The organism is Psychrobacter piscatorii (genome assembly GCF_043641605.1).
Classification (GTDB): Bacteria; Pseudomonadota; Gammaproteobacteria; order Pseudomonadales; family Moraxellaceae; genus Psychrobacter; species Psychrobacter piscatorii_C.
Genome location: NZ_JBHZRK010000006.1, coordinates 57672 through 115342, shown reverse-complemented (window position 1 = coordinate 115342; position 57671 = coordinate 57672). Strand labels below are relative to the sequence as shown.

The following is a 57671-nucleotide window of genomic DNA, read 5'->3' as shown; positions in this document are numbered from 1 at the left end:
TCAACTTATGGGCAAGATCTGCTAGTAGCGGCAAGCGAATCATCGTCAGCGCGCCGCTAACTTGATGGTAGTGCGATGTCATCTGTTGATAACTGTCGATGTCAGCACCTGATTGCCAGCCATCAGATATCTGTGATAATTGCTGATTGAGCAGTGGCGACAACCACTCAAGCGTCGCTATGTCATTGGGCTGCTTTTTCATAGGTTTATCCTAACTCGTCTAGGCACTAATTTAGGCACTAATTTTTTGCCACACATTCACTTGTGGGTGCGCAATACGGCGCATATTCGAAGGACGCCAAAACAACGCCTCACCTGGAGCCAATATAATATATCCCTCTATCGCACACTGCTCTGATAGCCGTGCCAAAATATCACGCTGATCAAACTTACGAAAATACAGCAGCATATTTTGGCAGATAATCACATTTTGGAGGTGCGAAGTGGGTGGTTTTTGTTCAATAACATTGTGTAGAGCAAAGCTAACATAAGGTCGTAAAGCCGGCGCTACTTGCCAATCAACGTGAGTATTGATAGACCTTTCTGCTTTAATAGAAGCATCAGCCATACTCAGCTCATTGCCTGCATTCTTAGTAATCAAAGAGTGAACAAACTGCTGACAATTTTGAGGAATTAATGACTGCTGCCGTTTATCATATTGTCCTAGCCGCGCGTTTGTAATCGCTTGCTCGCTCACATCTGTTCCCAGTATCACATGATTGGACAACTGCGCGGCTGTCAGACTCATAGCCAGCGACCAAGTCTCTTGCCCACTTGCACAACCAACACTCCAAATGCGAAATGATGTATCCGTTTTATTTGCTCGTTGATAATTTGCTGCATATTTTGTGACAAAGGTTATAGAAGGTTTATGGCGAAAAAAGCGACTCTCATGGATCAGCACCTTATCCAACAACTGCTGGCGAATCTCATTATCTTTAGGCAACTGATGCCATAGCTGCTGAGTAGTGAGTCCATTTAACGTTGCTGTATGATCAATGGCATTGGTCAACCACTGCAGCTGCATATTTGGCAATATAAAGCCAATCTCTTGTTCTATGTATCGTTGCCACTGCTGCAAATTAGCGCTATCGCCCTGTATCATCTCATCACCCCATACAGGTTCAAATGTATTAAATAGAGCCTTTTTTGCTTGTGTAGGATTGTTCACGTCACCTGCTATTGTCACTGCTGCACGGCATCAGTACCTGTACAGCATTTTAATTAAAACCTTATACAAAAAAACGTATTAATACCGCTTTAACATTCAAGCTAAAAGGTTAGACAATTTCTGATAAGGTTTGTTCAGAATGAATCATTTCATCATCTAATAACTCATCATCGTTCGATACTTTAAAGCCAGTAACAGATTCTTGTAGTGCGGCAGCCATTTCACTCAACTCACCAATAGAACGTGCTGTGGCAAGCGTACCAGATGAGGTTTGTGAAGTAATATCTTGAATGATATTCATAGTATGAGAAATATGGCCAGCAGATTCAGCCTGCTGTAATGCAGCATTTGAGATGTTCTGAATCAAATCAGCCAACGTGTTAGAAACGCTCTGTACTTCTTCTAGTGCTTCACCAGCATCTTTTGCCAAACGAGCACCACGTACTACTTCAGATGTCGTCGATTCCATCGACATAACAGCCTCATTAGTATCCGCCTGAATGGTTTTTACCAATGTTTCAATCTGTTTGGTCGCATTCGCTGAACGCTCAGCCAGACGCTGAACCTCATCAGCAACAACCGCAAAGCCTCGACCGGCCTCACCTGCCATCGATGCCTGAATGGCGGCGTTCAATGCCAATACGTTGGTTTGGTCTGCAATATCGTTAATCAAGCCAACGATATCACCAATCTCTTGCGAAGACTCACCAAGACGTTTGATACGTTTCGATGTCTCTTGAATCTGATCACGAATAACGTTCATACCTTCAATCGAACGCTGTACAACTTCTGCCCCATTATAGGCAATGGCAACTGAACGCTGAGCAACCGTCGCAGACTCTGACGCATTATTCGAAACTTGGTCAATTGACACGGTCATCTCATTAATAGCGGCTGATACGCCAGCAATTTCTTGCGCTTGATGTTCAGAAGCTTCAGCAAGCTCAACAGCGTTCATCTGCGTTTGATCTGAAGACTGTGCAACTCGGTCAGCGGTGCTGTTAATAACCAAGACCAATTGACGTAATTGGTCAATTGCGAAGTTTACTGAGTCGGCAATTGCCCCTGTAAAGTCTTCTGATACGGTAGCATTGACAGTCAAATCACCTTCTGCCAAATCACCCAACTCATCAAGTAGGCGTAGAATAGCGATCTGGTTACGTTCGTTTTCTTCTTGAATTTGACGAGCTCGTTCAGACTCTGCTTCTGCTTCTTGACGGCGGCGTAACGTTTCTTTTTCAATCAGTAAACGCTCCGATCCACCACGTTGCTTGAGCAACTGATATGAGGCAAACATAATGCCCACGGCTCCGACTGCAAATATCGCCGCCGGTAAAACAACCGATTGATCAAAGCTATCAAAGTATTGACTTACCGTTGATAGGGAGTTGATCAGCCAAATCAGACAAGCCAAACTTAATAGCACAAAAAATCCTAATAACAATTTCCATGTACTATCAGAGCTTTTGCCATCTACTGCTGTTTGGCCCACGCCAGCTACAGGTTTTCTTTTAACATCACTCATCTTGCGTATTCCTTTCAAACAATCGTCAAAGTCTTATCGTGACTGACTTTGACAATCTTATTGTTATCAAAACAATGATTAGCAAAGCCTGTATAAATACTGACATCTCACTGTATCGTGTCAGTCGCTATCAATCTGTCGTTACCGAATAAATAGGTCTTCTATTATCGATTACTATATTGCAGCATCTGAATACTGCAGATCCTGTGCCAGCAAGCTTGGCATGAAAACGTACCACTCTTGCTCGTCTTTCAAAAACTTACCATGGTTATAAGGTGCAAATGGTGAATTGGAATCAATCGCTTCTGGGCGATATTGTTCCTGAGTGAACTGTTCGATACCAAGCACTTGATCGACCAGTAGCCCCGAAAAGTTATTGTCATGATCGATTACAATAACTTTGCGCTGGCTTAGCTGTGACAAACGACTTGGCACTTGTAAAAAGTGTGACAAATCCGTCAGAGGTAGTAATCGTCCGCGAATATTGGCAATACCTAGCATCCAAGGCTTTACTAGAGGTAAGCTAGTATATTCTGGCATGGATAATACCTCTGATACCTGACCCATAGGGGCAACTAAGCGCTGCCCACCAATCTCAAATACCACCCCTTGCCAATCAAACTCTTGACCACCGCGGCGACCACTTTTGCGCGCACGTGCCAAATCTGCTAGACGCAGAAGCTCAATAAATCCTCTAGAGGCCACAAGTTACTCCATCACTTTGCGAATCATATTGACCAATCCATTTTCATCGACTGGTTTATTCATATACTCTTTGGCACCTTGACGCTTGCCCCACACTCTATCAGTTTCTTGATTTTTGGTACTAATCATAATGACAGGTATATGAGCGGTGGTTTTACCACGAGTGATTTTTCGCGTAGCCTGAAAACCGTTCATTTCTGGCATGACCACATCCATTAAGATGACATCTGGCAGGTGATCAGCTGCCATCTGACAGCCCTGCTCGCCATTTGATGCTTCTAATACTTGAAAATTATTTTTGGAAAGCATGTCGCGAAATTTCGCCATTTCTGATGGCGAGTCGTCAATGACTAAAACGGTAGTCATAGGATTTTCCTTTATTTTCTAAAATATCTATGAAGATATATTGTTGATAAAAAGATTGAAAATGATGCCCAACAACTTATTCGTGATTTATTTTTATGCTAGTCACTTAGATAGTGAGTCATTATTTTTAATCTTAGCAATCACTATATTTGAGTCTATAGAGCTGACTAACGGTATTGGTTAATCGCATTAAAGAGCTCATCTTTACTAAATGGTTTGGTCAAATACTCATCAGATCCGACGATGCGGCCACGGGCTTTATCAAATAAGCCATCTTTAGATGACAACATAATCACGGGTTTATTAGCATAATCAGGGTTATTTTTTATGAGTGCACAAGTCTGATAGCCATCTAAGCGCGGCATCATGATGTCGACAAAAATAATATCTGGGTTGTTATCAACAATTTTTGCTAAGGCATCGAAGCCATCTATAGCGGTTACGACTTCACAACCCGCTTTTTGTAGCAAGGTTTCTGCGGTACGGCGAATGGTTTTTGAATCATCAATCACCATTACTTTTAAACCTTCAAAATTATTTTCCATTATCATTATCCTATGAACGACTATTTATTCGTAACGCTCTCTGTCTATATAAAGCTCTAACGATCATCTCAAATCATGATATCAGTCAATGTTAGACCAATACAAAAGACTAAGATTTTATTAGACATTTTATGACAGTGAATACCTTTTATCAGTGTCTGCCCATCAAACACAGCGTCAACATGAGTTACTATACGCACTTTGCTCGTAATAAGCTCATAAAATTGAGTGCGATTCTTAGCTTTTTAGGCTCAATATTTTACTTTTATAACCATCAAGCAAAGTCGTATTATCTCTTAAAACACTCAAAATTTTTGAACTTACTTACTGTCAGTGACAACGTCATTCAAACAACGAGGCAACCAACTTTATGATATTCCTGCATTATATAGAATCAATAATCACATTGCTGAATAATTTTCTTTTGTGATAAAAATGTATCACAGTATTTCGTTATGTTTGTTTTAGCACAGTTATTGATGCTTTTCCAGTCATTAGCGAATTAATGTTCTAACTAATGAGTATCATAAACCGCTGTTCTTATTTAATAAGCCGGCAACCTCGTCTATTTTCTTACGACAAACGCTTACGCTACTTAAGATTAGTAAGTATGGCGCAATTGTTCCACCGCGTATCTATTCACTATATAATGAAGCGACGACTATAACGGTGACTGCTATGACAGCCTTTAAACATTCCAAAAAAAGCCTTTACTTGCTCAGCGTTTTGTTGCTTGCTGCTTGTCAGCCCTCACCATCCGAGACTGAGTCAGTCGCTCCTGAAAACACGGCAGACTCCCCCGTTGTCATCACCAGTGATAGTGTCACGATGACGCCTGAACATATACTGAGTATCAAGTCTTCACGTTATCAGCCAAGTCTAGGGCTGCAAGGTAGCATCGAGCCTATCAAACAAACCAAATTTGTTGCAGTACATCCAGTCAATATAGAAAAAACGTTTGTCAGCGAAGGTCAATGGGTAGAAAAAGGTACGCCCTTACTAGTTGTCAGGCGTTTGGCGGCGGTGAGCGATCCTGCCGTAAAATCAGACACATCTACAGAAGCCAGCTCTTCTAAAGAAGAAATAGTGACAAGCACTACCAATAATAAGAAACCAGAGAATACACCAAGTATTGACGACAATTCTGACTCTAGCTCTACTAAGGCTTTATCTGTTGATAATGATGCTAATGTAAATAATACTAGTAATGATAAAGAAGAGGCGTCAGCAGCAAACCTTGTGACAGATAATAGTGATAACGCCGATAGTAATGGTGTAAAAGCTGATACTAAAAAACCGAACCCACAATATAATTTGGTGACGATAACTGCTAGCTTTTCAGGTCGTGTAGAAAACCTATATGCCACAACTGGTGAAAAAATGGCGGCGCGCACTCCCCTATTAGAAATTAGTGACGAGACCAAATTGCACTTTGCGGCGACACTACCCATTCAAGCAGAGCCTCAGCTTTCAGTTGGTCAGACTGTCAATTTTACGACCGAAGGTATCACTGACAAGTTTACAGGTCAGGTCAGTAAGCTTGTGCCTACCAGCCAGCCAAAAAAACTGTTGGTGTATGTTAACGTCATTGACAATGAAGCCAGCCGTGACAAGCTACAACCAGAAATGAAAGTCACGGGGCGAGTCAATTACGGACAAATAGACGTAGGTACTATCGTGCCTAAGCGCGCCTTGCATGATGTTGACTTAACGGAGTTACAAAAACCGCCATATATGCCGCTTAAACCGTTAACAGCCAATGTCTGGATTATTGGTCAAGACCAGCGTTTGACACGCCAGCCTATCGAGGTTGTTGAGTATGATCCGACCACGCAACAATATTTGATTGCTGGTGTGAGTAACGATAGTTTAATTTGCTTGGCTGATTTACCTATTGATTCTGAAGGCAAAAAAGTCATCGTGTCATAGCAATTCATGCTGACAGTTACATTTGGTAGAAACATTAACAAAGCCTATCTTGTTTTGTAACAGCATCATTGGGCAATATAGTCGTATTATATATAGCACTATCCGAGTATTTAGGACTATTTTTATCACTACGTATTTTTATCGTCATGATAGTTCAGTACTCTAAAATACCTGAAAACTTAGAGGCTCAAAGGTTTAATGGCATAGAATGTAAAAATTATTGATACTTCTATCATGTATCATAGTTAAGCGACTAGCACACATTAGACTTTTGGCAAATTATAACAACAATTAGAGGATATCCCATGAGCAAGCAGATTTTATTGATTGAAGATGATCCAGATTTAGCAGAGCTGATCAGTGATTATTTGACCATGAATTACTATGACGTCCATCATGCAGGTTTGGGTCAAGAAGGTCTTGATCTGTTAGATACCAAAGAGCGTGATATCGATTTGGTCGTACTTGATTTGATGTTGCCTGACATGGATGGTATGCAAGTATGTCAAAAAATTCGTGGCAACAAGAATAATATGACCAACAAAGTGCCTATTATCATGTTGACCGCAAAAGGGGATACAACCGATCGCGTTTTAGGTTTGGAGATGGGTGCTGATGACTATATCGCGAAGCCTTTCGAGCCGCGTGAGCTTCTTGCCCGTATCCGTGCGGTTATCCGCCGTCATGAACAACCAAACCAAGCAGATAGCCAGTCAGATAGCTTAACTTTTGGTCGTTTGAGTGTGTTCCCTGACAGTCATGAAGTTACTATCGATGATGAGCCTGTACGTTTAACGACGCATCAGTTCCAATTATTACACTATTTTGCTACCCATTCTGGCAAAGTGCTAAATCGCGAGCAACTTTGGCAGGCAATGCCAAACGACGACAGCTCAGATAACATCGATCGTGCCATTGACGTGCATATTTCACGTTTGCGTGCTTTGATCGAAGACAACCCACGTCAACCAAAACGCATTATCACGGTGCGCGGTGTTGGTTATCAATTTGCCACTGATCAGGTTTGATCGTAAAAGATGGATTAGTCGATAGAGAGCATATTAAGCTCAGTCGATATTAGCGTCCAATAACAGAGATTGTTTAATGCAGCAATTGGGTTTTCGTTCCGTATTTGCCAAACTATTTGCCAGCGTTATGCTGGCACTTACTTTATTTGCAGTTGCTATGGTGCTATTGACCCAACTGGTGCATGACAAGGACGCAGGAATCCGCTCAGAGATATTGGCCACGCAGATTTTGGGTCAGATTGATCCATTTCTGCATGAGTTGAATATCTCTATCAGTAAAGACAATCGCTTACAGTCAAGGTTTATGCTGGCTGTTGTCAAAAAAAGCTTTGATATTTTTGATGAGTCACTACAGGCCAAAATGGGCTTGTACGACAGCGAAGGTCGGTTGCTCATGCAAACTGATAATAGCGATTTGCCGCTAGAGCTACCACCTACGCCGTCTTTATTTTCACGTGTTTTCCCTTCGTTTGCAGATACCTCCCCTACTAAGCAGGCTCAAGTCTATAGCAGCACTGGCTATACTCTGCTGTATGAGTCACGTTTACCTCCTAAGAAGCCCGTACTTTCTGCAGCGCTGAATCTGTTTACAGGTACGTTGTTGCTGCTCATTATTATGGCAGGTGTTCTGTGGCTGATTGCCCGTACCATGACATGGCGTATCGATCAGTTAAGTCAGCAGATGGCTCAGTTAGGCGACGGGGATTTTACGGTCCGAGTGAACGCGCGTGGTAATGACGAAATTGCCTCATTGGCGCGAGGGTTCAACCAAGCAGCGCAAAAGATTGAGCACCTCGTTGATGCCAATAATTTATTATTGGCACATGCTTCTCATGAGCTGCGTACGCCTATCACGCGCATTCGCTTGCAGGTTGAAATGATGGATATGTTGGCTGGTGCGCTACCATCTGACACCAAAGCCAAGTTTGATAAACGCGCTCATGCCATCACTCGCGATCTGTCAGGTCTCAATGATTTGGTCGAAAGTATATTGTTGGTCAGCCGTCTAGATGCAGGTCATGCCTTACAACAAATTGAGAACTTGGATTTATACGATCTGGTCAATCAAGAACGTCAGCACTATCCTGAAGCCACGCTGATTGGTGAGCACATCATGATCGATGGTCAATCATCAATGTTGACTCATCTCATTCGTAATCTACTGACCAATGCCATGCTTCACGGCAAGCCGCCCGTTACTGTGTTACTGTACGGCGTTCAGACTATCGAAGAGGCTGGCACTGTTCCTGATTACCTACTACAGACCGTGCTCTCTAGCAGTTTCACCGATTATAATAGCTTGTTGGATTTTGACTCTTATGAAGAGTCGCTTGATACCAATAGTGATGCACAAGAATCTGCTTTGTCCGAAAGCACTGACTCTACTCTGAGCAATAAAGACAAAACTGAGTCAGTCGAGCCAATAGCTGCCTTGCCAGCGCCGCCAATCTACAAGAATGGCGAAAATCTAACAGTCGATGAAGATATAAATGTTGATATAAGTACAGATCTTAATTTTATTAAAAACACTCCAAGCTCTGTAAAACCTGATGCTCATATTGCTAGTGCCGATTTAGATAAAGTGATTTGGAAAGCCGTTCCTGATTCTAAAGACACTCTAGACTCTAATGAAGACGCTAAAAAATCCGTACATAATGATTTTATCGAATCTACAAATGAAACAATCGATAATCGTGCGCATGCTCTTAAAAACGATAGCAATCGAAAAACTGACAAAGTAGCAACTGATACAACTATCAGCAAAAATGGCAACAAAGATAAAGCGAAAAACAGCGCTAAAGCCAACACCCAAAATAATAACGAAGCCTCAGCCACACCGCGCAAAGAAGGCTTATTTGCTAAGCATCTAAAAAAGGCAAAAACTGAGCCTGTGCGCCCACTACCGAAATACGCGGTGCTAGCAGTGATTGATGAAGGCACAGGTATTCCTGAAGAGAAGCGCGAAGAAGTATTTAGCCCATTCGTACGATTGCAGCAGAAAAACAAAGGTTCTGGTTTGGGCTTATCTTTGGTTTCACAGATTGTCACCGCGCATCAAGGGCGGATCACTACTGATACGCTAAACGGTCATACTCGATTCTTAGTCGCCATACCCGTTAAACATGACCCTCATTACAATCAGCATGAGTAGTCAGCTATACTTGAAAATACATTATTTTGTTGATATTACTCCCACTGATACCCCTCAAACATTCCTTCCTTAATAGCTATTCATCATAAGTCAGTCACGGATGTGCATATCCAAAGTGGCTGATAATATGCTATATTACCGCCCCTTATTATACGGTTATTGACTGTTGTTGTTTTGATAGGCTTCTTATCTAGTAATAGAAGCATAACGACACACGATGACCATTAAAAAATTTATTGAATTTTGAGCCCTCCATGAATGACATGATTGTCTTAAACGATGTGACCAAAAGTTTTTTAAGCGACCGATCAATCAAAGACAAAGACGGCAAACCACATTGGTTTACCGCTGTTGAGCCGACATCTCTGACTATCAAACAAGGCGAGATTTTTGGTCTAATGGGCTATTCGGGCGCAGGTAAATCTACCTTATTACGCTTGATTAATATGCTTGAGCGTCCAGATTCAGGCCAAGTGGTGATAGACGGTACTGACTTGACCACGCTATCTGCCAGTGAACTGCGTATCGCCCGTCACAATATCGGTATGATTTTTCAGCAGTTTAATCTCATGTCTAATCAAACGGTTTTTGACAACGTGGCATTTAACTTAAAAATCTCTGGTTATCCAAGTCGCGACATTCATAAACGTGTTATGGAATGTCTTGAGATTGTCGATTTAACTGATCGCGCTGGCCATTATCCTGCGCAGCTATCCGGTGGGCAAAAGCAACGTGTCGGTATTGCCCGCGCGATTGCCCCGAGTCCAAAAGTATTGCTGGCTGATGAGCCAACCAGTGCGCTTGACCCTGCAACGACTCGCAGTTTGCTGACTTGTTTGCGCGATATCAATGAGCAACTTGGTGTGACCATTGTCATCGTAACCCATGAGATGAGTGTCATTCGCAGACTCTGTGATCGCGCAGCATTATTGCATCAAGGTCAGCTATTAGAAGTGGCCGATGTACGAGATGGTCTGATTCAGGCAACTACCCCGATTGGCAAAGGCTTAGTCGTTGAGGACTAATGAGGCAGGAGAAATAGATATGTTAACTGGTACTGAATTATCCGCCTCTATAGACAAGCTGCTTGCCCTACGCAAAGAGATTGTGAGCGCGTTTGTTGATACGTTCGTCATGCTTGGTATTTCAACCACAGTCGCTATCCTTATCGGTGGGCTCTTTGGCGTATTCTTGTTTTTATCTAGTGATCGCCAGTTTTTGCAAAACAAAACACTATATGGCGTACTCGGCGGCATTACTAACTTTATGCGCGCCTTCCCTTTCGTGATTTTGATGATTGCGATGAGCCCCTTTACCAAGGCTATCGTCGGTACTGGTATCGGTCCGATTGCTGCATCGCTCGTACTGGCGATTGCAGGTTCATTTTATTTTGCGCGTTTGGTTGAGCAAAATTTACGTGAAGTACCGCGCGGTATTATTGAAGCAACCGAATCAATGGGCGCTAGGCCTTTTACTATCATCAAAGTGCTACTCAATGAAGCGCGCTCAGGATTGGTACTCTCTGTCACCATTTTGTGTATCAGTTTGCTATCTTACTCAGCGGCGGCTGGTATGATTGGCGGTGGTGGTTTGGGTGATTTGGCCATTCGTTATGGCTATTATCGCTATCAGACCGAGGTGATGATTTTTATCGTGATTGTACTATCCATCATGGTTATATCGATTCAAGCCTCTGGCAACTGGCTCGCCAATCGTTTAGACAAACGTTAAACCGCTTTAGAGAATACTTGACATTGCGAGCGACTAGGTTTATTTTTGGCAACACTCAACCCTTGTCTCAGCTATCACAAAAAAGCAGCATTACTATTTATAATGTTGCTTTTTTAATGTATTGACGATAAACGCTTTACTCAATCCCATTCATTATTAAGGACATATTATGAAATTAACAGATATCAGCCGTCAGTTAGCCACCGCATTTGCTGCCGTTGGCGTATCAGGTTTGGTCTTAGTTGGTTGTAGCAACTCATCAGCGCCAGAAGCGACTCAAGAGCCTGTTACCGAAGGTGCCACTGCAGAAACTGCTGCTAGCACTAGCGACATCGATCCTGAACATACCAAAATCGTTATCGGTACGACTGAAGGCGATTTCGCTGATATGGTTCGTAACCAAGTGAAAGGAACTCTTGAAGCTCAGGGTTATGAAGTTGAGTTGATTGCGTTTACTGATTATGTTCGTCCTAACCTTGCATTGGCTGAAGGCGATTTGGATATCAACATCTTCCAGCACAAGCCTTACCTTGATACCTTCAAAAAAGAGAACAACCTTGATCTTGTTGAAGTATTCCAAGTACCAACCGCACCACTTGGTATCTACTCAGGTAAAAAATCTAGCCTAGATGAAGCATTCAAAGGCATGAGTGTTTCTGCACCGAACGATCCAAGTAACTTTGCACGTGCGTTGGTCATGATGGACGATCTTGGCTGGATCAAGCTAAAAGACGATATCGATCCATTGACTGCATCAAAAGCTGACATCGCTGACAACAGCAAATACGATATCAACATCGTTGAGCTAGAAGCGGCTCAATTACCACGCGCGCGTGATGAAGTTGACTTCGCGGTGATCAACGGTAACTATGCAACTGACTCTGGCATCAAACTGACTGACGCATTGTTCCAAGAGCCAAGCTTTGCTTATGTGAACTGGTCAGCGATCAAATCTGCTGATACTGGTAAGAAATGGGTCGAAGATGTCACCAATGCCTATAATTCAGAAGCCTTCAAAAAGTATGCTCATGAAACCTTCCCTGGCTACAAGTACCCAAAAATTTGGGGCACTGACCATAGCGCACACATGGACACTGCTGCCAAAACTGAAACTGCAGACACTGGAACTACAGAAACTGCAACTACAGAAGCCGCTGCTCAGTAAGACATTAAGATCATAAGTACCCAAATATGAGGGTATTTCAATGATTATCGGCGCCCATTACTTAACCGTGATGGGCGTTTTTTTATGGCATTGAGTTTGAGATTTTGCATTTTTAAACAGTTTATACATTCTAACTGGTGATCAAAATCACGTTACAGCCTGTTTGTCCTTTGTAGGGATGCGTCACACGCTCTTCCACTTTGCTCCAGTTTTTCTTATAGTAGACAAGCTTGATTATTAGATGAACTAAACAAATGCTTAGGTTAGCTAAGTTTTTCTAAGAGTATCAACTATATTAAATGTTTTGTTTAAAACCATCTTTAACTCAAGACATACTATAAATTATAAATAAAATAAGGATAAAAACATGAGTACTAAAAACTATAATATTCGTACCGCTGGAAAAGCCAATATTCCCGTTCTAGGACTGGGTACTTGGCAGTCAACTGGTCAAGACTGCATAGATGTGGTAAAAAAGGGCCTAGAGATGGGTTATGAGCACATTGATACCGCTCAAGCGTATGACAATGAAAAAGAAGTTGGCGAAGGTATTAAGCAGTCTGGCGTGGCTCGTGATAAGTTCTTCTTAACCACCAAAATTTTTCCTGATGACATGAAGTTTGAGCCAGAAAAGCTGAAAGCTGCTGCCCAAAAGTCATTAGAAAATTTGGGCGTGGACTATGTTGATCTGTTGCTGCTACATTGGCCTGATGATCGCGTACCATTATCTGAGACCATCCCTGCATTGTGTGAATTACAAAAGCAAGGTCTAACGCGTCATATCGGTGTCTCGAACTTTAACATTGCTAACATCACTGAAGCTGAAAAATATGCGGATGTGCCTATTGTCGTAAACCAAGTTGAATTTCATCCGTTTATTAAGCAAGATACATTACAAACCTTTTTGAACAACCATCATATTCTATTAGAAGCCTACTCGCCATTAGCGCGTGGCGATGTATTCGATAATGATGTTATCAAAGAAATTGCAGATAAGCATAACGTAACGCCAGCGCAGATTTCATTGGCATGGATTTTGTCGGATAAAGACCGTGTTGCTATTCCAAAAACGTCTAACCCTGATCACTTACAAGGCAATTTAGACGCCATCAAAGTAGAGTTGAGTGCAGATGAATTAGAAAAAATCGGCAAGCTAGCAAGCTCTGATGGTCGTAAGATTGAGCATCCTGATTATAGCCCTGTATGGGATGACTAATCATTAGCTGAATAGCTAAATGCAATGTATTAAAAAGGCCACCGATTATCGGTGGCCTTTTTTTATGTCATCAATACTTATCATTATTACTGTTGCAGAGTTTCAGTTTCATGAATTCGTTCGGCAGGATTATACTGTTCAGAAGAAGGTACTGCTACCCCATTACGATTGTTTTCTTTCATGGATTTAGCGACTTCTGGTGGCATATAGTTTTCATCATGCTTTGCCAATACTTCACCAGCGACAAAGGTATCCCCTTGCATTTTACCGGTGGCTACGACGCCTGAGTTTTCGGCAAATAAGTCTGGCAAAATACCTTGATAAGTCACAGGTACGGTTGATTGAAAGTCAGTAATCGCAAACTCAACATTCAATGGATTGTCTGCTGCACGCTGCACACTACCTGCAACCACCATACCACCAGCACGGATACGTTTGTCTTGAGGCGCCTCACCTTGAGCGATAGCGGTCGCATCAAAATAATAGTCGGTTTGCTGCCCGATAGCATAAATAACCAATATGACTGCTACAGCTGCACCTGCCAGCGTAAACATCACCCACATCAGCTTTTTCCGACGAACTGCATTCATACCTCTACCTCGTTGATGAGTCTCTGTTTTAAAGACAATTAGCGCATAAAACAGAAAATATTAAAGAAACGACGATTAGAAAAACGTTTTAAGAAGTCTTTCTAATCGTAATCTTCTAATGATCATATGATAGCATTTTTCGGACAAATCAATAAGCCCTATAGCTACTCGCGAGGTCATATTTTTGTCAGTAAAAGGATAGGGTTTCTTACGCTAAAACCCTGATATTAAGATAATTTCTCAGTCAGATTGCTTGGTGATCGGTGTGGATGTTTTGGTCGTGCGCTGTGCCTGACGTGCTTGTTGAATAGTCAGCTGTTTGATAAGCGCTTGTCTTTGTCTGCGACTATAAATAATAAAGGCCAGCATCACGCCGATGGTAATCGCCCAACATGACCATACAAAGACCCCATGCTTACCCATGGCGATAAACTCAGATATGCTATAAAAGTAAGGCTGCATAGTAGGTTCCTAGCCGTTATTTGTGTTGAGCGCGAATGTATTCTTTGACCCACGCTTTGCCTTGGTCACGATATAAGATCAGCGTATTGGTACGATAAATCGCCATGGTCGCAACCAGTAAATAACTACCGATAATCATGAGCAACAGTGGCATCCACATGTCAGCTGACATCTTCGGTGCTTCGGTCAGACTAAAAGTGGCACCTTGATGTAAGGTGTTCCACCATTCTACAGAGTACTTGATAATCGGCAGATTCACCGCGCCCACGATAGATAAGATAGCAGCCGCTTTACCACGATTGGCCGTGTGTTCAAAAGCAGCAAATAGCGCCATCACCCCTGCGTACAGAAACGCTAATATCAGCATTGAAGTGAGACGCGCATCCCATACCCAGTATGTCCCCCACGTTGGCTTGGCCCAAATAGATCCTGTGAGCAAACTGATCACGCACAGCAAAAACCCCATCGGAGCAAGTGCCTGCGCGACCAGACTGGCCGTCTTAATCTTCCACACCAAATAAATCACCCCCAAAACGGCAAGGGAAAAATAAATAGAGATAGCAAGACTGGCTGCTGGAACATGGATAAAAATAATACGGTAGCTATTGCCCTGCAAATAATCAGGCGGCGCAAAAGCAAGACCCCACACGCTACCAATAAGCAAGCAAAGACTGGCTAATATCGCAAGCCACTTGACCCAAGGACTAAAGATTCGAAAGAATTGCTTGGTGCCTACGGTGGTCAAAAAGCCCTGCCAAATGCGCTGCCATAGGCTAGGAGACGAGACGTTATTCAGGTTGGGCATGGGAATAAACCTATTACACAGCTTACTGGTCATGACCGACGTGGCCTAAAAAGCACACTATCAGCTCACCTGCTGGCGTTAAACACTGGATAGAATCTACAAAGAGCTGTTTACATATTCAATTGACTATTATAGCAAAATTGCCCGTTTTCAACACGATGTTAATACATGGCGTTCAGATAACTGGATTTAGGCGATTGGGTTTTTAATATCTGGCAAATATATTAATCAATTGAGCCATGACATTTTTAGGGTCAGCGCAATGACCCATGGCATGACCAAGACGGATATAATACTTCCTGCCAGTAATAAGGCCAAGATAGGTAAGCCATTCAAGCCAGTGGCAAATAAATCAACCGCGCCTGTAGCAAAAATCAATACTGGCAACTGCATCGGTAACGCAATCAAAGGCACTAGCACCGCGCCATTCTTCAATGACAGCGTTAAACTACTGGCAACCGCGGATAGCATCAAAAGCATCGGACTGCCTGTCACGATAGACGCCATCAATATCCACGCTTCAAACCAACTGAGTTGAAATAGCGGCACAGCAAGAAGACTAAGCGCTGCCACAATACCACTGCTAAAAATCCAGTGAATGACCAGTCTAATCAGTACCCATAACGGTAGTGACGCTTTGGCAACGACCAATTGCGCAAGCGTACCATTATCAAGCGCAGGCTTGAACAAGCCATCAACCCCCATCACCAGTGACAGCAATGCAGCAATCCACACGGCTGATACGCCAAGACGCTGCAAAAGCGCAGGCTCACTACCGACCGCTAGTGGAAACAAGGTGATAATCACTAAAAACAGTACCAATGGGTACAACCATTGCACCGCCCCTTGCTGCTTGACTTGCCATTCGCGGCGCCACAACTGCATAAACCCAATACTGCGAGGCGTTGTGACAATAACATTTGAGTTTTTATTCGCGGTTATGGTTGTGCTCACTTGCGTTGGACTGTCGGTCATTATTCATCCTTTTACCGATAATGATGGTACTGATAGCAGTCACATTTAGACCATGTAATCTGACAAATCGAGCATTTGATTGGCAACACCTACTGCCTGATGACTGGTCATGAGTATCGAGCCGCCAGCCTGCGCAAAGTCGCACAACCGTGCTTCCATACGTGCCACCATATCGACATCTAGCGCCGTAAACGGCTCATCAAGTAACCACAGTGGTGTGACAGCTGGCGTCAATAAATACAATCTTGCCAACGTGATGCGCCGCGTCTGACCAGCGGATAGATGGCTTGAGCTGATCGTTTCAAACCCTTGTAGCCCAACCCAAGTGAGTGCATCGTCAATATCGGTAGCGCTAGGCGTAATGCCATATAAATTCAATAAAAATGTCAGGTTTTGTGCCACGGTTAGATTCGGATGGATACCCAACTGGTGCGAAACATATAAAGGTTGTATAGGCAAACACGCCTGCCCTTGATAAGTAACCTCTCCTGACAGAATGGGTAATAATCCTGCCATCTGCATGAGTAACGTGGTCTTCCCGGTTCCATTTGCGCCAATCAGATGACAAATGCTACCGGCAGACAGGTGCAGCGTCACCCCTTCACAGAGCGGTATCTCGCCGCGCTGAACCGTCATCTCATCAAGCGTTAGTACGGGCGTATCCAAAACCGTCATCAAAACCTCTGGTTATTTATCAAGCAGCAGTCAATATTCATCACAAACAAAGGTAATGTTCGTGGCATAATACCCTATGCTCACCACAAACACACAGTATAACAAATTGTCGATTACTCTTACTTCAAAAAGTACGACCTCAAAAAAATACAACCTCAAAATATGACTTCAAAACCTATGCAGACTTCACAAGATAGCCAAAATCAAATGCCTGATGCAGAGACTAACAGCGACAATGCGGATACCAACTTGTCAAAAGCGCCATTAACCAGCCGCTTGACGATAGACAGTTTGATTGATGCGCAAGTTGATTTTATGCAGCAGTGGTTGCACAAGCAGGCCGAGCCTTTATCGATGGAAGCTTGGCAGTGGTTTGGCGCGCAGCCCTTAAGCAAATACATCACCTGTGACCATTTACAGCATTTAATGAAAGACTGGCTGTTAAATCAGCCAATGACTGAGGTGATGCGTACAGATATCCGCGATATTTTGCATACCATTATCTATCATCCAGTCAATGACAACGTGCCTTTGTCTGAGCTGGTCGATGACACCCAAATTCAGACTCTTGCTAACTATATTGGTAGCCATGAGCAGCAGCGTAACGTCCTCATTCATACGCTGGTCGGTAACGAAACCTTTGCCGATCTGCTGACCCAAACGCTCTATCACGCTATCAATGATTTTATGGAGACCACGCTTGATAAAGCGGGCGGCGTTGGTAAATTGATGAAGCTTGGGCGCAGCTCGTTTGAGAAAGCGACCAACAGAAACCTCGATGAAAAATTGCAAACGTATTTGCATCGCAATATCAAAGACTTGACGCGCAAAGCTGAGGCCAATGCACAAGAACACTTGTCAAATGAAGAAGTGGCGCGTCTGATGGTCATGGGCTGGGATCGTATCAAAGACCAACCTATCAGTGAGCTACAAACCTACTTAAGCGATGAGCCTGATAATAGCAGTATCGACCATATCGAAGCGGGTATCCAGCAAAGCTACAATCGTCTGCGACTGTCACCCTATTTGCACAGTTTGGTATCAGCGAGTATTGATACTTGGTATGCCAATCATCAGTCTGATACGATAGCTACCATCGCTGCAAGTTTGCACATCGATGAAGCAGCTATGGCGCAATGTAGTAGCGCTCTACTACCTATCGTATACGACGCCATTGAAACGCCTTGGTTAACGGCTCATATTCGTGACATGCTAGAAGCATTCTATGCGCAGCCTGCTATCAAAGAAGGTTTGGCTCTCAATCACGATTAATTTATAACTCTTACTTGTTAGCATACTATTATGAGTCAACCCAATAAACTCAGCTTATGGCAAAAAATCAAACGATTACTGACGGCTTCTGCACCGCAGTCAGTAATCGATGGTATAAGCGAGCCAGCACAGTCATCACTTGCTGACAGTGACATTGATAATACTACCTCTAAAACTGCACCCGAAGACGACACTACTCAAAGCAACGAAAAAGCGCAAGCAGATGCGTCTCACCTTAAAACTGAAAAATTAAGTTCAGAACCACAAAATCATAGTGACACACCCATTGTTGACTGCTTAAAGCAATACTTCAATGACAAGCAATGGCACTATACGCACTATCGTCCCAAAGCCAATGACAGCCAGCAATCGCATCATTTGTCCCTAAGAATGCGTCATAAAAAAATAGACTGTGGTTATCTGTTTCGTGTTCAGGAAAAAAATAAACTGTTAGCAATCTATGGCATTTTGCCATTTTTGATACCAGAGAGTCATCAGAGCGCTGCCTTACTACTCATCACTCAAATTAACTACGACATGCTCATTGGCAACCTAGAGATGGATGTCAATGATGGGGAAATACGCTACAAAAACGCGATCGATGTCGAAGCGGTTGGTATCGATACTGAGATCATTGAGCACTCACTACAAAGCGTTGTTGCGATGACCACGGTTGCAAGCGAGCTGTTTGGCGATTTGATTAATAATCAGGACCCTGCTGAAGACATGCAGACATTACTGACAGAGCTGCGCCAGCAATCAGATGCACGTACATTCTTTTTACCGACGCAGTTTGTTCAGTAGTGCGTCAGTTTATTCACTCATATAGTTTACGCAATAAGGCCGCCCTTAGCGGTCGCTCATCTATCTATTTGCATATCCAAAAAACCATCAATATTAAGCTAGAATTCTTATGCTAAAAATTGCCTACTCTGACGTCTTTCGTTACTCTGTGCCCGAAAAGCACCGCTTTCCCATGCAAAAATACATCTTGATTCCGGAGCGCTTATTGAGTGAGGGCACGATCAGTCAAGATAATTTTTTTGCCCCTGCCTGCTTAAGCGAAGAGGAGATTTTGACCACTCATACAGCAGAGTACTGGTATCAGCTCAAAACCCAAACACTACCACGCAAAGCCGCTCGAGCAATTGGGTTTGAGATGACACCGCAGTTGGTGGAGCGCGGTCGTTATATCGCCCATGCAACCTATGAGTGCGCGCTATATGCTCAGCAATATGGTGTCGCCATGAATGTTGCAGGCGGCACCCATCATTCTTTTGCCGATCATGGCGAGGGGTTTTGTGTGTTCAATGATGTCTGTATCGCTAGCAATTTATTATTAAATCGCGGACAAGCGAAGAAAATTTTGATTGTGGATTTGGATGTTCATCAAGGCAATGGCAATGCCAGCATCATGAAGGGCGAGCCACGCGTTTTTGTCTTTAGCATGCATGGCGCCAAGAATTATCCGTTTCGCAAGCAAGTATCAGACCTAGATATTGAATTGGAAAACGATGCTGGTGATGACGAATATTTAGAGATATTAAAAGACACACTCCCACGGTTAATCTCTGAGGTTGCGCCCGATATGATTTTTTATCAATCTGCTGTCGATGTACTGGCTACCGATAAGCTCGGCAAACTTGGACTGACCCAAGCAGGATGTAAGGCGCGTGACGAGTACGTATTGCATCAAGCAAAATCAGCCAATATCCCAATAGCCATCGTCATGGGCGGCGGCTATTCAGAAAATATCGAAGATGTGGTCGAAGCGCACTGCAATACGTTTCGAGTGGCACAGCAGATTTATTTTGGTGAAATGGTTTAATACTAAATTCACTCAGAAGATAAGAGTGATTTTAGAGTCGAAATCGTTCTGGCAACCTTGATTATAATAATGCGGTCACCCCTTGCCAGCCCACGCGCACTCCAAGCACGATTAGAATCAATAAAATAAGCTGACGAAAGCGGGCTTGTGGCAAATAACGACGTAGACGAATCCCGACTAAAAGCGTAACAATAGATATCACACTGAGCAAGGCAATCAGCTGCCACTCACCGCTACTCAATGCCATAATAGGCTCACGCAGTACAATAATTTGTGCGATCTTTCCTAAGAAATAGCACATGTTACCCACTTTGGCGATGGTGTTTTTATCGTCACTTGCAGAGAGCAAATACATCATCAGGATAGTCGACATCGCATTGGTTGAGCCACCAATGACGCCTGCACCAAAACCAACGGCTATCAACATGGGCTTTGTATCTGGTAGACGAATTTGTTTACCGAGTAAGCTACTCCCAACATAAAAGGCAATAACCGCCGCCAACAATAAAAGGATATAAGCGCTATCGACCCATAGCAGTAGCTTCGCACCTAGAATACTGCCTAGTAAGCTAGTAAGCGCAAGCAGCCAATAGCGTCTGCCATAGTAGATAAAGTTTTGCCAAATGGTGCGCTCACCACCTGCTAGCCAAGTCATGACATTGACCACTAGCGAGGGGAAGATCACCAATACAATGGCGTGTGGCAATGGGTACATGCTAGCAAGCGCAGTAGTCGTCACGAGCGTTGCACCAAGTCCGCTAATACCGTGTAGCAGCGATGCCAGCGCAAAAATGAGCGTCAGCACTAGCATCTGAGTGCTATCGTTACCAGCTATGTTGGTCATATTATTTATACCATTTGAGGCTCAGCGCCTATATTTATACCACTAGCTGTTTTGACGTTGAGCGATTGTTTCACCAATAATACTGGCTAACTGCTCAGCGATTTTGTCTTTACTGGTTTTGTCTAACGCTATTGCATCACGCTCATAGCGCTCAGAGAAAAATACCTGCATGGCATTATCGTCACTAGCAAAACCAATATCTGTCCGTGAGACATCGTTACAAGCAATCATATCTAGCGCTTTTGCGGCGAGCTTACCACGCGCATAACGCTCGACATCCTGTGTTTCTGCGGCAAAGCCAACGACAAATAATTCTGGATGAGCAAGAGAGATTGTCGCTAAAATATCAGGATTTTTAACCAAGCTGAGATTCATAGCATCTTGCGTCTTTTTAATTTTTTGCGGTGCGGCTTCCTCAGTACGATAATCTGCTACTGCGGCGGTCGCGATAAAAATATCTGCCTTTACGAATTGGTGTTCAGTATAAGCCTGCGGTAGTTCATGCTCATCACCGCAACCACAATCGCCATGATGGTCATGGGTGTGAGAATGAATATGTCCATGTGCGTGTTCATGTGCGTGCTCATGAGAATGGTCATGCTCATCTTCAAAATCCAGTTGAAGCTCGCTATGCGTGCCATCCACACATTGCTGGGCAGCGATTAGCATATCTTTAGCAGACAGCACATCAATTCGTGTGACATTAAGCGGCGTAGGCAATGCCACTTTTCCACCAGCGATTAGGATCACCTCTGCGCCAGCTGCCACACAAGCGCGCGCTAAGGCAAAGCCCATTTTTCCTGAAGAATGGTTAGACAAATAGCGCACAGGATCGATCGCTTCTACTGTAGGTCCTGCGGTAATAACCACTCTTTTGCCTGCTAATAATTGCGGCGTCGTGTTCATCGCTTGAAACAACAGCACTTCAGCTAACAACTGCTCAGGCTCAGGCAGCCGCCCTGCGCCCACGTCACCACACGCTTGCTCACCGCTGGCTGGCTGGATAATCTGATAGTTCATATCACGCAGGGTTTGTACATTCAGATTCACCGCAGGATGCGCCCACATCTGCTGATTCATGGCAGGAGCGATAATAACTGGCGCTGTTGTGGCAAGGCACACTGTGGTCAATAAGTCATCAGCCATTCCCATAGCCAGACGTGCGAGTGTATTGGCGGACGCAGGGGCGATGACAATTAGATCCGCCCATTTAGCCAGCTCAATGTGTCCCATCCCCGCTTCTGCCTGCTCATCGAGTAATGAGACATGCACCTCGTTACCCGTCAACGCTTGCAGAGTCAGCGGTGTGATAAATGCTTGTGCGCCTGTCGTCATAATGACGCGCACATCAAAGCCTGCCTTAATTAACAAGCGGGCAAATATAGCAGATTTATAAGCGGCGATACCGCCGGTAATAGCAAGCACAATATTGGACATAAGCGTGGCATCATAAAAAAGTGAAAAGATAAAATTGCGCTTATAGTAACAACTATGAGATAAATTGGGTAAAATTTTCCGTATTTACCTCAGATAACAAGTAGCAATTTATTCTTAAGGAATGGCAATGGCGATTAAAGACTGGCATGAGGATGACAGACCACGCGAAAAATTATTGAAATTCGGTGCCGCTCATTTGTCTGATGCGGAGATACTGGCCATATTTTTGCGTACGGGTACGCAGTCACAGTCAGCGATTGAGCTCGCGCGTCATTTGATTGATCAGTTTGGCAGTCTAGCTGAGTTGCTTGCCGCACCGCAACAAACCGTTCTTGCTTGCCATGGTATCGGCCCCGCGAAGTACGCTCAGATATTGGCATCGCTAGAGATGGGCACACGTTATCTGGATAGTAAGCTAAAAACGGGGCAAGCGCTTGGGCGCTCGCAAGTGGTCAAAGATTATATCAGCACCCAGTTACGCGGTGAGCATCGTGAAGTATTTGCTGTCCTCTGTCTGGACAATGCGTTGAACCTTTTGAACTTTGAGATACTTTTCACCGGCGGTATCTCATCGTGTTCTGTCTGTATCAAGCATGTACTACGGCACGCACTAAGCCACGCGGCTAGCCAACTTATCATCGCACACAACCATCCTCATACCGATGCCAAGCCATCAACAGCAGACAATGTATTGACCTATGAGCTAAAAAAAGCGTGTGACCTATTAGACCTCTCACTTGTTGATCACATAATCGTTGGACGTAACGATACCTTATCTTATGCCGAAAGCTGCCTTGCGCCTTTTAGTTAGTTCATAACGCTGATCGCTTAACTGATCAGCAAATTTGAGCTGCTCTTCATTAGAGTCTATTGGGCATGATACCTGATACATATTATCGACAGAGCGTAGCATTTTGGCTCTTGATAGTCATCGACAACTGTTTCATATTAGTAAGTAGTCTTATAGTTTGCTTATATATATTTTTATTATCGATGTATCGATTACAATGACATAAGACAAAACAATAATTATCGTTATTCAGACGTTTCTTATCTTTTATATTTTTCACGCTTTTTATTCAGTATTCCACAGGAGATAGTCATGGCAATTGGCTTGTTTATTTTGGCAGTCATCATTCAATTAGCCGTGGTCTTGGCCATCTTTTTGTTGTCCTTGTCACGGGTTACGGGCAGCATCGTTGCCCTGATTACCGTCATTGTTACCGCAATTATCAGTCCACTGTCTCTGATATTGGGCGTGCCGATCGCATTGCTTTGCTTGGTTTTACTCATCACACCTATCCGTCAATCTTTGATTACAAAACCGGTCTACGAAGCGTTAGGCGGTGCGATGCCAAGTATGAGTGATACGGAGCGTGAAGCACTCGATGCTGGTACTAGCTGGTGGGAAAAAGAGCTATTTATGGGTGCCCCAAATTGGGAAGCTTTTGCTAATTATCCTTATCCGCAGCTATCAGAAGAAGAGCAAAGCTTCATTGATAACGAAGTAGAAACGTTATGCGCCATGCTCGATGAATGGCAAATCCAGCATAAAGACAAAGAGCTATCACCTGAAGCGTGGCAATTTATCAAAAGTAATGGCTTTTTAGGTTTAATTATTCCAAAAGAGTTTGGTGGTCTAGAATTTAGCTCTTACGCGCAAAGCCGCGTGATGAGTAAAATCGCGTCGCGCTCACCGACTGCTGCGGTGACCTGTATGGTACCCAATTCGCTCGGTCCTGGTGAGCTACTAATGCACTATGGCACGGACGAGCAAAAACAGCGCTGGCTGCCCGGTCTCGCCAAAGGTGATGAAGTACCCTGTTTCGGTTTGACCGGACCTGAGGCAGGCTCTGATGCAGGTGCGATCCCCGACACAGGCGTGGTCTGTTATGGCACGCATGAGGGCGAGCAGGTACTTGGTCTGCGTATGAACTTCTCCAAACGCTGGATTACGTTAGCCCCTATCGCTACTGTCGTGGGTTTGGCTTTCAAGATGCATGATCCTGAAGGGCTGCTTGGTGATCCGGACAAAACCGATTACGGTATCACCTGTGCACTGATCCCCGCCAATCATGAAGGGGTGGTCACGGGTCCACGTCACAACCCAATTGGCTCGCCATTTATGAATGGTACGGTCGATGGCAAAGATGTCTTTATCCCACTAGATTACATCATTGGCGGTGTCGAAAATGCTGGTCGCGGCTGGCGTATGCTGATGGAGTGCTTGGGCGTTGGACGCGGTATCTCCTTGCCTGCTCTATCGACCTCAGCCAGTGAAATGACCTATCTGTCTGTCGGCGCGTTTGCGAAAGTTCGTGAGCAGTTCAAAATATCAGTCGGTAAGTTTGAAGGTGTACAGGACGCCACCAGCCGCATGGCAAGTAACACTTATATGTTAGAGGCGTTCCGTCATTTGGTGACTTGCGGGTTAAACCAAGGTGGTACGCCATCAGTAATGACTGCAATGGCAAAATATTATGCGACCGAAACCATGCGTAGTGTGGTTAACGACGGTATGGATGTCGTTGGTGGTCGTGCCGTACAGATGGGCCCACGTAACTTCTTAGCGATACCTTATAAAGCAATTCCTGTATCTATCACTGTTGAGGGTGCCAATATTTTAACCCGCTCGCTGATGATTTTTGGTCAAGGCGCGATGCGTTGTCACCCTTATCTATTCGATGAGCTGCAACTGCTACAGAGTGAAGATAAAAAAGCGGCGACTGAAAAATTCGACACGCTTTTCTTTAAGCATTTAGGCTATACCTTCAACCGCGGTGCAAAAGCATTTGTTGCAGGTTACGTCGGTGGTAGTGATAATGCGCCACGTTTTGCTGATGCCTTTACTCGTCCTTATTACAAGCATATCAACCGCCTCAGTGCTGGCTTTGCATTGACTGCGGATATGGCGTTAGGACTGCTAGCAGGGGATCTAAAACGTAAAGAGATGCTGTCTGGTCGCTTAGCGGATATTCATAGCCACTTATTTATCGCGACGGCTATTTTGCAATTTTATGAGCATGGTAGTAAATCAGAGGCTGAGCGTTTACATGCTGAAGTGGCGCTACAAAACAGCTTATACACGATTCAAGAAGCCTTTGTATCCTTCTTTGCCAACTTCCCTAATCGCATGGCCGCCAATGTGGTGAGCTTTGTGACTTTCCCTAGTGGACGTATCTTTACGCCAGCAAGCGATGAGCTAAAACGTCAGCTGGGTGATACCTTTATGGATGATTTTGCTGCCAACCCATTCCGCGATTATCTCAAAACCATGGTTTATTACAATACCGACCCAGATGATGTGACAGGCCGTATGGAGCATGCTTATCAGACCTTGGTTGAGATCGAACCACTGTGGCAGAAGTTCAAAAAGGCAGAACATCAGGACAGCTTTGAAGGCCTGACCTTTGAAGACCATGTGGTACATGCGAGCCAAAACGGCGGTATTACTGAAGAAGAGGCAGAAGTGCTGATTCAATACAATGCCATGCGCTTTGATTCATTATTGACCGATGTATTTGATAAGCACCTATCAGAAGCTCAAGAGCGTGATAATCCACATACGCTTGAAAACGCTGTCAATCAACTAACAAATTATGCAGCGCTAAAAAAAGAAGCAAAAGACAAAAGTAGCGTATCGACTGACAGTGAGATGCCAGTCACGCATGCGTTAAATGATACGACAAATACAGAACCACAGACTGGTGATGCCAATCCCAATCACGGCTATGAGAGCGATGGTGATGTAGAAATGGTCAGTGAGCAAGATACTGTGAAAGAAATCAAGTCACAGGCGAATTTTGAGAAATCAAATCCTGAAGCCGAAGCGCTTGATCATCGTTACCGTGATGCAGAGTCACACCTCAATGAGCGTATGAGTAACAACCACAGTCGCCACATTGCTCCACCTGATGAGATCGACGAAAGCGCAAGTGATAAACACCTTAAAACCTCAGATGATCAGACGCATCTGCCGCGCGAACGCGAAGAAGATGACAAGGTATAACTAAAAGGTCAATTCAAACGCGTAAACTCATGAGTGTCGTGATTATTCATGACGATAAATATAAAACTTCAAAAGCCAGACTGTTCACACATGACAGTCTGGTTTTTTTTGGGGTTGCCAAAATGTAAACGTATTTTATGACATCAAAGTGATAACACTGGTTTAATATCAATAGTTTGATATATCCATTTACCCTAAAAACTCTTTCATGAATATATTGTTTCATATCAGAAACAAACCGTTTACAATAAATAATCACTATTTTATGGGCACATAGTTGTGACAGGGATTGTTCTCTCAGAATAAAATGATAAAAAAAATCTTGCAGTGCCCTTAACTATTCTTTTATATTGTCCTCGAAAATGTGACATCAAGCGACAATCACAAGAACTTAATAGTCATAACACGCATTATAGTTAGATTGGCAAACACGGTCACATAGATTTGGGTGACGCTGACTATAGCGCTGTTATGCACACAAAGGATATGGATATGTGGAAAAATATGGGACTGACAGGCAAGATTATCGTTGCCATGGTGCTCGGTATCATACTGGGTCTATTTTTAAACTACTCAGGATTAAATGGCGAAGGCAGCTTCGTTAATACTTACATCACAAATGGTGCTTTTGCTATTATCGGTAAGCTATTTGTTAACTCATTAAAAATGTTGGTCGTACCTTTAGTACTTATCTCACTGATTTGTGGTGTGTGTGGCATTGGTGATATCCGTCTGCTAGGACGTATTGGTACCAAAACGTTTATGATCTATATGATGACAACCGCGCTTGCTATTGCAACGGCGATTGGATTGGGTGTGCTATTTGGTATCGGTAAAGGCATGAACATCGAATCTGAAGCCACGTTTGAAGCCGCATCAGCGCCGCCACTGCTCGATGTGTTCTCAAACATTATCCCATCAAATCCCATCAGTGCGATGGCAAATGGCGACATGCTATCGATTATTTTCTTTGCCATTCTAATCGGTATCAGTATTTTGATGGTGGGTAAACCTGCCAAAGGCTTGGTTCAAAGTCTAGAGCTTATCAATGAAGTCATCCTAAAGATGGTGACCATCATTATGAACCTAGCCCCTTATGGTGTATTTGCGCTATTAGCCAAGGCCATGTCTGAGCTAGGCTTTGAATTAATTTTGTCACTACTAAGCTATATGGCAGTATTGGTTGGGTCTTTGGCCTTCCATTTCTTCATTACTATGATGATTGTACTAAAAGTCTCTTCAGGCCTATCTATCAAGACCTTTTTGGCCAAAATGCGCGAAGTACAAATCTTTGCGTTTAGTACGTCAAGCTCAAACGCGACCATTCCGATTACCTTGCGTACCGTTACCAAACGTATGGGTGTGAATAACTCAGTGGCTTCGTTTACTGTTCCTTTTGGTGCCACCATCAACATGGATGGTACAGCCATCATGCAAGGGACAGCGACCATTTTTATTGCCAATATTTATGGTATTGATCTGGGCGTGACCGAATATCTAACCGTTATCTTGATGTCAGTACTGGCCTCTGTCGGTACGGCTGGTGTACCTGGTGTCGGTCTGATCATGCTATCTATGGTATTTGCTCAAGTTGGCTTACCAATCGAAGGTATTGGTCTGATCCTAGGTGTGGATCGTATCCTAGATATGCTACGTACTGCTGTCAACGTTGGTGGTGATGCAGCAGTGACCGCTATCGTGGCAAAATCAGAAGGCAAAATGGATCTTGCTATCTATAACGATCCTAATGCTGGTGCCAAAGACGTCTTTGACGGTCATATCGATGAAGACAACGAGCGTGAATTCTCTAAAGTCATGAATGATGGCATCATGGGTAGTGAGTACGATGACGTTGATCGTCGCCACTAATCACCTCTGCTAGATAGACCTTTATAAAATAAAAAACCTCAGTCACATTGGCTGAGGTTTTTTTTGAGGTAGATCATGAGTGTGGTTACTCTCATTAGCCAAAAACGTATTTGGTCAACATTGCCAAACACACCAGTACAATCATCGGACGAATCAGCTTACTACCGCCTTTGACAACCATATGTGAACCAAAATAGGCACCGATGGTTTGTCCCACCATCATTGCTAACCCCACTTTCCACAGTACATTGCCACCCAAGATAAAGAATATTAATGAGCCAATATTGGTTGATAAGTTCAACACTTTTGCGGTGCCTGTCGCTTCAATAATCTGACGACCACGCAATGCCACATTACCCAGCGCAAAAAACATCCCTGTGCCGGGACCAATATACCCATCATAAAAACCAATCAAAGGTGCTACTCCTTTTTGCCACTTACCCTCTGATATGCGGGGAGCGGCCTCTACCTCACCAAGCCTAGGGGCAAATAAGGTATAAATACCGATAGCGGCAATCAAAAAAGGAATCAGTTTTTCGAGCAAATCTGGCGGCGACATCTGCACCGCAATGGTACCCAAGACTGATCCGATAAACGCGGCAATAATAGCCACTTTAATACGCTGCGGTTTGACGACGCCCTTTTTTATCATAGTAATGGATGCGGCCAATGCGCCAGAAGCAGCTTGTAGCTTATTGGTGCCGAGCGTGAGCACTGGCGGGATATTGGCCAGTAGCATGGCAGGTATGGTCAACAGACCGCCGCCGCCAGCAATCGCATCAATAAATCCTGCCAATGCTGCGACAGCCGTAAGCATCAAAATAATCTCTAGTGAGAAGGTTAAGTCCATAATGCTGACCTACAAAATATGGTGATAAGAGAAAAGGAAGCCTCAGATACTAGGCTAAAAACTTACTAATGACACTACTATCGTTGGTAATAGCTATTATTGATAATAGTAGTGATAAGACGATAAATTCCCTGAAAACTTCTTAAGACATGAGATAACGTCATAATGCGTCGATCATTATAGATATAAAACCGCAAAAAAAGCCAAAAACGTCACAAAGTCTGCTAGATTTAGCCAACAGTGTTCCAAATCTCTCATATAACGGACAGTTTGTTAAAAAGATTTAACGACTTACAACTATTTTGCTCATCACATCGCCTTTATAATGTCCCTGTCATTGAGACGATATAATGGGCTAATGGCGTTATTTCAGCGTATTTTGTTGTCTATATTAATAAGAGTGTGAGAAACTGTTTTTATCTGCTTGCTATATCGTCATGAATAGTAACGTGGATATTTGAGATTATTTAGTAAATTGTACTTAGGAGATGAGGATAATATGGCAATACGAAGGATTAAGGCATTTTTTGAATTTGAGGCAGCGGGCGGTATCGTCTTAGCATTGGCTGCCGTTGCTGCAATGATCATTGCCAACTCCCCTCTTAATGTTTGGTACGAAGGTTTTATTCACGCACCAGTTGCCATTCAAATTGGTGAGTTTGCGATTGCCAAAGATGCTCACCATTGGATCAATGACGGTCTAATGGCTGTTTTCTTTTTCTTGGTCGGGCTTGAGCTCAAGCGTGAAGTATTGATTGGTGAGTTGTCTAACGTCAAGCAGATTATCTTGCCAGCTGGTGCAGCACTGGGTGGTATGATCATGCCTGCGATTGTTTATCTACTCTTTAACTACAATGAGCCTGAGTTTTGGAAAGGTTGGGCCATTCCTGCGGCAACGGATATTGCCTTTGCGCTTGGTATTTTGAGCCTTCTTGGCAACCGTGTACCCAACTCTCTAAAAGTCTTTTTGGTCTCTATTGCTATCTTTGATGATATCGGTGCGATTTTGATTATCGCTCTGTTTTATACCAGCGATTTATCATTAGAGTCGTTAGCTTTGGCTGGCCTATGTCTGCCATTCTTGTACCTTCTTAATCGACGTAACGTCACTAGCATCACGCCTTACCTACTTATTGGTATTATCATGTGGATTGCAGTGCTCAAATCGGGTATCCATGCAACATTGGCTGGTGTGGTCTTAGCACTATTTATCCCTATGTTTGACCGCACTGACCCTGAGCACTCTCCGCTTGAAGAGCTAGAGCATGATTTACATAACACCGTTGCCTTTGGTATTTTGCCAATATTCGCTTTTGCCAACTCGGGTATCTCACTCGAAGGCGCAGGTCTTGCCGAATTGTTCCATTCAGTACCACTAGGTATTGCCGCAGGTCTGTTTATCGGTAAGCAGTTGGGCGTTATGATTATGTGCTGGTTAATCTTTAAGCTTGGTATCTCAACCATGCCAAAAGGTATGAACTATAAGCAAATCTACGGCGCAGCGCTATTGTGCGGTGTTGGTTTTACCATGAGCTTATTTATTGGTGGCTTGGCGTTCGCTGGCGATACCACTATGTTTGATGAGCGCTTGGGTATCATCATGGGTTCTATCGTTTCTGGTATCGCAGGTTACATCATGCTCAAAGTGAGCTTGAAAGATAATGTCAGCGGCACATCGGTCGATTTGACTCGCTCTCATTAATAGCAAAACGAGCGACTTATGAGCCTATTAGCTTATAAGTCGCTTTTTATTATCTGCAAAACCTTTTAATGAAAAATAGGTATTTAGCCAAGGTTGCTTATTGTTAATGAACCAGCTGTCGCATTCACAATAATTGTAATGTCGGCAGACGAGAATATCCAATACATCATGCCTGCCCTATCGTCAGTGTGAAAGACGCACGTGCAAGACTGCTGTTCTTATCTGATGAAATACGTGACCTAAAATCTCGTATCAGTACGATACAAAGACAACGAGATTCATTGACTCCATCAATTAACGCTTATAAGTGATGGTTATGGATCGCTCTTACGATACGAATGTTGTTTTATAGCTGACTTATAAAGGTGTTTGATCATATGGATAAGAAAATCAGCAATACTGCAAATATCCCCACCAATAAGACGCAGCAGCCATCAACAGCGTCTTATTTGCGTCATGGGCGTACGACTGCTATCGATGACCATAGTGATTTGCAAGTGTTAAAGCGGATTAAGCGATATCTACTGCCAAAAGATTTTGCTATCTCGCCTGCGCTACTAGAGGAGATAGTCGCCGGCTACGATATTGGCGATCCACTCGCAGATGACTTGGCCGTTAACAATATCCGCTTTGCAAAGCCCCTACAACAGATTATCAGCGGCGGTAATGATCTAAATAGTGATCTCGCAACCAATGCCTCCTTTAATGCACTAACCGAGCAATTTGGCAGTCATCCTGATTGGTTCGATCCTAAACTCGCGCAAATCGGTGCGGTCGCCTATCGACGCTATCCACTGATGCTCATTTGGCTATTGCGTAATGTCGCGCTGATGGCAGGTTATAGCATCCCAGCTCTATCACTACCACTCATTCAAACTGGCGCGTTGATGCACGATGCGCTACCACGGCTCATGCGTACCTATGCCTATATCCTGGCGGTGTCTGAACATCCACAATCGGATATGAGCATGCGCAATCACTCTCAACCTATCGATCAAGTATTGGCGATTGGCTCTGAGGGCTGGCGACAGTCCATCAAAGTACGTCAGATTCATACATTGGTACGGCAAAACTTGCTCAAAGGCAAAGGTAATGCGGCAGCTGGCGTGATACCAAGCGCCGACCAACATCACAATCCTGATGGTAGCTGGAATACCGATTATTGGGGCGTGCCGATTAACCAAACCGACATGATTGCCACCCATTTACAGTTTTCATTATTGATTATGCGCGGCCTACGACTCCTCGGCGCCCGTATTAGCCCTGAGGAAGCGGAAGGTATTTTGCACTTATGGAATCTTGCCAGCTACTGGATGGGCGTTGATTTAGAGCGTCTGCCAAAAGATGAAGCGGCTAGCTGGGAATGGCTGTATACCTACCTATCGATACAGCAACTAGACTTTAAGATGGGGCAACCACTGGCAAAAGCCTTGCATGATCTGCCGCGTCAGTTAATGGGCGAAGACAATCGACGTGGACGCTTTGTTGAGATGGTCAATGCCAGTGTGACGCGCACCTTGGTTGGTGATGATATTGGTGACGGCTTAGCTTTACCAAAATCAAAGATACGCTTTGGTGTATTGTCTTCCGTGCCGATTCTGTTTGCCCTTGATACTGCGCGGCAGCACAATGCAACGGTCGCCCAAAAGTTAGAAGCATTTCGTGCCAAACGCCAAGACAATATGAACTGGTGGCTCAAGAAAAATGATGATTATTATAAGTAGATGATATCTATCAGCGTTTGTTTTCTACGCGGTAATACCATTCTAGCTGACGATCAAACCCTGTTTCTAATAGATTGGCAATGACGCGCCCTGTCAGTCCCCATACTGTCTCACCATCCACTTGCCAACTCGGCGTCAGTATGGTCGCGGTTTGTTCTTGCATTTTATATTCTACCGCATATTCCACCGTTGGCTGGTTAACTAACGACTCTAAATCCGCCCAAAAAATACGCGATATCTCTCCCACTTCAGGAACTAACACCAGACCTGGAGCGATGAGTGCGACAATTGGACGTACACTCATACCGCTTTTGGACGTTTGGATCGGTAGTTGTCCGAGCAATTGTACTTTATTAGGTGGCAGTGCCGTCTCTTCGCAGGCTTCACGTAACGCGGTCACGACGTTGTTGCCATCACCTATCTCGTGTTTGCCGCCTGCACAGGAGACTTCTCCCGCATGGCTGTTCATATGAGCGGCTCGGCGCGTCAATAATATTTTTGGTTTACGCTCATGAGTGATCGCGACCAATATTGATGCATCAGCAATGGGCGTCTGATATAAGCTGTCCAAAATACGCGTACTTTGTGAGGTGTTGCCACTCTCGTACATCGCCGGACTCATAAGCGCATTCAATGTCTCCTGTTGCACTCGCTCGGCCAGTTTTCTGAGTGTGGGATGACGAATAAAGCTTGGGACAGCAACGCTAAACTTATTAAAAAAATCAATATTTTCGGGTACGGTCATTATCAAATCCTATGAGTGGTCATTTTCATATTACTCATGAAAATACCAGTGCCAGCATACCAGTATAACCTGTCGCTAGTATGGCAGCCTTTCTTATTTATCAGATTATCGCTTCTATAGATATATCTCATATTTATGCTGTTTTAGACGAATTGCGATTTATTGATGCATCAGCTGACTGCTACACATATATGCGGCCACTAGGATAAACATAAAACGGCTTACTGCTTGTGTATAAGCTTTGTTATACAGACTGATTCTCTATCCGAGTGAGCCTTTCAACTAAATGCCTATTTTTTGCCGCGTCTTCACACCTTTTTAAGTCACTCAATGTCTCATATCGTCTGCCTTAGACGGCGATCGCTTTATTGATTAAGATTTTCTCGATATCCTTTTTGCTTGGTATTTATTCATGATAATAAGCATCATAACTGCATCTTTAAATTACCAAACATTAACCGAGTAATATTTCAAAAAATGCATTTGGGTATTATGATGACTGTTAGCAAGACTATGAGGCGGACATTCTAAAATAGCATTATAAAAATACTGATGCCAGCGTCATAGGATTGCTGTAATAACAATAAACAATACCTCAAAAGAACGAAGGATACAGATTATGACAGACCAAATCGACAACATGATGCCACCTGCTGAATATATCAATGATAACTATAAAGGCTCAGGAAAACTGGCTGATAAGCGCGTTTTAATCACTGGCGGTGACAGTGGTATTGGTCGTGCAGTGGCTTTTCATATGGCACGTGAAGGCGCCAAAGTTGCTATCCTTTATCACTCTGATGAAGAGAGCGCAAATGAGACGCGTAAAGGTATTGAAGCAGAAGGCACAGACGCGCTGGTATTGCAGGGTGATACGGCAGATAGCAGTAGTTGCAAAGAGGCTGTAGAAGCTGTCGTGGCTAAATGGGGCGGCATTGATGTGCTGGTCAATAATGCTGGTATGCAAAAGCCGTATCATGATTTATCTGAGGTCAGTGATGAAGACTGGCAACAGCATTTCGATGTCAATATGGCAGGGATGTTTTATGCAACCCGCGCCGCCCTTGAGCATATGAAAGAAGGCGATAGCATCATTAATACGACATCTGTTAATGCATATGTCGGCAACGATGTATTGGTGCCGTACACCGCGACCAAAGGCGCTATCGTTGGCTACACTCGCGCGTTATCGCAACAACTACTTAGTCGCGGTATTCGCGTCAATCAAGTGGCACCAGGTCCTGTGGTAAGCGAGATTCAACTGGTATTTAAAGACTTTGATAAAGATATTTTGGAATCGATGTCCTCACCAATGGGGCGTATGGGTCAGCCACGTGAGATGGGTGCTGCCTATGTATTTCTTGCTTGCCAAGACAGTAGCTTTGTGACCGGGCAGACCTTACACATAAACGGAGGCATGATTACCAATGGCTGATATCATGGATTCTCCTGATTCCTCTGATTTGCTATCTGTCTGTTGGGCAGATAGCAGTACTCATCGCCGTTGGTTGCTCGCTGAAGGGCAACGTTTGCTCGAACATTATGCCAAAGCGCGCGTGCCATCAGGGTTTGCTACTCTCGGTCATGATGGGAGCATGGTAGATGACACTGCAAAGAGCATCATCACTGCGAGGATGGTGCATTGCTATGCGCTAGCGGCACTAATGGGCATACCGGGGGCGGCAACACTTGCTGACCATGGTATAAATGCGTTGCTTGATGGCCCATTACGCGACTCGGTACATGGCGGTTGGTTCAGTGATGCTTCTTCAACTCATGAAAACCCATCACGCAAAAACGCCTATCTGCATGCGTTTGTCGCGCTTGCTGGTGCGTCTGCTAGCATTGCTGGTCGCCCGCGCGGTTCAGAGCTCATGCAAGCGGCAATAACCATTATCGATGAGCACTTCTGGCTAGAAGATGAGCAATCGATGCTGCCTTCTTTTGCCGCTGACTGGTCTGATCCTGAAGATTATCGCGGCGCCAATTGCAACATGCATACGACCGAAGCTTGCTTAGCACTGGTAGATGCCACGGGTGAAACGCGTTGGCTAGACCGCGCACTACACTTAGCCAAGCGTTTCGGTCATCATATGCCTAGTACTTACGATGGTCGCCTACCTGAACATTTTGATAGCAAGTGGAATCTGTTACCTGACTACGATGCGAATGAACCTTCTGATGATTTGAGGCCTTGGGGGCTCACACCTGGTCATTTTGCAGAATGGGCAGGACTGCTGCTGAAAGTTGAGTCTGCCTGTATTGCCCATGGTTATGACGTACCTGATTGGCTGCTACCTGATGCCGTTGCATTATTTGATAGTGCTATCGATCGCGGCTGGGCACCTGACGGTCAGTCCGGCATGGTCTATACCATTGGCTGGGATGATGAGATTTCAATACCAAACCGTCCTTACTGGGTACAGGCTGAGATGGCTAATACCGCGCTAATGCTATCGCGCCGTACGGGTAATCCGCGCTTTGAACATTACTACCGCTTAGCTTGGGATTACATTGCCAGTACTTTGATTGATCTTGAGCACGGCGGTTGGCGTCATGAAGTGGATGCAGATGGCAACTTAAGTACGGTAGTGTATCCAACGCGCGAAGATCTTTATCATGACTTTCAAGCCACTGTAACGCCATTGATTCCTATCTCTGCGTCGGTAGCTGGTGGACTACGCACACAGATGCTCGAAACAAAAACCCAATTGCTATGACCTAATTTTTATAACCTAATTCCTATGTAGGATATACTCGATAAGATAAGAACGCTCTGATGGCGATTGAAATATGCTGTCAGGGCGTTTTCGTTGTAATCATAAAGATTAAATAAAATAGCTTTTCTCATTAAAAGTAAAAGGATATCCTCAAAAGTATTTGTCACTATCGCTGCTGTATACAAAAGCAAACATCAGAGTGGCAAAAAAACTTTTAAGATAAGTGGACACACAATATTTACTAATAAAGGTAGTTGGTATGAGCTATTGTCTCCAATGCGGTCATAAAGCAGAACGAAAAATCCCACCTACAGATAATATGCCGCGCTTGGTGTGCCCCAATTGTCACTATATCCACTACGAAAACCCAAAGGTTATCTGTGGCTCGCTAGTCGTACACGAAGACAGAGTACTACTGTGCCGCCGAGCGATCGAGCCGCAATATGGCCTATGGACGATACCTGCAGGTTTTATGGAAAACGGCGAAACCATGGCTGAAGGCGCCGCACGCGAGAGCTATGAAGAAGCTGATGCCATCGTACTGAATCCGCATCTATACTGCATTTATGACCTACCAGATATTGGGCAGATCTATTCTATCTATCTAGCCGATCTAAAAGATGGTGCGTACGGTATTGGCTCAGAAAGCCTTGACTGTGCACTATTTAGTGAAGAAGAGATTCCATGGGATACGCTCGCCTTTGAAGCCATTCGCCTTACCTTAAAAAACTATTTTGCGGATCGTAAGCAGTACAACGAGTTATCAGAATTCCCAATCCATCAAGACAAAATCGGCAAAGATTTGAGTATCAAACGGTACTAAGCAAATACTAAATACAAAAAAGCCAAGCATGATGCTTGGCTTTTTATATTTAACTTTTAATAAAGAACAAACCTACTTGTCTTAGCTCTTAATTCTACAAACTTCAAAACCAAGACCTTTTACCGTCTCTTCTTTATCATAAGGTGCTAATACGGCACGCACATGCTGTTGACCTTGCAAATATTGCTTAGCAACGCGCTGCAAATCATCAATAGTTACGGCGAGGATAGCGGCGCGCATTTTACGTTGCCAATCAGCACCGCGATGATGCAAGTTGGCAAAGCACGCCTTAATCGCCTCCCCTGCAGGCGAGCCCGGTTTATCCATACCGGATATAATACCTAAAATCGCCTCTTCTAATTGCTCATCGGTTTGTGGCTCGTTTAAGATCCACTCGATACTGGCCTCAAAATGCTCAAAGGTTTCAGCGCACTGCGGGTCGCGGTAACTAAAGAACTTAAACGCACATGCATTGGCGTCATAGCCTGCGCCGCCGCCATAGGCACCGCCGCGCTCACGAATGGCACTATGCAAATAGCCATTACGTAGGTAAGGCGCTAATACCATCAATGCGGCAGTATCAGGATGGTCAGCAGCGGGTACCGTATAAGCGCTGGCATTATGATAAACGTTGGTTGGCACTAACCATGCTAGATCTATCACATCGAGAGCAGTCCCACTTTCTAATGCTTTGACTGCGTCTTTTTCACCATTTAGAGCAGTGTCTAGATGCAGATTTGCAAACTCACTTGGAATGTTAGCTTCAGTGTTGATTACATTCTCAGTAGACGTTGCTGCTTGACTGTCTTTCCAACTATCGACGATCAGGCCACTCAAGCGTTCCGTTTGCTCGGCTTCACAAATGATGACGGCATGCTTAGGTAAGCTGATCAAACGTTGATGCAAGTCCATCAAACTGGTCGCTAAATGATCCCACTGTGCATCATCGGTACTGGCATGCCCCAAGAATGCTTTGAGTGCGTTGAGTGCTGGTAGACCGCTACGTATATATTCTAGCTGCGCTTGACGACTCATACCGCGGCTGGCCGTTTGCATTGCATATGAGTGACCAGAACCTGCCAGATTAGACTGCCAGCTGGCCTGACGCTGCTGCAAGATTTCTTTGATACGGCCATGCTCAGTAAAGATACTGTGTTCCATCACTTCTTTGAGCAAATCAATCGCTTCAGGCTTACGGTTGAGTGCACGCGTTGCCACGACAAAGTAGCTGCTGATAGATTGGCTATCATCCACATGGGTACGTTGACTGATACGCGCGGTCACGCCCGAAGAATGCGCCGCTTGTTTGGCTTGCATTTCATGAGCGCTGAGCGAGTCAGTGCCTAGCTCAGACAACAAACTCAGATAAATAGGCAAGAGTGGATGGTTAATCACATCATTGACTGGTAGCTCCTCCGCATTGCCATTACCAATGGCTTCAGTGAGCGGTACAATCACCTGATAGTAATAAATACCATTAGTGCCCGCTTCATACTCAAATAGCGTACTATCTTGCCCGCTTAAACGTACTTGTTTTTGGTTGCCTTCTTTGAAGCTGATGTCTGTTGGTACATCTTCTAGACCCACCTTTGGCAATAAACTCAAATCATCAGGCGCTGCTTGACGTGCAGCCAAATCCAGTGCTTGCTTGTGCAAGATGTCTTTGTCATCAGCCGTCAGATCCATCTCAATGGTATCTAGACGTACTTGCTCTGCTGCCGCTTGGCGCGCTGATTTTTCGCTATCTGGCGTCATTGTCACGCGCACACGGTGCTGATTGTCCAGCAGATGCGTTTTGATTAAGTTCGGTAGCCATTGCGGATCGACGACTTGCTCGCGCAACCACTGTAGATGCTCATCTACTTCCCACACATCGATAGGGTTACCATCATGAATAGCGGTACTAAAGCCTTCTAGCATCAGATTTAGACCATAAGGAATGCTATCACCGCCGATGTGACGCTGATCAATTTCAATCTGGTGCAGAATGGTTTCGATCGTCTCGTCGTCAACTGGCGAGTTTGCCACTTCGGTCAGCAAGTCAATAATACCCTGCTCGACCGCCTCGGCATGCTCTGGGTTAGAGCCGCGCAGTCCCGTATAAAAGACCATTTCATAATGACTGTCATCCAATCCCAATAGTGGGCTTGGTGCTTTGCCCAGTGGATGGCTATCAAGATAAGCACGTAGTGGCGAGCCCGAGTGCTCAATCAGTACGCCTTCGAGCAAACGTAATGCCAAACGCTGCTTAGGATCGGTAATCGCTGGCAGCAACCAAGCGACCACATGATGGGTCTGATCGGGACCTGCCTCATCAGCAGTATACGTATCGACTGCACTGATGGGCGCAGACAAACGCTGCTCTGGGCGCGAGACGTGTTTTTTACCTGCTTCAAACTGAATCAAGGCATCTTCATGTATTTTGGCCTGTGTCTCGGCAACAGGAATATTACCAAAGCTCATGATTACGCTGTTTGAGGGATGATAGTGGCTCTCGTGAAAGGCCGTCAGCTCAGTATGCGTCAAGTCAGGAATCTGGGCAGGATCACCACCTGAGTTATAGTGATAGGTGGTCGTTGGGAATAGGTGATGCGCAACTGTATGATAGAGCTGATCGATCTCGCCGCTCATGGCCCCTTTCATCTCGTTAAAAACGATCCCTTTAAACTGTGGCTTGTCGTTTTCGTCCAGCTCTACGCGGATGCCCTCTTGCGCAAAATCAAGCGGGTGAATATTGGGGAAAAACGAGGCATCAAGGTAGACAGAGAGCAAATTAAAATAGTCATTTTTGTTTTGCGTGGCATACGGATACGCCGTCCAATCTGCTGCGGTCATCGCATTCATAAACGTGTTCAATGAGCGTTTGATCATCGAAAAGAATGGATCACGTACTGGGAACTTTTTGGAACCACACAATGCCACGTGCTCCAAAATATGCGCCTCACCTTTTGAGTCCATCGGCTGGGTGCGAAAACCTACCAAAAACGCATTTTCATCACTCGGGTGCGCTAAATGATAATGCATCGCGCCTGTCTTCACATGCTGACTGATCAGCACATCCATCGATAGCGCCTCAATATGGCGATGCTCAAGCAGCTCAAATGCTGGATGCAACGTGAGATCAGCAGTAAATGGGGTATCAGTCATAGTTATCCTTATCGCTTACAATGCGTATCGTGTGCCCTGACTATCAGGGTAAATAGAGTGGTAAAAGTTATTGAACTATCAGTCGTAAAAATGGCTATTAAAACATTTTGACTTACAATTTCTGAAAAAACTGAATGCTAAAACCCGATATTGGCTTTTGAACTCAATTATGCAGGTATTTATAGTGACTATATTGGCTAAAAAAGAATTGGCTTAGCGCTATTAGTGGGGTTTGGTCGTTGATAAGTCAAGTCAGCAATCAGGCAATACTCTATAGCGTAGTCAACATTAGCGTAGTCAACATTGATATCTTGATGACCAAACACAATTCCAACAAAAGCCACGTTCAAATGATGGTCATATCACTTAACAGAGACCGTTTGCACTGCTACCATGAAGTTCACTACTAATAGGAGCACCTCATGAGCTACCAACATATTTTACTGGTTACTGACTTATTATCCGATGCGGACAAGGTTGCTCTAAAAACCAAACGTATACTCGCAGGCTCTCCTGAGGCCAGATTGTCTGTCCTGCATATTGTAGAAGACGATATGGTGCGCTTTGGGTATGAGCTCGTACCTTCCTCTAGCCTATCAGGCGATGTCCATAATGAAAAATGGCAAAAAGCGCGTGCTAAGCTGGCGCAGTTTCTGGAGCGTAACGAGCTAGAAGCAGTCAACTCTGAGGTGACGGCTGCTATTTCTAACAGTAAAGGCATTGTTGACTACTGTCATGAAAAAAAGGTCGACTTACTCATTATTGGGCGTCATGAACGTCACGGTATTGCTGCTTGGCTAGTCGGTGCAACTGCTGATAATATCTTGCCAAACGTCCCTTGCGACAGCCTAGTCGTCAAGCTTGATGAGCCAGTATCAGAATAAGGGGTCTGGCTTAGTATTCATGTTAACCTGTTATTTGTTAGCGCTACACTAGAGTTTTATTCTATATCAAAGTCTATGTCGCAAAGATAGACAAGCATTACTTAACAGCGCTCTATAGTAGTGCTATAGTAAATACTATCTGACATGAGGAAGACGTTATGAGTTACGAACATATTTTACTGGTCACCGACTTACTCTCTGATGCGGATATCGTCGCGCAAAAGGCCAAGCGCATCGTTGAAAACCGTCCTGGTTCTAAGTTGTCTGTGCTGCATATTGTCAAAGATACCATGGTGGGCTTCGGCTATGAGCTGGTACCCGCCTCTAGCCTATATGATGAAATTGACGACGAACGCTGCCAAGAAGCACGGGCAAAACTGGCACAATTCCTTGAACGCAACCAGCTAAATGCGGCAACGTCAGAAGTCACTACCGCTATCTCTAGCAGTGAAGGTATTGTCAGCTACTGTCATAAACACGACGTCGATCTGTTGGTAATCGGTCGCCATAAGCGCACTGGTATTGCCGCATGGATCAGTGGCGCGACAGCAGATAATATCTTGCCTAACGTACCTTGCGACAGTTTTGTAGTAAGACTTGATAAACCGGTTTCGACGTAGCAATTTTCTTTGGCTATATGGAATTATTAGTTAACAAAAAGCGCCCTATCATGATTGATACGGCGCTTTTTTATTCCTCATATTTTGACATTGTCTCAGTTAATCTTGTTGGATAATATCTATAAAGGTTTGCCAAATGGGGCTTTGATGACGGGCTTTGTGCCAGACCAGCCACCATGTCCGCGATAGATCGATTCCTGCAACGCTTACTTGCACTAGCTCCCCAGTAGCCAATTCTGTCTCAATCACGTGCTGCGATAGACAACCAAGACCAATGTCTGCACTCACCATATGTTTGATGGCTTCTGATTGGTGTATGGCCTTGACGATCTCGGCATTGGGCAAATACTTTAGCAGTTGCTCATCGATAATCTGCCGTGTGCCCGACCCTGCCTCACGCACCAATAACGGCAATTGCGCTAGCTGATTAATAGTCAGCTGATAGCAGCCCGCATCTTCGCTATAGGTAGCGACATTCTTTAGCCATTTGCTGTCGCGCTTGGCAAATACCATGAGCGTATCTGTCCGCCACTCTCTCAGCTCAATGGCTTTCATATCTAACGGTCGCGGCATCCCTTCTACTAAAGCAATATCGATATTAAGCTGCTCAACCTCACTCACTACCTCCTGAGTATTGGCAATATACATATCGATATTGGCATCTGGTAGCGCTTCATATAGCTTACCAAGCAATGATGGCAGCACGTAATTACCAATCGTGGTACTCGCCCCGATATGTATCTGCCCCGCCTGATATTGGTGATAATGCTCAAGCGTGAGCGACTGACCTAAGATAGCCTGTGCCTGTACGTAAATGGGATGGGCGTTGGGATGCTGATTCAATCTGCGACCGACGCGCTCAAACAACGGCATCTGTAATCTAGACTCAAGCTCTGTCAGTGCGCTACTGACCGCCGACTGTGATAAATGCATCTCTTCACTAGCGCGGCTGGTGCTACCTGTCTGATAAATACTGACAAAAACAGCGAGCTGCTTAAGTGTAATCTTTGGCAATGTCTGTACAGATTTTTTCATTATGTTGATGATGCCTTATATCAGTTTTTAGCCTGTCTTATTTGCTATACGTGTCTTTTTTTGCTGCTCATGCGCGATATATCGACTTCTATCATAAACTTTAACCTAAAAAATCGATAGTTTATATCTTATTAATCTGTTTTTATTATAAATGCAGCGAGCATATACTGTCTATTCATAAGCTTATGCTTATTTTAATATCAGTAACAGGATATGCCCCTTATGCATACACTAGCCAAATCAGTCAGTCGCTCAGTGAGTAACTACATTCCAAGCCAACGCCACTTGGCTGGTCTGACTGTGGTGCTGATAGGTGGTTTGTTTTGCTTATGGTTAAACACGAGTTTGGATGTGTGGTCAAACGGGCGTATCGTTGGCTTATCCTCTTTAACGATCGCGATCTTGCTGGGTATGATATTGGGTAATACCATTTATCCCAAGTTCACTGAGCGTTTAAACGGCGGTGTTTGCTTTGGCAAGGGTCAGATCTTACGGCTTGCCATTATCTTTTATGGATTTAAGCTGACTATGACGCAAGTGGCGAGCGTCGGTATGCCAGCGATTATGACCGATGCGCTCGTATTGACGTCGACCTTTCTACTGACCTATTGGCTAGGTACTAGATGGTTAAAAGTCGATAAAGAAACGGTGATTTTGATTGGCTCGGGCGCAAGTATTTGCGGTGCTGCTGCCGTCATCGCCGCAGAGCCAGTGGTCAACGCGCAAGCCCACAAAGTTACCATCGCTGTGGCAACGGTCGTGGTATTTGGTACTATCGCGATGCTGCTTTACCCTTTTTTATATCAGCTTGGTTGGTTACAGCCTTGGCTCAGTGCCGAGCAGTACGGCATGTACACGGGCTCAACCGTACATGAGGTGGCGCAAGTCGTGGTCGCAGGCAATGCAATCAATAACGAGATTGGTGATACTGCGGTCGTGACCAAAATGATACGCGTTATGATGCTCGCGCCTTTCTTACTCGTATTATCGTTTGCGTTAACCAAAGATCGCACCGTAGATAATGCCGCTATAGAAGATGAGGGCAGTAAAAACGAGACAGCATCATTTATGACCCGCGTCAAACAAGTCAAAGTGCCATGGTTTGCGTTTATTTTTATCGGTATTGTCTTATTGCATACTTGGATACCGATGTCTAAAAGTATCGAGCAAAGCATGATTATGCTAGATGATATATTGCTGACGATGGCGATGTTTGCGCTCGGTTTGACTACTCATCTAAGCGCGATTAAACAAGCTGGTGTCAAACCTTTGATTTTAGGAGCGGTGATGTTTGGCTGGTTAATACTGGGCGGTGGTCTGATTAATATCGGTATTAGCTTTATATGATAAGCCGATTGATTACGCTTATTTACTTACATCAGTACCCAATACAAAAATGCCTCTAACTATCCATATAGTCAGAGGCATTTTTATATCTGTCATTTAACATCAAATGACAGACGAAAAAAAACGAACCCGAAGGTTCGCTTTTTTACATCTTTTCATCTATCTGTCTATAAAGACAAATTAGATAGCAACGATGTTATGTGCTTGTGGGCCTTTTTGGCCTTGAGTTACAGTGAACTCAACTTCTTGGCCTTCAGCCAAAGTTTTGAAACCTGAACCAGTGATTTCGCTGTAATGAGCAAAAACGTCTGCGCCAGTTTCTGGAGCGATAAAACCAAAGCCTTTAGCTTCGTTGAACCACTTAACTGTACCTTTTTGAACGTCTGACATAGTATAATCCTACTTTTAAATTTATTAATGGTCTAGTGACCGGTAACGCTTGCAAATAGCTACTGAACGATAAATATTAAAACGAAGGATTATAACTAATACTACGAGGTAATGATTTGGTGCAGAACTGCTCTTAAGCTTGGGCGTATTATAAGGGGTACATCCTAGTATCGCAAGCCTTATCTCATGTTTCGTGTAACCAGCGCGGTTTATTGAGTGGATTTGGCTCAAATTGCAACCATTTTAGGCATTTGGCAAGCGGAACAAATATATCGCTACCCCACTACAGACAGTGGCTACCAGCCATGCCACCCACATCATATCGGCAGACAAACGATAAAACAACATAATAGTTGACGCGGCCATCATTATGGTTGCCAAAACCTTGGCATACAGCGGCACGGCATGATTGTTTTCCCAATCGCGGACGAATTTTCCAAAGTATTTGTGATTGATAAGCCAAAAATGAAACCGCTTAGAGCTGCGCGCCCAGCAGCCTGCTGCTAGTAGTATAAAAGGCGCAGTCGGCATAACAGGCAGTAGTATCCCAATAATACCTAAAATAAAAAATACCCAGCCAAGCGTCACAAAGGTCCAGCGTATCATCGGACTTCTGGATTGGTTGGTCTTAGGCCTATGATAAAACGTTTTTTTATTATGGGTCATATAAATGATGTCATTGGACGGTATAGTAAATGGTTTCAGTAGCCATTGAATGCGTATGCTTGGCTGCTTGTATAAGTAACCAAGCATGCAATACCATTAAAGATTGCACAAGACTATTTATATAGGCTTTTTGCTATCGATCAGTATATTTGATTAGTGATCAGGTAAGTGCTAGCATAAGCTTATTTTAGCGTTCCGATGTCTCATTTATAAAACCTTATCAATAAGGCATTGACCCCTCATATCTTTCTGATTTGGCAGTCCGATTCACATATTTCAAAATCCAGTTTATAGCGCCCCCTCAATATCTCTATTCCCTTTCTTCTGAGTATGGCATCATCTGTCGGCGAGATAATGACTTTAGTAATGCTTTTTAAATCTATATGAACGGGTATATACGGAATAATCACGCCTGATTTCGACCGAAATTTAATCGATTTATCATGCTTATTGATGACCGTCAGTATCAGTCTTTTTTCTTTTTCATCAGAGAACTCAGGATTCTTTATAAGTGCAAACTCAGTCAGCGCTTCGAGTATCGATGAAAATAACAAATCGGCCGTCGCGCTATATCTATATTCTGCACTGGTTTTTCTGACAGCGCTATGCTCTCTGATACTTCTCACATTATTGACCAATGCCTGTTTTCTACTTAAAAAAACTTCTCTTAGTTTATGCTTATCAAAATACTTTTTTATGCTATTGGAGTAACTATAAATAATACTGTCAAATCGATGATGCGCTTGGGAGTGCCTATTAAATTTATTGTATTTAAAGCTATCTGATAGTAGGTGCTCATCAAACTCTATGCAGATGCCGTCATTGTGCTCGCAATAAGAGGTCCATTGCCTCAGATAGTCTTTGTTATGAGTGAAAGATGCGACATAAAACTGCTGGCTAAGCACTACCAGCATCTCTAAGAGATAGTTAGTGAGCGATATTTCACTATTAGGACTTAGCTCATAGTGATCGTCAAATATATCCTGTAGTTTTTCGATGATTTTTTGATAGTCTTGCGACATAGAGGGAAATAACTTTTCGTCTTTTAGATTGTTTCTGACGTAATCAATACCTTTTTTCATTTCTTGATAATCATTCAAAAAGAAAATATTGGTCGCCCATATACTTGAGTCGTCGACTATACCCAAAAATCCAGCAGTACTCGTATAGTGATAGACTTTACTCATAACTTAACTCATTAGGTCTCACGTATAGATGACAGAGCATTTCTATCTGTAATAACAAAGACAGACAAATCTTATTGTTATATTCGACTTCAGTTTACTAATCATACCTTTTTTTGCCAAAATTTTCGCTCATTTATCAAAGGTATAACATATAACAACTGCACAAAGCATACCAACTCATGACTCAATCCAACACCTTGCATTACCGCTCATAGGTCGTCTATGATGAGGCAGTAGCTATTTGGTAGTAACTATCGGCAATAGCCGTTAGCAGTACTGATTCAATAGTTATACTGCTTAAGAACAATGTAATTCCAATCTATCTTGTCGGGGTGCTTTAATTTGACGCTGTAAACACAGTCCATATCACCGCTGAGACATACCCGTGAACCTGAAGCAGTTAGCACTGACGTAGGAAACAAGAATGACACGTTTTAATGCATCTCTTAGTGATGTGTGCTCGTAATAGCATATCTAACTTTGAGACTTTGCCTTCCTTGTTTTACCTTTTTTGTTTTGTTTAAACAGCATCAGTCTGATTGTTTTCTATCATTAAAAAGGAAACAACCATGCAGCCGACCACCAAACTTACTCTGACCCTCGAATGGTTTTTAAACCCTGATCACCTGCCTTTTATCGCGGGTGTGATCACAGGCGCATACGAGCAAGCAGGGCTTGATATCACCATCATCGAGCCTGATGACCACTATGATGGCTTTGCTGAATTGCAGAATCAAAGCATCGATCTACACGTCAATGAGCCGATTCATCTGTTTGAGCATTACGCGCCCAATCTTCGTGCGCTTGGCTGCTTTTTTGAAACTGATGGTGGCATATTGATGCAGCAGTCCAGTATGGATAAACTAAGAAACAATCAACCGATTCGCATCTGCACCCCTGCCGCTGAAGAAAAGACCAATCGTATTGGCTTTGAGATATTGGCTCGCTATGCCAAGAAGAATGGCTTTAGTATCAGCCGTGATAATGTGACCTTTGTGCAAAAAGACTTTTATCATATAAAAAACCTGCAAGAAGACCCAAGTCTCGATGGTGCGTGGCTATGCTTTTATAACTTCGAGGGCGTTGAAGCGACTCATGAAGGGCTAGACTTTACGTTTATCGATCAGCATCTGTCACCTTATCCAAACTTTTCGGCGTTAGAGATTCTAACGACTGATGAGATCTATAGTGCGAAAAAGGACGCGATAGATACCTTTATCCAAGTGACCAATCAGATGACGGAACTGTGTAAAAATGATTCAGAAATTGCCCACCATATGTATTACCACTATAGTAAAACCGAGGCGGATACGCTGATGGATGCCATTATCGATAATACGCTGGGCAGATTGATCACACCGATCAAGCCTGATGCAAATAAATGGCAAGAGCTACGCGAGATGCTGGCCGAGATCGATATCGTGACGTTGACTGATGAGCAGTATCAGTCGCTGTGGGCACTGTAAGCATTTTATAAGTTACAATATTTTGAATAATAAAAAACCGCCATCGTATTTGCTGTGGCGGTTTTTTAGGTTTTGAATTAAATTAATATAAGAAGCTGATACCCATCTCTATTGTGCTTTGACGAGTGAACCTGAGCGTGATTGGTGCAGTGTCATCGATAGTAATGACACTTAGAGGCGAGCGTTGTCCAATGGTGAGATGGTTTATGGTGTTCCTAAGACGGGAGGTTATAAACTAATATCAGAACGGTAGTTCATCTGAGATTATTATAGCTTCTGTACCGTTATCTTTAATTGGTACATTAAGGCTGCTTACTACGTAAAGATTTAGTATATCGTCTCTGTCCATGAAAAGAATCTGGCTTCTTTTTGATGCATCCAATTTATTACCTAGCCAATTTCTAGCTTGTTTAGTAATTTCCCCACCAGCTATAATAAAGGCATGGTCGACTAAAACCCTTTTACTAGTTTCAGGGTCAAAAATCTCATGACCGAGCATCATTAACAATTGATTATAAATTTCAGCTACATTTGAGTTTGATTTCTTCGTAACTCCTGCTGAATCAAGCTTTCCTTTTTTGACCTGTATACCGAAATACAATACATGTTGCGTAGGCAAAACATAACGCATCCAAATATCTTTGCCATACTCAAGGGATTTATCTTTATGACCTGCTGCGGTGATACGCTGATAGCCTAATTGTCGAAATAAAGGTAGTAAAATTTCTTCTATTAGCTGATCTTCAGAACAATTACTCAAGTACTCAGTAAGCTGCAAATATTTTTCCTGCTCTTTAGGAGTGAAAGGTCGATGAGGCGTAGAAGAGTAGGTAGATATTTTTCTCGTAGTATTATGACGAACGTAGAGTAAATCATCCTCTCCATAAAATGCTTCAAAACCTTCTCTGGAAAGAGGTTTATTCAACTCATCAAGCGCTTTCAAACGATCTGGATCATCTACATGTGCATCAGACTTGTGCATTAATATTTGTAGAACATTTAAAAACCGATTTGGTAAAGTGTCAGTTGTATCGGATGGTTCATTTAGAAGATTTTCTAATCTGTCAGCTACCCAATATTTACGAGTAGAACCATCATGTACAAAATCCAAGTCACACTCTTCAAAAAATTCTGTTATGTAGCTACTAGAACGATAAGGAAAATGACCTTCATCACCAATTATTAACTCGGCTATAGCTTTTAAATTTCTTGGTTTGAACTTCATAAACTTAATCCATGGTTAGAAAACTCGTACTGCACTATTCAATATAAAGATATTAGCACACAAATATTCAGTTATAGCCTAGAAATGAAGTATGAAGTGAGTAAATAATGAACAATAAAAACGCCATCGTATACATAATGGCGTAGAAAGCTAGCGATAGGTTAAAGACTCTAATATTACTTAAATACTATCTAAAAAGCCTTTGCGTGTTTTACTTTTATCTTTATGATTATACTCATAGTTGTATCTAATAGGAGCAGCCATACCTTTTCTACGGTACTCACTAGGAATACGTTTAAACAGATAACGTTGTACGACCTCTTTGGGAGCATCTCTTCCAACAAAGCCAAATCTTCCTTCTACAGCAACATTAGGGTACTCTGGAAAATTTTCCAGTGTTGCCAATTTCCATTGATCTGCAATAAAAACGCCTACAATTTCACCATATGCTACTGCTAATATATAGTCAGCCTGACCTATTACTTCAGGATTGACTCTCCAAGCATAACGCGCTGCGTCATAAGCAGTCCGTTCTTCAAATGACTTATTAATAATAATCATTGCTACATCATGCTCAAAAACAACTTCTTCTTCATCCAATCTATTATCACTCATATTTTTTCCTCAAACTCAAAAGTCTACTTCAAACTAAAGAATTACTTAATCATATCTCTTTAGTTAGGTCATTCGATTGATATCTTACAACGCTTTTGACCGCTCCGTCATCGGTGTCAACTGCCCTTCTAGCTCAGACTGTTTTGTTTTCTCAGCATTGACCACCTCTGCAAGTGCCTTACTGATGATACCTTTTTGCAGCTTATGCATATATATTCGAGCTAATCTCAATAGATTATAAATAATAGCACACAAATATTCAGTACTTATTAGTAATAAGAGTTAGTTAGAGAACTAACCAGTAGGCAATAAAAAACGCCATCACAATTGTGACAGCGTATTTTATTACTACAGATATTTACGTTTTATTTACAACGCTTTCAACTGCTCCATCTGCGCCGTCATCGCGGTCAACTGCCCTTCTAGCTCAGCAAGCTTCGCTTTCTCAGCATCGACTACTTCCGCAGGTGCTTTACTGACAAAGCCTTCATTGCCTAGCTTACGCGCGATACCATCGGCTTGCTTTTGCAATTTTTCATGCGCTTTGCCCAAACGTGCCAGCTCAGCCGTTGGATCGATTAGCCCTTTCATCGGTACGAGTACACGTAGCTGACCGACCATACTTGATGACGATAGTGGCACTTCATCGCCTTCTTTGACGATCTCTAAGCTCTCAACTTTGGCAAGCGCTTTGAACTGGTTTTTGATACGTGAGAGACGCGCATCTTCATCGGCAGAGACGTTTTGTAGTAGCACTGGCAGACGTACCGCATTGCCCAGTTTCATCTCACCACGGATGTTACGGACGCTCGCGATTAGCTCTTGTAGCCACGCCATATCGGCTTCGGTCTGCTCACTGATTTGGCTATCATCGGTCTGTGGATAGTCAGCAACCACGATGCTGTCGGTGTTTTTGCGGCCCAGTAGCGGCGCGATGGTCTGCCAGATCTGCTCAGTCAGATACGGCATGATTGGATGGGTGAAGCGTAGCGCCGTCTCTAGCACGTGCAGTAGCACATAGCGGATTTGCGCTTTACGCTCGTCAGATACCGAGTCATCATTTAGGCTGGCTTTGGCAAGCTCAACGTACCAGTCACAGTACTCGTTCCAGATAAACTCGTAGATATCTTGACTGACCATATCGAGACGATACTGAGCGAAATGCTGATGAATGTCTTTGATACTAGAGTTCAGACGACTCATGATCCACTTCTCTGGTAATTCCCATACGTCAGGGTTTGCCGCTTGGTCGATAGGCTTGGCATTGCTATCACCATCGACACAGTTCATCAGGACAAAACGGCTGGCGTTCCAGATTTTATTACAGAAGTTACGATAGCCCTCAACACGCTTTAGATCAAAGTTGATATCGCGACCGGTACTGGCCAATGAGGTAAAGGTAAAGCGCAGTGCATCCGTACCATAAGCTGGGATACCTTCTGGAAACTCTTTACGCGTTTGCTTCTCAATCTTGGCCGCGTCTTTTGGGTTCATCATATTGCTGGTGCGCTTTTCTACTAGCGCTTCTAGCTCAATACCGTCGATTAGATCAATCGGATCTAAGACATTACCTTTTGATTTTGACATTTTTTGACCATTGCCATCACGTACCAGACCATGCACATAGACGGTCTTAAACGGTACTTGCGGCGTGCCGTCTTCGTTTTTCACGAAATGCATGGTCATCATGATCATGCGCGCCACCCAAAAGAAGATAATGTCAAAACCAGTCACGAGCACGCTAGTTGGGTGAAAGGTATCCATCACGCGTGGATCGGCGTTGACGTCTGCCCAGTCAAGCGTACTGAACGTCCATAGACCCGAGCTGAACCACGTATCGAGCACGTCATTATCTTGGCGCAGTTTTACGTCGTCGCCTAGGTTGTATTTAGTGCGCACCTCGCTTTCGTCACGTGCGACATAGATTTCACCCGTCGCATCGTCATACCATGCAGGGATACGATGTCCCCACCAGAGCTGACGGCTGATGCACCAGTCTTGCAGGTCGGTCATCCACGCCATATACATATTTTTGTACTGGGCAGGGACGAACTCAATGCTGCCGTCTTCTACCGCGTCAATCGCAGGCTTGGCAAGCTCTTTGACCGCAACATACCACTGATCGGTCAACCACGGCTCAACGATCGTACCGCCACGCTCAGCACGTGGGGCTTTTAGCGCATAGTCTTCGATATCTTCTAGCCAGCCCTGCTCGCCTGCTTGCTCAACAAGGAATTTACGCGCAGCAAAACGCTCAAGTCCTGCATAGTCGCTCGGCGTGGTCTCTAATTCTGGCTCACGCGTTTGTAAGTCAGGATAAACTTCCATCGCTGGCAAAATATTGGCGCGCTCATCAAGGATATTAATCAATGGCAAGCTATGACGACGACCCAATTCATAATCGTTAAAATCATGAGCTGGGGTGATTTTCACACAACCTGTACCGAAGTCTTTTTCGACATAATCATCAGCGACGATAGGCACGACACGACCCGTAATTGGCAAGGTAATGGTTTTGCCGACCAAGTGTGCATAACGCTCATCGCTCGGATTGACTGCGACAGCGGTATCACCAAGCAAAGTCTCAGGACGCGTGGTGGCGACGACTAGATAGTTTTTACCATCTTGCGTGGTCAGCTCTGTATCCGTGAAATGATAGCGGAAATGCCACAGGCTACCTTTTTCATCATGGTTTTCTACTTCTAAATCAGACAGCGCCGTTTGGAACTTAGGGTCCCAGTTTACCAAGCGCTTACCGCGATAAATAAGACCATCGTCAAACAGGCGTACGAACACTTCTTTTACCGCATTGGATAGACCATCATCCATGGTAAAGCGCTCACGCGACCAGTCAACCGAGCTACCCAAACGGCGAATTTGGCTGGTGATGTTACCGCCCGATTCTTCTTTCCATTCCCATACTTTATCGATGAAATCTTCACGTGTCATATCACGGCGTTTGATCCCTTGTGCCTCTAATCGACGCTCAACGACCATTTGAGTTGCGATACCGGCATGATCCGTACCTGGCTGCCAAAGCGTATTGTCGCCATCCATACGGTGATAACGGGTCAGCGCATCCATGATTGCATTGTTAAAACCGTGACCCATGTGTAGCGAGCCCGTGACATTTGGCGGTGGCAGCGCGATAGAAAACGACTCGTCTTTATCAAAAGTTGGCTGAAAATAGCCGCTTTCTTCCCAGCCTTGATACATGCCTGCCTCGACTTGTGCAGGGTTATAGGCGTTTTCTAATTGATTCAGTGCCGCTTGAATAGAGGCGGTTAGGTTGTGGTTACTCATAATGGCATTATCTTTTATTGATTGAATGTGATCAAAGTTAATTGAATTAAAGAGAATATAAAAATTAGGAAAATAATGAATAGAGTGATTTTAACGCAGATAGGCAGATTTTGTTAGATGGTAAGACAATTTATAAAGCCTGAAGGTCATTTTTCATGCCGTTAACGAACAATTAATAACCCCAATCGGTTAAATGCTCAACAGAACCCGTCCCTGTCATGCGCTAAAATAATGCTGATATCTTTATATTAAAAATACTAAAAACGTTATCTAATCAATAGTGAGCCGACCTTGCCCCAAGATACCAAACACAACCAACAAAATAGCCAAAAACATAGCGACAACGCTCAGGATAACCTGTCAGACAGCGAGCGCTTGCCCGCAAGCACCACAAATCGTGTCCAGCAAAATGATGATACGAACGATACGCTGAATGGTAACCATGAAAAAGACAACATAGAGCACAGCCATACGCTACACCACAGCCACTCTCCAGCAGACAGTCACGCCAACCCTCATGTAGACAGCCATCATCCAGACGACCATATAAAAGCCACCGAAGAGCTGGATAATGATGACCTGCCAGAAGAAATCAGCGAAGAAGACAAGGAAACCATCAAAAAAGTCGCCGGTGATGACAATCTAAGCCAAGCAAAAAGCTACGCCAGTATCTTGGTCGAGCAAGTTATCCATGCCAAAGAAACCTTTGAGCGCTCGCTTGGCTCGCTGTTTACTAGCGCCTTTACGGCTGGATTAGAGATTGGCATCAGTTTTTTTGTGATTTTATCTGCATTTGCCTTACTCAATGACGTGGTGCCAAGTCGCTATGCGATGGTGCTATCGTCCCTGCTGTATCCGATCGGCTTTATTATCGTCGTTATCGGTCAGTCGTTATTATTCACTGAGCAGACCTCCCTCTTGAGCCTGCCTGTGCTAAACAAGATTGAACCACTGCATAAGCTGCTACGTCTATGGGGCATCGTTATCGCTGGTAATATCGTCGGCGGCTGTTTGTTTGCCGCCTTGATGGTTGGCTTAGGGTTGCATATGCATCTATTTACCGACCATGCTATCGATGCTTACGCTGAGCATATTTTAGGGTTTGAGTGGTGGGTTATCTTTGGTAGTGCGGTACTAGCGGGTTGGATGATGGGCGTGGCGGCATGGCTAGTCACATCTGCACGCGATACCCTTAGCCGTATTGTTTTGGTTTCCATTATCACTGGTAGTATCGGGTTTTTAGGCTTACACCACAGTATCGTTGGCAATATCGAAGTGTTTTCAGCATTGCTGTATGGCAATACTGTTACTCTATGGCACTATTTGATATTTTTAGTCGTAGTCTTGGTGGGTAATACGGTCGGCGGCGTGGTATTTGTCGCGGTGCTCAAAAACCGCACGTTCTTGTTTGAAATTGAAAGAGTCAAAGAACAGGCAGCCGAGGCAAGAGCAGAAGTAGACAGGCGCAGATTTTAGTGTTGAGCAAAGTTATCCGTATTGAATCGACTCACCCACTCTAAGAAACTGTGATAAACATAAAAGCCCACAATAACTCTCATCATAGAAAGTATATTGTGGGCTTATTTTATTGAGTAATGCATTCCTTATTTAGCAATGCACTGCGGCTAATCTTTTGATTAAATTACATTCTCCGTGCGGCCAACACGCTATTTTCTCTTTCTACTCTATTAGCTTTATTATGTTGCGCGGTAAATACTCTGACCATGATACCTGCGGTTAAGAACATGATTAATGTATAAATAGCTGGGGTTAACGACATCTTATAGTTAGCGAGCAGCGTCAATGCCATAAACATCGATAGCGTACTGTTTTGTAGACCCACTTCCATGGTGATTGATCTTCTCTGCGCAGGATTTAGACCGAACCATTTACTGGTGTAATAACCAAGCGCCATCGTCGATACGTTCAATATGAGCGACACAGGACCAGTGGCAACTAAGGCCTCGACCAAAATATCTCTTTGCACATATCCTAAGAAAATAACCAAGAAGCTCAAAAATATCACACCAAAACGAGACACCATAACCTGTGCTTTATCTGCGAAGCTCGCCGCATAGCGTTTGATGAGCATACCAATACTAACTGGCAGTATCGTCAGAGCAATCAAGCTGATCATGGTCTTGGCGACTGGCAACTGAAACTCACTACCGGCACCCATGAAATACACGAGCGAAAAACTCAGTACGATAGGAATGGTAAATACGGTGATAACACTGGCAATCGCAGTCATCGTGACTGAGAGTGCGACATCGCCTTTGGCTAGATAGGTAAATAGATTTGATGTGGTGCCACCAGGACACAGTACTAGTAGCATGACCCCGACGGCATACTCAGGCTCGAGTGACATGAAAGTTGCCAAGGCAAAACCGACCAGTGGCAAGAATAGTAGCTGATTGGTCAGTCCGATCGCGACTGCTTTGGGATATTTGACGACTCTTTTAAAGTCATTGGTAACTAAGGACAACCCCATTCCCATCATGATCAAAAAAATACTAATGGGAATGACTTTTGAATTTACAAACGTGACTAACTCCACACCTTCCATAACTACATCCTTGTAGATAGAACCCTTACACGGGCAGGTTTATGACAACGTTGTGATGCTCAATCAGCCAATCCTGCTGATATCTTGGGTAAAAGCCACCGACATTGTCAGCGTTTTTATACGACACTTTGTACACAACATTTTCTGGAATCATCACTACTGACATATACCCAAAAAATGTCGAAACATTGAAAGTCAGTATATCGTTGTAAAAGTGTATGTATTTGATTTTTCTGACTACTGGTCAGTCAGCGTTGGGTTTTGTGCTGCGACAACCACAGAGGAGAATCTAAATAGTAGTGCTACAAGGTACTAAGAGATGCTAGGAAGTGCAGAAGATACACGTGCGGGCGATGTGAGTGTAGCAGAAGCGATAGGTGTATGATCAGTACTGATGACTGCCGTGCCATAAGCAATGGCTTCTACCATACTGCCCAATTGGTTGATGTTAGTGACTTCTAGACGTACACCATAAATATGAGTGTAGCCTTTGGCTTTCGCTTGTGTACGCATACGGACGATTGCCTCACGGCGCGCGCGATCAAGCAGAGTCTCATAGGTGGTTAGGTTTTTGCCAAACAGACTAAGCACGCGAGCAATAATCATCTTAAAGTAATCTTGAGCAATAACGACGCTGCCAAGAACTAGCGCGCCTTCACTACCGACAGCCAGCTCAGGACGGTAGAAACGCTCGCTTGAAACCGTAATATCCCCTAGCGCCTGCTCTGCTACTTTGAGCTGTGCCAAATGCTGACGCTCATGACGTGAGCCAAAAAACCAACCAGCGGCGAATAAAAAGATAAACGGCCCATAATTGATAAGCACTTGCGTGAGTGAGTCATTCATGGCACGTTTCTCATCATAAAAAGTATTACGGTTTGTAGCATTGTGGTTTTTAGCATTATCGTTTTTAGTGCCACAGTTTTTAAAGCGCTAAGATCAACCAAAAGGATTAAAACGCGGTAGATCATCTGACGCAGTTTGGGCTTGAGGATTCGGTGTTTGACCAGACGGATAGTGATTATCGCTTGGTGGGTTCTGGAGCTGCTGCGATACTGGTACCGCTTTGACCGCTGTCCCATACACGAACAGCTCAGAGGCCCCTTGTGCGATACTAGAGGTAGAGAAACGCAAGCCGACGACAGCATCGGCACCAAGCGCTTCTGCCTTAACAATCATGCGATCGATCGCTTCTTGGCGTGACTCTTCTAACAGCTCGGTATAAGCGGTTAGTTCGCCGCCAACGATGTTTTTTAGCCCAGCAAACAAGTCTTTGCCCACATGCTTTGAGCGCACCGTACTGCCATACACAACATCAAGGCGCTCGGTAATTTGATAATTAGGTAAGTGTTCAAGATTGGAGAGTTGCACAGCCATAGTAAGACCTTATCGGTGACTTATAAAGTATCTAAAAGAATGACCAGAGCTGCGTGATGCAGTATAAATAAAAGACAGTACTACTAGCAGTATTGTCTTTTAGAATGACTAGTCATTGGTATGAAACAATAAAAACAGCTCGGTCAAATTGCCTTCGATGCTATTGGCCATTTGTACCATTTTGTCTTCGTCTTTACGCATTGCTTCTAGCTCTGGATCTTCATCATCAATGCCGCTCAGCACAATCATTGGCAAGGTCAATACAGCCACGTCTTCTGCTGTCTCTTCATCTTCAAACCAATCACTTGCTTCATCGCCATACATGGCATCAACAAAGCCAATTGACCAAGCCACGATATCTGACTCATCTGAGAAATCAACTGCCACTTCTTCGTCACCAGCATCTTCACCAAATGGCAATTCAATCGGTGTCTCGTTTTTTAGCTCAGCCATGATCGAGTCACGCCAGCGCTTGATACCATCGATGACGTTTTCTGGAATTTCACTCACATGACCTTCAAAAAGCGCATCCATCCAGTTAGGGAGTGGGCGACCGATGACCGTCGCTGTCAAAAAACCATGCGCCGCGACACTATCGAGCACGAACTGGCTCTCTTGGTTATCCAAATAATCTAGTAATTCATCAAAACTTAGTTGGTTACTCATGGCTTGGTAGTCCTTGAAAGATAGCTATCGTCAATCGCAGTGATCGATTGGTTAATGGCAAGATATTATGTTGTTTTAAAACAAAGGCTGCTTGAATAACCGTAACCAAGCAGCCTTTATAAAGTAAGTATTATTGAATAGAGCAGATTGCGAGCCATTGTAAAAAATAACAAACAGCGAGCAATCGGTATAACTGAGTAGATGATTATCAAATCATTAAAGCACTTTAGTCAGCTGAGATGACTGAAGCCTATCAATTAAAAATCATCATCATCCCAATCGTCACCGTCTTCATCGAAATTGTCTATATCATC

At 43.9% G+C, this 57671-nt stretch carries 51 protein-coding genes and 1 pseudogene (2 of these 52 cut by a window edge); 23 read left to right on the top strand and 29 right to left on the bottom strand.

Features of this window, described 5'->3' with window-relative positions:
- The 6 genes and pseudogenes from ACHUET_RS07505 to pilG form a co-directional block, all read right to left on the bottom strand.
- On the bottom strand, positions 1–202 hold the 5' portion of the coding sequence (locus ACHUET_RS07505; protein WP_394211849.1) for an Hpt domain-containing protein. It extends 6692 nt beyond the left edge of the window; 202 of the gene's 6894 nt are visible here — the first part of the coding sequence; its start codon is at positions 200–202; its stop codon lies off the left edge, out of view.
- Between the two features lie 30 nt (positions 203–232).
- Positions 233–1171 carry a CheR family methyltransferase gene (locus ACHUET_RS07500; protein WP_394211847.1) on the bottom strand — a complete coding sequence of 313 codons (939 nt, stop codon included), beginning with the start codon at positions 1169–1171 and terminating at the stop codon, positions 233–235.
- A gap of 109 nt (positions 1172–1280) precedes the next feature.
- Positions 1281–2567 (bottom strand): annotated as a pseudogene (locus tag ACHUET_RS07495) (methyl-accepting chemotaxis protein); the annotation flags it as partial.
- A 303-nt stretch (positions 2568–2870) separates the two neighbouring features.
- Positions 2871–3401 (bottom strand): chemotaxis protein CheW, encoded by a 531-nt coding sequence (locus tag ACHUET_RS07490; RefSeq protein WP_371532879.1) that lies wholly within the window; start codon positions 3399–3401, stop codon positions 2871–2873.
- A 3-nt stretch (positions 3402–3404) separates the two neighbouring features.
- The gene (locus ACHUET_RS07485) at positions 3405–3767 is read right to left on the bottom strand and encodes a response regulator (protein ID WP_201597892.1); all 363 of its coding nucleotides are present in this window, start codon (positions 3765–3767) and stop codon (positions 3405–3407) included.
- Positions 3768–3934: 167 nt separating this feature from the next.
- Entirely contained in the window at positions 3935–4312 is a 378-nt protein-coding gene (pilG, locus tag ACHUET_RS07480) for a twitching motility response regulator PilG (RefSeq protein WP_394211844.1), read from the bottom strand.
- Between the two features lie 678 nt (positions 4313–4990).
- On the opposite strand from pilG, the gene ACHUET_RS07475 reads away from it, so the two are divergent.
- From ACHUET_RS07475 to ACHUET_RS07445, 7 genes are all read left to right on the top strand, one after another.
- Entirely contained in the window at positions 4991–6241 is a 1251-nt protein-coding gene (locus ACHUET_RS07475) for an HlyD family efflux transporter periplasmic adaptor subunit (protein ID WP_394211842.1), read from the top strand.
- 305 nt (positions 6242–6546) lie between these two features.
- Positions 6547–7269, top strand: coding sequence for a response regulator transcription factor (locus tag ACHUET_RS07470; RefSeq protein ID WP_058025471.1), 723 nt, complete (start codon positions 6547–6549; stop codon positions 7267–7269).
- A 76-nt stretch (positions 7270–7345) separates the two neighbouring features.
- Complete coding sequence (locus ACHUET_RS07465) at positions 7346–9421, top strand: ATP-binding protein (protein WP_394211839.1); 2076 nt, start codon at positions 7346–7348, stop codon at positions 9419–9421.
- 254 nt (positions 9422–9675) lie between these two features.
- Positions 9676–10446, top strand: coding sequence for a methionine ABC transporter ATP-binding protein (locus ACHUET_RS07460; protein ID WP_238038862.1), 771 nt, complete (start codon positions 9676–9678; stop codon positions 10444–10446).
- Positions 10447–10465: 19 nt separating this feature from the next.
- Positions 10466–11152: a methionine ABC transporter permease gene (locus tag ACHUET_RS07455; RefSeq protein ID WP_201597883.1), complete on the top strand. Its 687-nt coding sequence runs from the start codon at positions 10466–10468 to the stop codon at positions 11150–11152.
- Positions 11153–11321: 169 nt separating this feature from the next.
- On the top strand, positions 11322–12317 hold the full coding sequence (locus tag ACHUET_RS07450) for a MetQ/NlpA family ABC transporter substrate-binding protein (protein WP_394211837.1): 996 nt from the start codon (positions 11322–11324) through the stop codon (positions 12315–12317).
- Between the two features lie 367 nt (positions 12318–12684).
- Positions 12685–13533 carry an aldo/keto reductase gene (locus ACHUET_RS07445; RefSeq protein ID WP_394211836.1) on the top strand — a complete coding sequence of 283 codons (849 nt, stop codon included), beginning with the start codon at positions 12685–12687 and terminating at the stop codon, positions 13531–13533.
- 86 nt (positions 13534–13619) lie between these two features.
- Here the strand turns inward: ACHUET_RS07445 and ccmE are convergent, their stop codons facing one another.
- From ccmE to ccmA, 5 genes are all read right to left on the bottom strand, one after another.
- Complete coding sequence (gene ccmE / locus ACHUET_RS07440; RefSeq protein WP_058025465.1) at positions 13620–14123, bottom strand: cytochrome c maturation protein CcmE; 504 nt, start codon at positions 14121–14123, stop codon at positions 13620–13622.
- A gap of 240 nt (positions 14124–14363) precedes the next feature.
- The gene (gene ccmD, locus ACHUET_RS07435; RefSeq protein ID WP_394211834.1) at positions 14364–14585 is read right to left on the bottom strand and encodes a heme exporter protein CcmD; all 222 of its coding nucleotides are present in this window, start codon (positions 14583–14585) and stop codon (positions 14364–14366) included.
- 16 nt (positions 14586–14601) lie between these two features.
- Positions 14602–15390 carry a heme ABC transporter permease gene (locus ACHUET_RS07430; RefSeq protein ID WP_394211832.1) on the bottom strand — a complete coding sequence of 263 codons (789 nt, stop codon included), beginning with the start codon at positions 15388–15390 and terminating at the stop codon, positions 14602–14604.
- A gap of 228 nt (positions 15391–15618) precedes the next feature.
- Entirely contained in the window at positions 15619–16275 is a 657-nt protein-coding gene (locus tag ACHUET_RS07425) for a heme exporter protein CcmB (protein WP_238038900.1), read from the bottom strand.
- Positions 16276–16410: 135 nt separating this feature from the next.
- Complete coding sequence (gene ccmA / locus ACHUET_RS07420) at positions 16411–17040, bottom strand: heme ABC exporter ATP-binding protein CcmA (protein ID WP_394211830.1); 630 nt, start codon at positions 17038–17040, stop codon at positions 16411–16413.
- 177 nt (positions 17041–17217) lie between these two features.
- Between ccmA and ACHUET_RS07415 the strand changes: the two genes are divergently transcribed.
- From ACHUET_RS07415 to ACHUET_RS07405, 3 genes are all read left to right on the top strand, one after another.
- Positions 17218–18312, top strand: coding sequence for a hypothetical protein (locus ACHUET_RS07415; protein ID WP_394211828.1), 1095 nt, complete (start codon positions 17218–17220; stop codon positions 18310–18312).
- A 30-nt stretch (positions 18313–18342) separates the two neighbouring features.
- Positions 18343–19116 (top strand): type III secretion system chaperone family protein, encoded by a 774-nt coding sequence (locus ACHUET_RS07410; protein ID WP_394211826.1) that lies wholly within the window; start codon positions 18343–18345, stop codon positions 19114–19116.
- A 109-nt stretch (positions 19117–19225) separates the two neighbouring features.
- Positions 19226–20140: a histone deacetylase family protein gene (locus ACHUET_RS07405; RefSeq protein WP_394211825.1), complete on the top strand. Its 915-nt coding sequence runs from the start codon at positions 19226–19228 to the stop codon at positions 20138–20140.
- Positions 20141–20201: 61 nt separating this feature from the next.
- Here the strand turns inward: ACHUET_RS07405 and ACHUET_RS07400 are convergent, their stop codons facing one another.
- Together ACHUET_RS07400 and coaBC are read right to left on the bottom strand one after the other, a co-directional pair.
- A complete protein-coding gene (locus ACHUET_RS07400) occupies positions 20202–20984 on the bottom strand; it encodes a sulfite exporter TauE/SafE family protein (RefSeq protein ID WP_371532892.1) in 783 nt (260 codons plus the stop codon).
- Between the two features lie 42 nt (positions 20985–21026).
- Positions 21027–22421, bottom strand: coding sequence for a bifunctional phosphopantothenoylcysteine decarboxylase/phosphopantothenate--cysteine ligase CoaBC (gene coaBC / locus ACHUET_RS07395; protein ID WP_394211822.1), 1395 nt, complete (start codon positions 22419–22421; stop codon positions 21027–21029).
- 127 nt (positions 22422–22548) lie between these two features.
- Here coaBC and radC point away from each other — a divergent pair, with 127 nt between their 5' ends.
- The 3 genes from radC (at position 22549) to ACHUET_RS07380 (ending at position 28299) form a co-directional block, all read left to right on the top strand.
- Positions 22549–23232: a RadC family protein gene (gene radC, locus ACHUET_RS07390; protein ID WP_394211820.1), complete on the top strand. Its 684-nt coding sequence runs from the start codon at positions 22549–22551 to the stop codon at positions 23230–23232.
- A gap of 291 nt (positions 23233–23523) precedes the next feature.
- Positions 23524–26430 carry an acyl-CoA dehydrogenase gene (locus ACHUET_RS07385; protein ID WP_394211818.1) on the top strand — a complete coding sequence of 969 codons (2907 nt, stop codon included), beginning with the start codon at positions 23524–23526 and terminating at the stop codon, positions 26428–26430.
- Positions 26431–26922: 492 nt separating this feature from the next.
- Entirely contained in the window at positions 26923–28299 is a 1377-nt protein-coding gene (locus ACHUET_RS07380; RefSeq protein WP_394211816.1) for a dicarboxylate/amino acid:cation symporter, read from the top strand.
- Between the two features lie 94 nt (positions 28300–28393).
- On the opposite strand, the gene ACHUET_RS07375 is transcribed toward ACHUET_RS07380, so the two are convergent.
- Positions 28394–29149 (bottom strand): TSUP family transporter, encoded by a 756-nt coding sequence (locus tag ACHUET_RS07375; RefSeq protein ID WP_238038848.1) that lies wholly within the window; start codon positions 29147–29149, stop codon positions 28394–28396.
- Between the two features lie 499 nt (positions 29150–29648).
- On the opposite strand from ACHUET_RS07375, the gene nhaA reads away from it, so the two are divergent.
- Together nhaA and ACHUET_RS07365 are read left to right on the top strand one after the other, a co-directional pair.
- The gene (gene nhaA / locus ACHUET_RS07370) at positions 29649–30851 is read left to right on the top strand and encodes a Na+/H+ antiporter NhaA (RefSeq protein ID WP_201597831.1); all 1203 of its coding nucleotides are present in this window, start codon (positions 29649–29651) and stop codon (positions 30849–30851) included.
- A gap of 377 nt (positions 30852–31228) precedes the next feature.
- Complete coding sequence (locus ACHUET_RS07365) at positions 31229–32575, top strand: oxygenase MpaB family protein (RefSeq protein WP_394211814.1); 1347 nt, start codon at positions 31229–31231, stop codon at positions 32573–32575.
- 10 nt (positions 32576–32585) lie between these two features.
- On the opposite strand, the gene ACHUET_RS07360 is transcribed toward ACHUET_RS07365, so the two are convergent.
- The gene (locus ACHUET_RS07360) at positions 32586–33320 is read right to left on the bottom strand and encodes an NUDIX hydrolase (RefSeq protein ID WP_394211812.1); all 735 of its coding nucleotides are present in this window, start codon (positions 33318–33320) and stop codon (positions 32586–32588) included.
- A gap of 619 nt (positions 33321–33939) precedes the next feature.
- On the opposite strand from ACHUET_RS07360, the gene ACHUET_RS07355 reads away from it, so the two are divergent.
- The 3 genes from ACHUET_RS07355 (at position 33940) to ACHUET_RS07345 (ending at position 36863) form a co-directional block, all read left to right on the top strand.
- Complete coding sequence (locus ACHUET_RS07355; RefSeq protein WP_394211811.1) at positions 33940–34755, top strand: SDR family oxidoreductase; 816 nt, start codon at positions 33940–33942, stop codon at positions 34753–34755.
- On the top strand, positions 34748–36040 hold the full coding sequence (locus tag ACHUET_RS07350) for an AGE family epimerase/isomerase (protein ID WP_394211809.1): 1293 nt from the start codon (positions 34748–34750) through the stop codon (positions 36038–36040). The genes ACHUET_RS07355 and ACHUET_RS07350 overlap by 8 nt, the downstream gene beginning before the upstream one ends.
- A 259-nt stretch (positions 36041–36299) precedes the next feature.
- On the top strand, positions 36300–36863 hold the full coding sequence (locus tag ACHUET_RS07345; RefSeq protein ID WP_394211807.1) for an NUDIX hydrolase: 564 nt from the start codon (positions 36300–36302) through the stop codon (positions 36861–36863).
- 81 nt (positions 36864–36944) lie between these two features.
- On the opposite strand, the gene ACHUET_RS07340 is transcribed toward ACHUET_RS07345, so the two are convergent.
- The gene (locus ACHUET_RS07340; RefSeq protein WP_394211806.1) at positions 36945–40010 is read right to left on the bottom strand and encodes an insulinase family protein; all 3066 of its coding nucleotides are present in this window, start codon (positions 40008–40010) and stop codon (positions 36945–36947) included.
- A gap of 422 nt (positions 40011–40432) precedes the next feature.
- Between ACHUET_RS07340 and ACHUET_RS07335 the strand changes: the two genes are divergently transcribed.
- Positions 40433–40894 carry a universal stress protein gene (locus tag ACHUET_RS07335; RefSeq protein ID WP_394211804.1) on the top strand — a complete coding sequence of 154 codons (462 nt, stop codon included), beginning with the start codon at positions 40433–40435 and terminating at the stop codon, positions 40892–40894.
- 158 nt (positions 40895–41052) lie between these two features.
- Positions 41053–41514 carry a universal stress protein gene (locus ACHUET_RS07330; RefSeq protein WP_058025444.1) on the top strand — a complete coding sequence of 154 codons (462 nt, stop codon included), beginning with the start codon at positions 41053–41055 and terminating at the stop codon, positions 41512–41514.
- 99 nt (positions 41515–41613) lie between these two features.
- On the opposite strand, the gene ACHUET_RS07325 is transcribed toward ACHUET_RS07330, so the two are convergent.
- Positions 41614–42549 carry a LysR substrate-binding domain-containing protein gene (locus ACHUET_RS07325; RefSeq protein ID WP_394211802.1) on the bottom strand — a complete coding sequence of 312 codons (936 nt, stop codon included), beginning with the start codon at positions 42547–42549 and terminating at the stop codon, positions 41614–41616.
- Positions 42550–42771: 222 nt separating this feature from the next.
- Between ACHUET_RS07325 and ACHUET_RS07320 the strand changes: the two genes are divergently transcribed.
- Entirely contained in the window at positions 42772–43896 is a 1125-nt protein-coding gene (locus ACHUET_RS07320; RefSeq protein WP_394211800.1) for a YeiH family protein, read from the top strand.
- A 180-nt stretch (positions 43897–44076) separates the two neighbouring features.
- Here ACHUET_RS07320 and ACHUET_RS07315 read toward each other — a convergent pair whose 3' ends face one another.
- The 3 genes from ACHUET_RS07315 to ACHUET_RS07305 all read right to left on the bottom strand — a co-directional run bounded on the left by ACHUET_RS07315 (position 44077) and on the right by ACHUET_RS07305 (position 46139).
- On the bottom strand, positions 44077–44286 hold the full coding sequence (locus ACHUET_RS07315) for a cold-shock protein (protein WP_045453470.1): 210 nt from the start codon (positions 44284–44286) through the stop codon (positions 44077–44079).
- 243 nt (positions 44287–44529) lie between these two features.
- Entirely contained in the window at positions 44530–44952 is a 423-nt protein-coding gene (locus tag ACHUET_RS07310; protein ID WP_394211799.1) for a YbaN family protein, read from the bottom strand.
- A gap of 239 nt (positions 44953–45191) precedes the next feature.
- Positions 45192–46139, bottom strand: a complete 948-nt coding sequence (locus tag ACHUET_RS07305) for a DUF2971 domain-containing protein (RefSeq protein WP_394211797.1) — start codon at positions 46137–46139, stop codon at positions 45192–45194.
- A 569-nt stretch (positions 46140–46708) separates the two neighbouring features.
- On the opposite strand from ACHUET_RS07305, the gene ACHUET_RS07300 reads away from it, so the two are divergent.
- Complete coding sequence (locus ACHUET_RS07300; RefSeq protein WP_394211795.1) at positions 46709–47605, top strand: ABC transporter substrate-binding protein; 897 nt, start codon at positions 46709–46711, stop codon at positions 47603–47605.
- A 241-nt stretch (positions 47606–47846) separates the two neighbouring features.
- Here the strand turns inward: ACHUET_RS07300 and ACHUET_RS07295 are convergent, their stop codons facing one another.
- The 4 genes from ACHUET_RS07295 to ACHUET_RS07280 form a co-directional block, all read right to left on the bottom strand.
- Entirely contained in the window at positions 47847–48830 is a 984-nt protein-coding gene (locus tag ACHUET_RS07295) for a hypothetical protein (RefSeq protein ID WP_394211793.1), read from the bottom strand.
- 180 nt (positions 48831–49010) lie between these two features.
- Positions 49011–49445, bottom strand: coding sequence for a hypothetical protein (locus tag ACHUET_RS07290; RefSeq protein WP_394211791.1), 435 nt, complete (start codon positions 49443–49445; stop codon positions 49011–49013).
- Positions 49446–49529: 84 nt separating this feature from the next.
- Complete coding sequence (locus tag ACHUET_RS07285; RefSeq protein ID WP_394211790.1) at positions 49530–49655, bottom strand: hypothetical protein; 126 nt, start codon at positions 49653–49655, stop codon at positions 49530–49532.
- A 159-nt stretch (positions 49656–49814) separates the two neighbouring features.
- Complete coding sequence (locus tag ACHUET_RS07280) at positions 49815–52748, bottom strand: valine--tRNA ligase (RefSeq protein WP_394211789.1); 2934 nt, start codon at positions 52746–52748, stop codon at positions 49815–49817.
- Between the two features lie 291 nt (positions 52749–53039).
- On the opposite strand from ACHUET_RS07280, the gene ACHUET_RS07275 reads away from it, so the two are divergent.
- The gene (locus ACHUET_RS07275; RefSeq protein WP_394211787.1) at positions 53040–54224 is read left to right on the top strand and encodes a formate/nitrite transporter family protein; all 1185 of its coding nucleotides are present in this window, start codon (positions 53040–53042) and stop codon (positions 54222–54224) included.
- 166 nt (positions 54225–54390) lie between these two features.
- Here ACHUET_RS07275 and ACHUET_RS07270 read toward each other — a convergent pair whose 3' ends face one another.
- The 5 genes from ACHUET_RS07270 to ACHUET_RS07250 form a co-directional block, all read right to left on the bottom strand.
- Entirely contained in the window at positions 54391–55314 is a 924-nt protein-coding gene (locus tag ACHUET_RS07270; protein WP_394211785.1) for a bile acid:sodium symporter family protein, read from the bottom strand.
- Positions 55315–55626: 312 nt separating this feature from the next.
- Positions 55627–56160 (bottom strand): YbjQ family protein, encoded by a 534-nt coding sequence (locus tag ACHUET_RS07265; RefSeq protein WP_394211784.1) that lies wholly within the window; start codon positions 56158–56160, stop codon positions 55627–55629.
- A 93-nt stretch (positions 56161–56253) separates the two neighbouring features.
- On the bottom strand, positions 56254–56691 hold the full coding sequence (locus ACHUET_RS07260; RefSeq protein ID WP_394211782.1) for a YbjQ family protein: 438 nt from the start codon (positions 56689–56691) through the stop codon (positions 56254–56256).
- Between the two features lie 108 nt (positions 56692–56799).
- Positions 56800–57357 carry a UPF0149 family protein gene (locus ACHUET_RS07255; protein WP_371532917.1) on the bottom strand — a complete coding sequence of 186 codons (558 nt, stop codon included), beginning with the start codon at positions 57355–57357 and terminating at the stop codon, positions 56800–56802.
- 257 nt (positions 57358–57614) lie between these two features.
- Positions 57615–57671 carry the 3' end of a PA3496 family putative envelope integrity protein gene (locus ACHUET_RS07250; protein ID WP_057761656.1) on the bottom strand. Its footprint extends 180 nt past the window's final position, so 57 of the gene's 237 nt are visible here — the last part of the coding sequence; the start codon falls outside the window, past its right edge — the gene reads right to left on this strand; its stop codon occupies positions 57615–57617.

Bases quoted from the DNA above. Each gene is read 5' to 3' on its own strand.
- ACHUET_RS07485 (WP_201597892.1), bottom strand. From the start codon at position 3,767: ATGACTACCGTTTTAGTCATTGACGACTCGCCATCAGAAATGGCGAAA.
- pilG (WP_394211844.1), bottom strand. From the start codon at position 4,312: ATGGAAAATAATTTTGAAGGTTTAAAAGTAATGGTGATTGATGATTCA.
- ACHUET_RS07475 (WP_394211842.1), top strand. From the start codon at position 4,991: ATGACAGCCTTTAAACATTCCAAAAAAAGCCTTTACTTGCTCAGCGTT.
- ACHUET_RS07470 (WP_058025471.1), top strand. From the start codon at position 6,547: ATGAGCAAGCAGATTTTATTGATTGAAGATGATCCAGATTTAGCAGAG.
- ACHUET_RS07465 (WP_394211839.1), top strand. From the start codon at position 7,346: ATGCAGCAATTGGGTTTTCGTTCCGTATTTGCCAAACTATTTGCCAGC.
- ACHUET_RS07460 (WP_238038862.1), top strand. From the start codon at position 9,676: ATGAATGACATGATTGTCTTAAACGATGTGACCAAAAGTTTTTTAAGC.
- ACHUET_RS07455 (WP_201597883.1), top strand. From the start codon at position 10,466: ATGTTAACTGGTACTGAATTATCCGCCTCTATAGACAAGCTGCTTGCC.
- ACHUET_RS07450 (WP_394211837.1), top strand. From the start codon at position 11,322: ATGAAATTAACAGATATCAGCCGTCAGTTAGCCACCGCATTTGCTGCC.
- ACHUET_RS07445 (WP_394211836.1), top strand. From the start codon at position 12,685: ATGAGTACTAAAAACTATAATATTCGTACCGCTGGAAAAGCCAATATT.
- ccmE (WP_058025465.1), bottom strand. From the start codon at position 14,123: ATGAATGCAGTTCGTCGGAAAAAGCTGATGTGGGTGATGTTTACGCTG.
- ccmD (WP_394211834.1), bottom strand. From the start codon at position 14,585: ATGCAGCCTTACTTTTATAGCATATCTGAGTTTATCGCCATGGGTAAG.
- ACHUET_RS07430 (WP_394211832.1), bottom strand. From the start codon at position 15,390: ATGCCCAACCTGAATAACGTCTCGTCTCCTAGCCTATGGCAGCGCATT.
- ACHUET_RS07425 (WP_238038900.1), bottom strand. From the start codon at position 16,275: ATGCAGTTGTGGCGCCGCGAATGGCAAGTCAAGCAGCAAGGGGCGGTG.
- ccmA (WP_394211830.1), bottom strand. From the start codon at position 17,040: ATGACGGTTTTGGATACGCCCGTACTAACGCTTGATGAGATGACGGTT.
- ACHUET_RS07415 (WP_394211828.1), top strand. From the start codon at position 17,218: ATGCAGACTTCACAAGATAGCCAAAATCAAATGCCTGATGCAGAGACT.
- ACHUET_RS07410 (WP_394211826.1), top strand. From the start codon at position 18,343: ATGAGTCAACCCAATAAACTCAGCTTATGGCAAAAAATCAAACGATTA.
- ACHUET_RS07405 (WP_394211825.1), top strand. From the start codon at position 19,226: ATGCTAAAAATTGCCTACTCTGACGTCTTTCGTTACTCTGTGCCCGAA.
- ACHUET_RS07400 (WP_371532892.1), bottom strand. From the start codon at position 20,984: ATGACCAACATAGCTGGTAACGATAGCACTCAGATGCTAGTGCTGACG.
- coaBC (WP_394211822.1), bottom strand. From the start codon at position 22,421: ATGTCCAATATTGTGCTTGCTATTACCGGCGGTATCGCCGCTTATAAA.
- radC (WP_394211820.1), top strand. From the start codon at position 22,549: ATGGCGATTAAAGACTGGCATGAGGATGACAGACCACGCGAAAAATTA.
- ACHUET_RS07385 (WP_394211818.1), top strand. From the start codon at position 23,524: ATGGCAATTGGCTTGTTTATTTTGGCAGTCATCATTCAATTAGCCGTG.
- ACHUET_RS07380 (WP_394211816.1), top strand. From the start codon at position 26,923: ATGTGGAAAAATATGGGACTGACAGGCAAGATTATCGTTGCCATGGTG.
- ACHUET_RS07375 (WP_238038848.1), bottom strand. From the start codon at position 29,149: ATGGACTTAACCTTCTCACTAGAGATTATTTTGATGCTTACGGCTGTC.
- nhaA (WP_201597831.1), top strand. From the start codon at position 29,649: ATGGCAATACGAAGGATTAAGGCATTTTTTGAATTTGAGGCAGCGGGC.
- ACHUET_RS07365 (WP_394211814.1), top strand. From the start codon at position 31,229: ATGGATAAGAAAATCAGCAATACTGCAAATATCCCCACCAATAAGACG.
- ACHUET_RS07360 (WP_394211812.1), bottom strand. From the start codon at position 33,320: ATGACCGTACCCGAAAATATTGATTTTTTTAATAAGTTTAGCGTTGCT.
- ACHUET_RS07355 (WP_394211811.1), top strand. From the start codon at position 33,940: ATGACAGACCAAATCGACAACATGATGCCACCTGCTGAATATATCAAT.
- ACHUET_RS07350 (WP_394211809.1), top strand. From the start codon at position 34,748: ATGGCTGATATCATGGATTCTCCTGATTCCTCTGATTTGCTATCTGTC.
- ACHUET_RS07345 (WP_394211807.1), top strand. From the start codon at position 36,300: ATGAGCTATTGTCTCCAATGCGGTCATAAAGCAGAACGAAAAATCCCA.
- ACHUET_RS07340 (WP_394211806.1), bottom strand. From the start codon at position 40,010: ATGACTGATACCCCATTTACTGCTGATCTCACGTTGCATCCAGCATTT.
- ACHUET_RS07335 (WP_394211804.1), top strand. From the start codon at position 40,433: ATGAGCTACCAACATATTTTACTGGTTACTGACTTATTATCCGATGCG.
- ACHUET_RS07330 (WP_058025444.1), top strand. From the start codon at position 41,053: ATGAGTTACGAACATATTTTACTGGTCACCGACTTACTCTCTGATGCG.
- ACHUET_RS07325 (WP_394211802.1), bottom strand. From the start codon at position 42,549: ATGAAAAAATCTGTACAGACATTGCCAAAGATTACACTTAAGCAGCTC.
- ACHUET_RS07320 (WP_394211800.1), top strand. From the start codon at position 42,772: ATGCATACACTAGCCAAATCAGTCAGTCGCTCAGTGAGTAACTACATT.
- ACHUET_RS07315 (WP_045453470.1), bottom strand. From the start codon at position 44,286: ATGTCAGACGTTCAAAAAGGTACAGTTAAGTGGTTCAACGAAGCTAAA.
- ACHUET_RS07310 (WP_394211799.1), bottom strand. From the start codon at position 44,952: ATGACCCATAATAAAAAAACGTTTTATCATAGGCCTAAGACCAACCAA.
- ACHUET_RS07305 (WP_394211797.1), bottom strand. From the start codon at position 46,139: ATGAGTAAAGTCTATCACTATACGAGTACTGCTGGATTTTTGGGTATA.
- ACHUET_RS07300 (WP_394211795.1), top strand. From the start codon at position 46,709: ATGCAGCCGACCACCAAACTTACTCTGACCCTCGAATGGTTTTTAAAC.
- ACHUET_RS07295 (WP_394211793.1), bottom strand. From the start codon at position 48,830: ATGAAGTTCAAACCAAGAAATTTAAAAGCTATAGCCGAGTTAATAATT.
- ACHUET_RS07290 (WP_394211791.1), bottom strand. From the start codon at position 49,445: ATGAGTGATAATAGATTGGATGAAGAAGAAGTTGTTTTTGAGCATGAT.
- ACHUET_RS07285 (WP_394211790.1), bottom strand. From the start codon at position 49,655: ATGCATAAGCTGCAAAAAGGTATCATCAGTAAGGCACTTGCAGAGGTG.
- ACHUET_RS07280 (WP_394211789.1), bottom strand. From the start codon at position 52,748: ATGAGTAACCACAACCTAACCGCCTCTATTCAAGCGGCACTGAATCAA.
- ACHUET_RS07270 (WP_394211785.1), bottom strand. From the start codon at position 55,314: ATGGAAGGTGTGGAGTTAGTCACGTTTGTAAATTCAAAAGTCATTCCC.
- ACHUET_RS07265 (WP_394211784.1), bottom strand. From the start codon at position 56,160: ATGAATGACTCACTCACGCAAGTGCTTATCAATTATGGGCCGTTTATC.
- ACHUET_RS07260 (WP_394211782.1), bottom strand. From the start codon at position 56,691: ATGGCTGTGCAACTCTCCAATCTTGAACACTTACCTAATTATCAAATT.
- ACHUET_RS07255 (WP_371532917.1), bottom strand. From the start codon at position 57,357: ATGAGTAACCAACTAAGTTTTGATGAATTACTAGATTATTTGGATAAC.